Raw genomic sequence first — 44192 nt, 5'->3', positions numbered from 1 at the left:
CGTGTTCATCGGCTCGAAGGCGAATTGCTGGTTCTTGGAATCGATCAGCGACAGCACGTCCGCAAGCGGCGCGCCGGCCTGCAGGGTGACAATGAGCTCGTTGGGCTCGTACGAGGTCACCGCGCTGAGTGCGGAGACGTCGAGCACGGCGTTGGTGGCCATCGCGTGGCCGATCCCGCGCTTGGTGCCATGACCGATGATCTCGAGCGGCTGCTCATTGGCAATCGCCGCGCGCACGACCTCTTCGACGTCTTTGGCGTCTCTGACCTTGAGCGTATCCACGCTGAAGCGGGTAGCGAAATTCGCGGCGGAAATCAATTCGACGCATGACGACGGTGCCTCGGAGCGCTGCGGCTGGCGTCCGGTCCCGACCTCGTCCTGAGGGGCTTGCGGAGCAAGCGTCTCGAAGGATGAAGGCCCAGCCGGACCCTCATGGTTCGAGACGACCGCGGAGCCTGTCATCGGGCCGCGCTTCGCGCGGACCCGTTGGCGGTCTCCTCACCATGAGGATCTGGACTGCCTTCCCGCCGGACCGGTCGCCACGCGACATTCGCACTTCGATCGACGTCGAATCATTGACGCACAGACTTCGCTATCTGTCGAACTGTCCCTGCGCATCGGGCGCCGGGGACGATGCGAGAGGAGTTCCATCATGAGCCAGCCGGCAATGATCAACGAGGCAATCAACGGCGGCGGCCTTCTGGTCGTGGCGCAATGGGAAGCGAAGGCCGACGAGGCCGACCGGGTCGCCGAGATCCTGCGCGGCTTCCTCCCGGAAGCGCAAAGCGAGCCCGGCGTGAAACTGTTCCTGATCAGCCGCGCCAAGGATAATCCGGCCCAGTTCCTGTTCTACGAACTGTTCCGCGACGAGGCGGCCTTCAAGGCCCACCAAGAGAGCGCGCACTTCAAGACCTACATCGCCGGCAAGGCGCTGCCGCTGCTGGCCAAGCGCGAGCGGACTCAATACGGGCTGCTTTAAGTGGCCTTGGAGGGAGGAGCTTGCTCTTCCCTCCGCACGATCCCCTAGAACCGCGGGAGATCCGGAAACGCCAGCTTGCCGGCATGGACATGCATGCGGCCGAGCTCGGCGCAGCGATGCAGGGTCGGAAACACCTTGCCGGGATTGAGCAGGCCCTGCGCATCGAAGGCGCATTTCAGGCGCTGCTGCTGGTTGAGGTCGATCTCGGTGAACATGTCGCCCATCAGATCGCGCTTCTCGATGCCGACGCCGTGCTCGCCGGTGAGCACGCCGCCGAACTCGACGCAGGCGCGCAGGATGTCGGCGCCGAAGGCCTCGGCGCGCTCGATCTCGCCGGGCTTGTTGGCATCGTAGAGGATCAGGGGATGCAGATTGCCGTCGCCGGCGTGGAACACGTTGGCGCAGCCGAGCTGGTATTTTTCCGACAGCTCCCGGATCCGTGCCAGCGCCTTCGGCAGCGCGCCGCGCGGGATGGTGCCGTCCATGCAGAGATAGTCGGGCGAGATTCGGCCCACGGCCGGGAATGCGGCCTTGCGGCCCGCCCAGAACAGGTTGCGCTCGGCCTCCGAGGTCGAGATCTGGCAAGTGGTCGAGCCGCAACCATTGGCGATTGCCTCGACGCGGCTGATCAGCTCGTCGACCTCGATCGACGGGCCGTCGAGCTCGATGATGAGCAGCGCCTCGACATCGAGGGGATAGCCGGCATGGACGAAGGCCTCCGCGGCGTGGATCGCGGGCTTGTCCATCATCTCCATGCCGCCGGGAATGATGCCGGCACCGATGATGCGCGCCACGCATTCGCCGGCTGCCTCGACTTGCGCGAAACCGACCATCAGCGCGCGCGCCGTCTCCGGCTTTTGCAGGATGCGCACCGTGATCTCGGTGATGACACCGAGCAGGCCTTCGGAGCCGGTGATGACGCCCATCAGGTCGTAGCCGGAATTCTCCGCCGACTTGCCGCCGATGCGCAGGATCTCGCCGCTCATCAGCACGATCTCGCAGCCGAGCACGTTGTTGGTGGTCATGCCGTATTTCAGGCAGTGCACGCCGCCGGAATTTTCCGCGACATTGCCGCCGATCGAGCAGGCGATCTGCGATGACGGATCCGGCGCGTAGTAGAAGCCGGCATGCGCGACCGCCTGGCTGATCGCGAGGTTGGTGACGCCGGGCTCGGTGACGACGACGCGGTTGTCGAAATCGATCTCGCGGATGCGCTTGAACTTGCCGAGGCCAAGCAGCACGCCGTCCTCGAGCGGCAGCGCGCCGCCGGACAGCGAGGTGCCGGAGCCGCGCGGCACCACCTTGATGCCGTGAGCGGCACAATATTTCAGGACCTGTGAGACCTGCTCGGTGGTATCCGGCAGCACCACCACCATCGGCGGCTGCCGATAGGCGGTCAGCCCGTCGGATTCATAGGCCCGCATTTCGGGAGCGCTGTCGATCACGCCCTCGCCGGGGACGATTGCGCGCAGCGCGGCGACGATCTCCGCGCGCCGCGCCAGCACAGCCTGGTCGGCTGCCGGCATCATGATGGCCATTGGACGTCCCTTCCGGCTCTGCGCCGAACGATCAATTTGTCACGACGAATCAAGCACGTCCGCGGTGGTTTGGGTAGGCCCATCCGAAGGTCGCATTGCTTTGTTGCAGCGCAAGTTCTCTCTGGGGCAAGTTTGCTATCGCGAAACCTGTCAAACTTTCGCGGCTTGTCCGCTTGCACCGGACCTGCCAAAACCACGATCCTCAATCTGACCCCCGGGAAGAGACGAAGAGCATCCGATGAAAAAACTGACTTTTGGCGCACTGATGATCCTCACCGTGACCGCGACGGCGTCCGCCGCGATGGCGCAGGATGCCGCCGCCGGCAAGACCTCGTTCAACAAATGCCTGGCCTGCCACGCGATCGGCGAAGGCGCCAAGAACAAGGTCGGACCGGAGCTCAATGGTCTGGACGGACGTCATTCCGGCACCGCGCCCGACTACAATTACTCGGACGCGAACAAGAATTCGGGCATCACCTGGAACGAGGCGACGTTCAAGGAATACATCAAGGACCCGAAGGCCAAGATCCCGGGCACCAAGATGGCGTTCGCCGGCATCAAGAACGAGACGGAGATCAACAATCTCTGGGCCTATGTCTCGCAGTTCGACAAGGACGGCAAGATCAAGCAGTAACGCAACTCGCGAGGCGGCCGCTAATCGGCGGCCGCCTGCACCGAGGTGATTGCGTCGCTCATCGCCTCGATCTCGGTCTTGACGAGATCCGGCACCGCGTTCTGCACCATATGCCCGAGATCGGGCAGCACGATCAGCTTCGCATTCGGCACCATCGCGGCAAACGGACGCGCATGGATATTGGTCGACACGGTCTTGTCGGGCTCGCCCGCGATGATGACGACCGGCGCCGAGATCTCGCCATAGCGCGGAGCTTGCGCGGCCACCGACGCCTTCAGCGTCACGAGATCAAAGGCATTGGCGATAAATTCGCGCGGGCGCAGCAGCAGCGGCGTCGCGGAATCCCTTACGAAACCGTCCGGCATCACCTGCGGCAGGAAGACGTTGCGTGCACCGGATTCGGCCAGGACGTAGCCGAGCGGCAGCGTGATGGTGTAGGCGAGCAGCGGACCGATCACGGGCGTCGCGATGAGCTCGTTGTAGCGGCCGACGCCGCCGCGCCAGGGATGGGTCACCGGCGCCAGCATGACGAGGCCGGCAACGCGCTGCGGATGATCGAGCGCAAGGCGTGCGCCGAGAGCCCCGCTCCATGAATGCACGACGAAGATCGCGCGCGCGATGCCGAGTTTGGCCAGCGCCTCATCGATCATCCGCGCCTGGATCTGTGGCGTCGAATCCCGCCGTCTCGCCCGCGTGCTCCAGCCGTGGCCGGGACGGTCGATCAGGATGACGCGGTGGTGCTTCGCCAGGAGATCGCCGAGCGGCCGGCGCATCGCTTCGAGATTGGAGCTTGCGCCGTGCAGCATCACGATCGGCAGGCCGGCATCGCGCCGGCCGACATCGACGACGTGAAGCGTCGCACCGTCGACCTCGACCATCGGCCCCTGTGGTGGAAAGGCGCGCTGCAGGGCGAGGACCCCGGCCTGCGTGGCGAGCGCCAGCATGATCAGCGCCGCCACGACTAAGATCACGACCATGAAGACAATCCGGACAATTCTGGGCACATGGCAGCTACGGGTGTTGGAGGCGGCAGTTTCGCTCTGGGCGGCTGGTCACCACCACAGAAAGACCGGGCCTGTGGATATGTGCACAATTGTCATTTGGGAAAACTCAGCAAAATCAACGATCTTCCACGACGGTACACAAGCCTCGGGCCAGCTTCATGCGGCCGTCATGGCGGCTTCCATATAATCGCCACGGTCGGTTCGGCCACTAGAGGCGGGTGGGCGCCGATCCTCCTCGCAATCCATGGGAACGCGGGAAAGACCGGTAGGATTGTCATGGTTTGAACCGGAGGATTTTCGATGAGCTTCAGATCCAACGACACCGCGATCGACGAGATCGTCGCGAGCTGCAACGGCGACCTGCGCGGCGCGGTGCGGGCCCTGCTCCTGATCAACGAGCATCTCGAAACTGAGCTCGCGAAGCTCTATGCCGCAGCCGCCGACCGCGGCCTCGCCGAGCGCGGCACCAGCGTCCTGCACTAGGCCGCAACCGGTCTAGTTCGCGCTGTCCTCGTCCTTTTCGTCGTCGGGGGCGACCGCGGGACAGGCGCGAATGGTCGAACGCGCGAGCTTGGCGTCGGCCTTGGACTTGTAGGGACCGTCCCCGAACCAGATGTCGCCAATGATGACCGGGTTACTGGTCACAATGTCGCATTTGCCGGTGGCGTGGTTGCCGACCACCCAGAACAAACCATCGGCCAGACTGGCGGTGCCCAACGCCAGCAGCAACGCACCTGCGAGGATGAAACGCTTCATGGCTTTTGCTCCTGCCATGGACGTACGTCCGCGGCGGCGGCAACAACACCCCCGCCGAAACATACCCTTGGATCGTAGTTAATTTCCGCGCGCCGCGATCGCTCGAGAACGGCTCGATTTGTCGGCTAGATGTCGCGGCCTTCGACCTTTTCGGTCAGCGCCTTGACCTGCTCGGGGACCTTCTCGAGGTGCGGGTTGATCGCGAGCGCCTTGCGGTAGGCATCGAGCGCGCGCTTCTCGTCGCCGACCTCCTGCATGATCATGCCGAGGCCCGCGAGCGCGCCGAAATGGCGGGGTTCGCGGATCAGCACCTGTTGGATGTCGGCGAGCGAACGGCCATAGTCGTTCTGCATGTAGTACAGCGTGGCGCGCCGGTTCCAGGCCTCAATATAATCGGGCCTGAGCTTGATGACGGCATCCAGCAGCTTGATCGCCACGTCGACCTTCTGTGCATCCACGGCCGCCTTGGCGCGTGCCATCAGCAGCGCCGCGGTGTCGCTCGGGGTCTGCAGCCAGATCGCCCAGATCCGCGCCTCGACATGCTTGGCGCTGGCATCGTCGGGGGCGGCTTTCAGCGCCCCGAATAGGAAATCGAGATTCTTGCCGCGGTCGACCTTGGGAAGCTTCGCCGGCGCCTCGGGCAGCTTCTTCTGCTGCTTGGCGGGCGGGGCGGCCGGGTCGTCCTGCGCAACGGCCGGGGCCAAAGCGGTTCCGGCCAGAACGACGGCCAGACACAGGATGCGTTCGAACGAGAATCTCACTGCCATGGTGAAAGTCTAAACGCGCAAAGCCGTCCTTGCAAAGCAAGGACGGCGTCAAAGTCGTGTGAGACCGTGGTCTTGGGGGCGCGCGCAGAACGCGCGGCCGGGGCGAAAATCAGCCCTGGCGCGCCTTGAAGCGACGCTGCACCTTGTTGATCACGTAGACCCGGCCCTTGCGGCGGACCAGGCGGTTGGCGCGGTGGCGACCGCGCAGCGATTTCAGCGAGTTACGGACCTTCATGGCAGAATCCTGAACGTTCGAAAGGCCGTGTTCGGCACTACCGTTTCGGCACGCGCGAATGTGGCAAAATGACATTTTTCCCGCCGGCGGACCGACCGCCCGGGACGGGGCGGTTTCTAAGCCATGGCGGGACCGAATGTCAATGCGACAGGCTTAATTCCGAGCCGATTAACCCCAGATAGGGCTGAAACGGGCTCATCGCCACGCGGGGAAAATGGCTGGCCGGCGGGTGCTGCCTCAAGCGCTACCGCCCCTTGTCAAATTCGTTATATCATATAATCAATTTGCCGGTTCGGGAGGAAAGAAACCAATGCCGAAATTGAAGCTGCCCAACATCGACGACGTCGTCGCAATCGACATCCACACCCATGCCGAGGAGCCCTGTGGCTGCCATCCCGACGACGGCTATGACGACTTCCAGGCGCAGATGGCGGAGTATTTCAAGTCGCCGAACAAGCATCCGCCGACCGTGCCGGAAACCGCGGCCTACTACCGCTCCAAGAACATCGCCGCCGTGATCTTCCCGGTCGACGCCGAGCGCGAGACCGGCTTCCGCCGCTACAACAATTACGAGATGCTGGAGGTCGCCTCCGACCATCTCGATGTCCTCATCCCCTTCGTCTCGATCGACCCGCACAAGGGCAAGCTCGGGGCGCGCGAGGCGCGCAAGCTGATCGAGGAATACGGCGTCCGCGGCTTCAAATTCCATCCGACCATGCAGGGTTTCTACGCCAACGACCGCATGGCCTATCCGCTCTATGAAGAGATCAACAATGGCGGCGCGATCGCGCTGTTCCACACCGGCCAGACCGGCGTCGGCTCGGGCATGCCCGGCGGCATGGGGATGCGGCTGAAATATTCCAACCCGATGTACATGGACGACGTCGCGGCGGATTTCCCCGACCTCAAGATCATCCTCGCCCACCCCTCCTTCCCCTGGCAGGAGGAAGCTCTGTCGGTCGCGACCCACAAGCCGAACGTCTATATCGACCTGTCCGGCTGGTCGCCGAAATATTTTCCGCCGATCCTGGTGCGCTATATCAACTCGATCCTTCAGGATAAGATGCTGTTCGGTTCGGACTGGCCGGTGATCACGCCGGACCGCTGGCTGTCGGACTTTGCCAAGATCGACATCCGCGACGAGATCCGGCCGAAGGTGCTCAAGGCCAACGCGCGCAAGCTGTTGGGGATCTAGCCGAGAGGTCAACGTGACGATCAGAGCCGTCGTCTTCGACGCCTACGGAACGCTCTACGACGTCCAGTCGGTCGCGGAGATCACCGAGGATGCCTTTCCGGGCTACGGCGAGATCATCACGCAGGTCTGGCGGATCAAGCAGCTCGAATACACCTGGTTGCGCTCGCTGATGCGGCGCTACCGGGATTTCGCCACAGTCACGCGCGACTCGCTTGCCTATACGCTGCGCGTGCTCGGGCTCGACTATGACACCGAGGCGTTCGAGCGTGTTATCGAGAAGTACCTGCATCTCGACCTCTATCCGGACGCAACAAGCGCGCTCGCGGCGCTGAAGCCGCGCAAGCTCGCGATCCTTTCCAACGGCAGCCCGGACATGCTGAATGCGCTGGTGCGCAACACCAAGCTCGACCAGCTGCTCGACGCCACCATCAGCGTCGATGCGAAGAAGGTCTTCAAGCCGAGCCCGCAGGCCTATGAGCTGATCGGCGAAGCGCTCGGCACCGAGCCGAACGAAGTGCTGTTCGTCTCATCCAATCCGTGGGACGTATCGGGCGCGAAGGCGTTCGGGCTGAACGTCGCCTGGATCGAGCGGGTGACGCCCGAAGCCATGGCGCTCGCTTGCGTCGAGAACGAACTCGTGGCACCGCTCACCATGTTCAAGGCGATCCGGACCCAGATGGACGAACTTGGGTTTGCGCCGGATCACCGTGTCCGCGCGCTATCCGAGCTGCCGGGGATCGCCGCCCGCCCATAAGTTCGGAATGAGCAGTCAGGAATGAGCCTTCAATCCGTTCGCGCCTTCTTCGCCGAGAAAGCCCCCGACATTTCAGTCATCGAGTCCCCGATCAGCTCCGCAACCGTGGCGCTGGCCGCAGAAGCCTATGGCGTCGAGCCCGGGCGAATTGCCAAGACGCTGTCCTTGCGGATCGGCGAGCGCGTGATCCTGATCGTCGCCGCCGGCACGTCGCGCATGGACAACAAGAAGGTCAAGGCGCAGTTCGGCGGCAAGCCGAAGATGCTGGGGCTGGAAGAGGTTGCCCACATCACCGGCCATGAGGTCGGGGGCGTCTGCCCGTTCGGATTGAAGGCGCCGCTGCCGATCTATTGCGATGTCTCGCTGAAAGCGTTCGACGTGGTGGTGCCGGCCGCTGGCTCGACCCATAGCGCGGTACGCATCACGCCCGACCGCATGGCCGAGCTGGTCGCGGCCGAATGGGTCGATGTCTGCGAGCACCGGCCCTAAACGAGTCTAATAATCCTCGTCGTAATAGGGCGGCGGAGGCGGCGCGTTGTTGTAGCGCGGCGGCGGCGCAACGCGATTGCGCGGCACCGGCGGCTGCGGCTGGGCCCGGTTGTTGGATTCGAACACCGCCCGGCACGCACTCGAGAGCTGCGGCGTGTTCTGCTGCAGGCAGGCCACGATGCGGTTCCTGTCCGGAATCTGGTCGCTGCACAAACGCCACACATCCGGCGTGCACGCCATCTGCTGTTCCATGGTGCCGCGATATTCTTGGGCGAATGCTGCGCCCTGCGCGACGATGCCACCAATTGCGAGCGCAACACCCAGCGCTATCCGCTCTGTTCGCATGTCCCGATCCTTCCCGATTGCCTCAAACAGTCTTCAATCAATGAGGCGCGGCCGGGTTCTGGACCAACAACAAAATGTGAAAGGGCGTTTGGAACCTATTCCACCTTGCCGATCTTCTTCACCGCTGCGATCAGACGCGCGCTGTCGATTGCCACGAACTGCGAGAAGGCCGGCGCATCCTGATAGGCGACGAGACTGCCCGAGGCCTCGAACGATCTGAGCACGTCCGGGCTCGTCATCACCTGCGCCATCGCCTCGCGCAGGCGGATCGCGATCGGCGCCGGCAGCGCGGCTTGCGCGAACAGGCCGGCCCAGATGTACATCTCGACGTCCTTGTAGCCGAGTTCCTGGAAGGTCGGCACATCGGGGAAGCTCGCGATGCGTTGCGCGCCGCAATTGCCGAGCACGCGCAGCTTGCCGTCGTCGACCTGCGGCTTCAGCGTGCCGGGTGCTGCCGCGATCGCCTGGACGGTGCCGCCGAGGATCGCGGTCAGCGCGGGTCCGGCGCCGCGAAACGGCACGTGCAGCAGCTTGATGCCGGCGCTGCTCGCGAACATCTCCATCGCTACGTGCAGCGTGCCGTAGGGTCCCGACGAGCCATAGGTGATCTGGCCGGGGCGCTTCTTCGCATCCTCGACGAAGTCCTGTGCAGTCTTCCACGGTGCCGAGGCCGGCACCGCGAGCAGCGTCGGATCGGCGAGCACGCGCGCGATCGGCATAAATTGCGAGACTTCATAGGCGACCGGACGGTCGAACAGCCGGTCGGCCTCCGGCAGCACCGCGAGCGAGGACAGTGTCATCAGCAGGGTGTAGCCGTCGGGCTCGGCCCGCGCGGCTGCGGCATTGCCGACCGATCCGCCGCCGCCTCCGGCGCGATTGTCGACGATCACCGCCTTGCCGAGGATCCGCTCCAGCGCCATCGCCACCGGGCGCGCCGCAAGATCGGCCTGGCCGCCGGCCGGAAACGGCACGATCATGGTGATGTTGCGCGCCGGATAGACTTGCGCGAGCGCCGGACGCGAGATCACGGTCTCTGCGAGCGGCAATGCTGCGGCGGCACGCAGCAGGTCACGGCGGTTCATCGGCAGCCCCCCAATATGATTTTGTTTTTCGTTCAGGGGCAGACTAGCTCGATCCCGTAGAGCGGGCAAAGGCGCAAAGCGCCGTGCCCACCGAGCAGGAATTACGACGACTTCACCGCTTTCCTCGGCCGGCGCTTGCAGGTGCCCGGCAGTTTTGCCGCGAGAAAGTCGCCGAGCGCCTCGACGCGCGCGGGGCGCGGCCCGCCGGGCGGCGTTACCAGATGCACGGCGCCTTCAGCCTGCTTCCAGTCCTCCAGGATCACTTCAACCTCGCCGGAGGAGATGGCGTCGCCGACGATGAATTCGGGAAGCTCTGCGATGCCGAGGCCGGCGATCAGCGCCGGCATCACGGCTTCGCCATTGTTGACGCGGAGCTGCCCGCCCGGACGCACGCTGGCCTGCTCGCCGGCCGCGTTAGTGTAGTGCCAGACATTGGGCGTCGACAGATAGGCGTAGCTGAAGCATTTGTGCTCGGCGAGATGCATCGGATGCGTCGGACGGCCGTGACGCTTGAGATAAGACGGCGCGGCCACCGTAAAGCGCGGCATGGTGAAGAGGCGCCGCGCGATCAGCGAGGAATCCGGCAGCCGCGCGATCCGCACCGCCATGTCGAACCCCTCGCCGATCAGGTCGACGGTCGCATCGCTGAGGTGCAGGTCGACCGAGACTTCCGGATAGGTCTGGAAGAACTCCGGCAGCAGCGGCGCCACCGCCTTGATCCCGAATGTCATGGGCACGGCGAGCCGGACCAGCCCGCGCGGCGCCACCGACTGCGCCAGCGCCTCGTTCTCGGCCGCCTCGCCATCAGCAAGCAGGCGCGTCGCGCGTTCGGCGAGCTTGTGCCCGGCGTCGGTCAGCGCGAGCCGGCGCGAGGTGCGGTTGAACAGCCGTGCGCCGAGCCGCTCCTCCAGCCGCGTGACCGCCTTGGAGACGGTTGCCTTGGACATCGCAAGCTCGTTCGCGGAAGCCGCAAACGACCGTAATTCCACGACTTTTGCGAAGATCGCGAGCGCCTCGAAATCGGGGAGTTTTGCCATGGGAGCGATCCGATCAGTAAATTATAGGAAACAATGCATTTCAACAGTTTCTATTTCTATACCACAGGCGGAGGCATATCCAATAGCCATCGCAAATTCGTGGACTGGAGAAATCCAATGACCAAGAAGCTCTCAGGCAAGGTTGCCCTCGTCACCGGCGGTTCGCGCGGCATCGGCGCGGCATCCGCCCGCGCACTCGCCGATCAAGGCGCAGACGTCGCCATCAGCTATGTCGCCTCCCCTGAAAAGGCGGAAGCCGTCGTTGCCGATCTGAAGGCCAGGGGCGTCAAGGCCCGCGCCTTCAAGGCCGACCAGGCCTCGGCCAAGGACGTCACCAAGCTCGTCAATGACGTGGCCAAGGAGTTCGGCCACCTCGACATTCTCGTCAACAATGCCGGCGTCGCCGCCGGCGGCGCGATCGACGACGCCAATGCCGACATTGAAGCCCTCGCCCGCCAGGATGCCATCAACGTGCACGGCGTGATCGCGGCGATCCGCGCCGCCTCGCAATTGATGGGCGAAGGCGGTCGCATCGTCACTGTCGGCTCGATGCTCGCCGACCGCGCCTCGTTCCCGGGGCTTGCCGACTACGTCGCCACCAAGGCGGCCGTCGTCGGCTACACCAAGGGAGCGGCACGCGACCTCGGCCCGCGCGGCATCACCGTGAACGTGGTGCAGCCCGGCTCGATCGACACCGACATGAATCCGAAGGACGGCGGGGAATTCGCCGAGACGCAGCGCAAGCAGCACGCGCTGCAGCGCTTCGGCCGCCCCGAGGAAGTCGCCGCCGGCGTCGTGTTCCTCGCGAGCCCGGAAGCCTCCTTCGTCACCGGCACCGTGCTCAATGTCGACGGCGGCTTCGGCGCCTGATTGCGACGTCAATGGTTCAAACAGGAACTACGCAAATGATCGAACTCAGACCTTTCGCAAAGCTCGGCGGCGCCGACCACGGCTGGCTCAAGGCCAAGCATCACTTCTCCTTCGCAAGCCACTATGACCCGAACAACATGGGTCACGGCGCCTTGCGGGTGTGGAATGACGACGAGATCGCGCCGAACACCGGCTTTCCCGCCCATCCCCACGCCAACATGGAAATCATCACCTATGTGCGCGAGGGCGCGATCACCCATCAGGACAGCCTCGGCAACGAGGGCCGGACCGAAGCGGGCGACGTGCAGGTGATGAGCGCCGGCAGCGGCATCCGCCACTCCGAATACAATCTGGAGCCGACCAGCACCCGGATCTTCCAGATCTGGATCGAGCCGACGACGCGCGGCGGTCAGCCGACCTGGGGTTCAAAACCGTTTCCGAAGGCCAACCGCTCGGACAAGCTCGTTACCATCGCGAGCGGGTTCGAGGCCGATACGGACGCGTTGCCGATCCGCGCCGATGCGCGGGTGCTCGCGACCACGCTGAGAGCCGGCGAGAGCGTGGAATACGAGCCGCAGAAGGCGCGTCACCTCTATCTCGTGCCGGCCGCAGGCTCAGTCGAGATCAACGGCGTGCGCGTCAATGCCCGCGACGGCGCCGCGATCCGCGACGAGGACAGGCTGAAGATCACGGCGCTGGAAGATTCAGAGCTCGTGCTCGTCGACGCGGCGTAACGACGATCGCCGTCATGGCCGGGCTTGTCCCGGCCATCCACGCCCTCCGCAAGAAAGCAAGTACGTGGATGCCCGGGACATAGGCGAGCGGAAGCGACGCCGTCCTTCGGACGGCTATGCCCGGGCATGACGTCCCCAACTACTAACCCCATCAGATCTACACAACGGAGACCATCATGACCAAAGTTCTCGTCCTGTATTATTCCGCCTATGGCCACATCGAAGCGATGGCCAATGCGGTTGCCGAAGGCGCTCGTGAGGCCGGCGTAACCGTCGACATCAAGCGCGTGCCCGAGCTCGTGCCGGCCGAAGTGGCCAAGGCCTCCTACTACAAGCTCGACCAGGCGGCGCCGGTCGCCAAGATCGAGGACCTCGCGAATTACGACGCGATCATTGTCGGCACCGGCACCCGCTTCGGCCGGATGTCCTCGCAGATGGCGAACTTCCTCGACCAGGCCGGCGGGCTCTGGGCCAAGGGCGCGCTGCACGGCAAGGTCGGCGGCGCCTTCACCGCGAGCGCGACCCAGCATGGCGGCCAGGAGACGACGCTGTTCTCGATCATCACCAACCTGCTGCATTTCGGCATGGTGGTGGTCGGCATGAACTACGGTTTTGCAGGCCAGATGAAGCTCGACGAGGTCACGGGCGGCGCGCCCTACGGCGCGACCACGATCACCGGCGGCGACGGCAGCCGGCAGCCCAGCGCCAACGAGCTCGCCGGCGCCCGGTATCAGGGGCGCCAGATCGCGGAGACCGCCAAAAAGCTTCATGGCTGAGCCTCGGTCTCAAGATCAACTGCATGGCTGATGCGATGCGGGCGGCATTCTCCTTGCGGAGATGCCGCCCCATCTATTGGGCCGGGGCGACACTGAATGGCTTTTGAAATTCTCTTGATCGCGCAAAAGATCCGTCGGCCTGCCCAGGCGCTGGCGCGGCGCTGGTATTGCCGAAGCCTGTTCCGCGCCTCCCGCGGCCGGCTGCATTGCGCGGGATGCACCAAATCGTAAGGCACGACCAGCTAGGCCTGCGTGATGTCAGCGTGAGGCCGGATTGGATCCGTAAGCACAGGCGCCGGCGCCGTCGAAAGCCACCAGCCCTCACCGGCAAACCAGCACGTCTCGTCGGGCGCGCCTTCTCTCCGCAACGACTTCACGCTCTCCCATCCTTTTGCGAACGCTTCGGCCAATCGCCGGCCGGCATCCGCATCCTGCAATCCCGCGCAGCCGATGAACTGGGCACGGCCGAGGAATTTCGCGGGCCAGATCGTGCCCTCGCCCGGGCGCGTGATCATCAACATGCCACCGTGCACGCCTTCGGGCGCCAATGGAAACACCAGCCGCCCGCCGGGCCGCAGCGTCTCGAGCCATTCCGTGGCCGGCTGCGCTGCGCCTGCGCAGACATAGATCACGTCAGCGCTCGGCAGATCCGACGCGATACCCGAGCGCTCACGCAGCTCGACTTGAGCAATGTCTTTCAGATTTTCGCGCGCGAGCGCCGCGAGACGTTGGTCGATCTCATAGGCATGAACGCGGCCGCAAGGTCCCACGAGGTGCGCGAGGATTGCGGTGTAGTAGCCGCTGCCCGCGCCGATCTGGAGCACGGTCTCGCCTTCCCTCACGGCGCAGCCGCTGAGCCAATAGGCATGCGCACCGGGCATCCCGATATTGAGGCCACGCGCGCTGTCGAGCGCCAGCAGCGTGTTCTGATAGATGAAGGCGGGATCGTCATCGGGCGTCACGACATAGGTGTGACCGCCGAAGGAGATCGACCACGGCCCGGGCCCGACGAAAGGCTCGCGCCTGACGGTCCGAAAGGCCTGCTCGATACGGGGATCCGCGGTCCTCGCCGCGGCGCAGATCAACTGCGCATAGAATGCGCGATATTTTGCCGAACGATCTTCCATGTCGCCTCCGGGGAACGAGGGTGACGATAGCACAGCGCTCGCGACAACTGGAAGTTTTGCGCCATCCCGAGCTTCATGCGCTTCAGGGATAGGACCTGCCCATCGCCCGCGCCGCAAAAGCCGCCAGCCTGGGATGGCGCCGCAGGCCCTGCGCGGTGTGGTCGCGCAGGACATAGGGCCAACCGCGCCACGATAGCGCGACGCTGACATCTGTGAGCGGCACCGGCACCGCGCCGAAGCGGCGCTTGTAGTCGTGATTGCCGATGCTGAGATCGAAGCGGCGCACGCCCTGCGCATGCAGGGCTTCCATCGTGCGCTCGGTCACGAGCAGCCCGGGCGAGCAGTTCGCCCAGTTCTTTCCGGCATGGCTGATGCGCAGCAGGACGTAGGTCGCGCCATATCTGACGCCCAGCGTGGTCGCCACGATGCCCTCGTCGCAGACGAGCGCCGAGACGACCGCGTAACCCTCCGCAACGCCCCGCCGCGCCACATCGCGGTAGAAACGCGCGTGGGCGTCGTCGTTCAGGACGAACCTCGAGCCGAGCTGATTCATGCGGTCCTGCTGTTGGACATCCATCACATCCAGCAGCTCGCACGCGCGATCGAGATTAGTGGCGATCTCGAAACGCGCACCGGCATGGCGACTGAAGACGCGCCAGCAGCGCGGCATCTGCATGCGCTTGATCGAGGCCTGGTAGTCCGCATAGTCGTCACCCGCCAGCACGAGATTGCCGTTGAGCGAGCAGGATCCGACGCGGCCCAGCGTCACCAGCGGGTTGCGCTTGCCGCCGACAGAGGCCGGCATCTTCTTGAGGCGCAGGAGATCGAAGCGCTCCGGCAGGGCGCGCAAGCCCTTGACCAGCGCCTCGCCCACGGCGCGTGCACCGGCCGGATCCAACGGGGCGTCAAGCGACAGGATCGGCGCATTGTTGTCGGACACGCCGAGATCGGCGAACTCGACGATACGGATGCCGCCTCCGGTGCGGCAGACCATCGGCACCACCGCGATGTCCCTGCCGGTGGCAGCATCGGAGATCACGGCGATCAGCGGCGCGAGGTCATGAAACGCCTCGTACCAGGCGCCAAGCCAGTAGCCATGCTGGAAGGCGGTGCGGTGCCCTGCGCTCAGGCGCAATGTGGCCTGCGACCAGTCACGCACGAAATCGACTGCGATTCTCGCCGTGCTGGACACCCGACCATCTAATTGCTCGACGCTGAGAAACGTCATCCGCGGGACATATTGTTACTGAATGTTTCCAGATAGATGATGTTTTGCCGCAGACCACAAGTGACGTCGCTGCTTATCGTTAAGTGATACCGTCGCAGCGCGAAGCCGGTAGGCCATGTCCCGATATGAAAAGTGAGCCTGCGACAGGCTGTCATTCCCGACCGGGCTCCACGGTCTCGACGCACTGGAACCTGGCGAGGAAGTGCAGCCCGGCCACGGCGACGACAAACAAGAACCAGATCGGATTCTGCCGTTCGAGCAGGAAAGTCTCGGTCGTCCCATAGTAAAGCCCGAACAGCCAGACGGTCAGAAACAGCTTGGCGAGCGCCCCGCTGCGATTGTGGGTCCGGGCCTCCTGGAAATTGCCGAGCGGCGTCAGCACGAAGATGAGGACAACGAGCAACAGCCCCGGCAGGCCAATCGTGACGGCGAGGTCGAGATAGCTGTTGTGGCTGTGCGCCGCGGTCACGGCCCATTCGGCGCCCTGGGCTGTCTGCCGGTCGGTCACGTCGTCCCAGAACGCCGCATAGCCGTGGCCGATGACCGGCTTTTCGGCGACGGCTGCGAGCGCGAACTCCCAGATGTCGGAGCGGCCGGTGAAGGTCGGATCGACCGGAAGCTGCCGCGTGATGGTCCCGAGAGCCGGACTCATGGCGCTGCCAACCGTCAGCAGGTTCATCACGATCAAGGGCACGATACAGATGATCCGCTTCAACCACAGGCTCCGCGTGACGTAGACCAGGGAGGCCATCGCATAGATGGAGAGGCAGAGTACCGTCGACGTCTTGCCGCCGGTAAAGATCAGGAAGACGCCGGCAAGGATCGCGATCGCTGGCCCCATCACGAACGACCGAACGGCGCAGAGATAGATGCCGAGATAGACCAGGATGGTCATCACGGGCGAAGCGACATTCTTGTGCCCAAAGCTCCCGCGCCAGTCGCCGGCGAGCTGCGGCTCGGTGATGTCGAGCGCAGTGTGGATCGAGTATTGGGGTGCGAGAAAGACGCCGAGATAGCACACGACAAGCAGCACGAGGGCGGCACCGCCGAGGCACATGTTGAAGCTTCGCTGCGTCCGCGGCAGGAGCGGCAGCAACACCGCAAGCGAGGTCACGCTGGCCGCCAGCGCGAACCGCTGCATGGACACTCCGCGGCTTTCGGAGAAGACCACGTTGATCAGCATCCAGCCGACGAGGCAAAGGTGCAGCGGCGTCACCAGGGTCTTCAACGAGGGCGCGTCACTCGCGGCACAGAGCAGCACCGCCACCGCGGCCAGCAATCCGAAGGAGATGTAGGTCAATGCCAACCGCCCGCCGACGACGTTGGCGACATCTGGGTTGCGTAGATCCGGAAATGGATCGAGCGTCACCAGGATGAGCAGCAGGGCTACGACGGCGACGAGGCAGCGCGCCGCGTTCACGACGTCGAGCTTCGCCAGCAGGGTGCGCAAGCCGTGGCCCAGCGAACGGGCCTCGACCTCAATCATGTCTGCGGCGCTGCGATCCATGCCTCAAGGCCGATATGGCACGCGTGGGGAGGTCCTGGGTTTAACCCACTCCCGTTAACCATCCGTCAACCAGCGTGCTGGAGCTGGCGGACACCGCATGCTGCCGCGCCACGCTCCGCGCGATGTCGTAATATTGCCGCGCCCGCTGCTCCAGCGTGAGATTGTCCAAGACATAGCCGCGCGGATCGAACGAGTCTTTCATGCACCCGGCCCAGAAGTCCGCCCAGCCCGCCTCGAAGCCGGCGCGGTCGACGAACTTCATGCCGCAGCGCTCATCCCAGTAGGGAACCGACGATACCGGCGCGAACGTGACCCGATGCGGAAAATAATCGGGATCCCGCCACGGCCCACCGGGATCCCAGGCGAAGACCGGCACGCCACAGGACAGGGCCTGCTGATAGGCGATGCCCTGACTCTCGTTCTGGCAGAGAAAGATCATCGCGCGCGAACGCGCCAGCGCTGCCTGAAAGTCCTCTTCCTTGTAGCTGCCGTAGCGCAGCTCCGTGAACGAGCGGCCCTCGCTGACGAGCCGGGCGCGAACGGGCTCGATGAGTTCCGGCGCGTAGCGCTCGCGATCCCAGTGGACCTTGTCGTAGATCAGCACGTCGACGGACTTGTCGGCGGCGCGCGACGGCGCCCACCGATCGGTATCGATGCCGATCGGCCAGGCTTCCGTGTCGGGCCAATACGGTCGGTACATGTCGGCGTACCACGGGCCCGGCACCACGACCTTCTTCACCGGCAGGCGCGTGAACAGGTCGGGATCGTCGAGCGGATGATTGTGAGCGGCAACCCCGAGCAGGATCGGATTCTTCCAGGCGAATTTGTCGAGCAGGAACGTGCGGCCGATGATGCAGGCGAGCTCGTCGGGATGCTGCGCGATGTAGCGATAGTCGTTGACGCGGTAGCGGATGCCGAGCCGGTCCAGCCCCGCACAGAGATTGAGGAAGACGCGAAGCTGCCCACTCATCCGCGGCTCGCCGAACAGCATCTTGCGCGCCATACGCCGCAGGTGCCGGTCGCCGGGAAACCAGCGGTCGTCCTTGTCCTCGTAGAAAAGGTTGAGGACCAACTCATCAGAATCGTGTTCGAATGTCTTCGCGCGCACTGGGTTCATCCACCGCTACCGAGCTCGCTATCTCGCATGAGGCCGGGGGTCGCACCTATCAAGAATCCGCGACAGACTTAACGCCACGAGCTTAACGCTAATTGACGAAACCGATGGCGTGCCGGCCGTCTCAACGACGATTTGACAGTTATGCGGCTATCATGCCGCGCGCCTGAGGCTGCGATCGCTGGCATTGCCGGCTTCGAGATACGGCCCGGTTAACAGACTCTTAAAGACGAGCCGCCGCGTGAACACCGCCGAAGCCATTGTCGACTTGCCGACCGCCGCGCTGCCGTCGACCAGCGTCCGCGCGCCCTCTCCGGCCGGGCCGGTCTCCGTCGTCATTCCCGTCAAGAACGGCGCAGCCTATATCCGCGAAGCCATCGACAGTGCGCTGACGCAAGGCGGCGTCGCTGAAATCATCGTCGTGGACGATGGTTCGACTGACGACACGATTGCAATCGTCCGCTCCATCCGCGATCCACGATTGCGGCTGACGACGAACGTTTCCTCCGGCGTATCAGCCGCGCGCAATTTCGGCGCACAAAATGCGACGGGCGATTGGCTGGTGTTCCTCGATGCCGATGACCGCCTGCGCCCCGGCGCGGTTGCGACGCTGCTCGCGGCAGCGCGCGGCGCCCCCCGCGCGGTTCTCGTCTACGGCGACTACAACACGATCGATAGCGAGGGACGCCAGATCGGCCGGCGCGAGCTGCTGAAAGGACGACGCAAGCCGTCCGGCGACGTGCTGGAGCGGCTCGCGAGCGGCAACTTCATCGTCAATGGCGGCATCGTGCTCACGCGCACTGAGGCTTTCCGCGCCGTCGGCGGCTTCGACGTTTCGCTACGATATTGCGAGGACTGGCACTGCTGGTGCCGTCTTGCCGCCATCGGCGAGTTCGAGTTCGTGCCCAGACTTCTGCTCGACTATCGTTTGCATACCGCCAACACCATGAACGCGGCAGTGCGGACGCCGCAGGACTTCTTCCCGGCGGTCGCGCGCGTGTTCGACGACGGATTGATCCTGGCGAGGCTCCCCGAAAGCGCCGCAGCCCGGCTGCGTCAGGCCGCCGAGATTCATCTCGTCACCTATTCGGCGATGCAAGCGATCCGCTTCGGCAGGTATCGCGAGACCCTCGCCTATCTCGGGATGGTTGGCCGGCGGTCGCTCAAAGCGATGCCGCGGTCCGCGATCAGGATCGTCCTGGCCTATTTTGGTATCTAGTCCGTCGCCGCCGGGTCAGGACACGATCTTCGAGGCTTCATAGGGCTTCGGCTCGACACCGAAAGCAGCAAGCGCCGCGCCGAATGCGACCATCACGGGATGCATCGCGACGACGGCCTTCGAGGTCGTCAACAGACGCGCCGCGCGAAACAGCGACAACGGCAGCCGTCCGAGCATCAGCGCGAACACACGCACCCGCACGGCCGCGCTCTGCGCAGCCTTGTACTGCACACGATAGTTGATCGCGCCGATGCGTAGGCCGCGCCGCACGATCCAGCCGAGGCTGGTCCGGCTGCGCGGCACGGTCTCGGTGATGACGGCCTCCGCCGTCCAGTGGAACGTCATGCCGGCATCGCGGCACCGCACGAAGAAGTCGGTGTCGCCGCCGCCGAGGAAATTGAAGCGCAGATCGAAAGCGGGACTGCCAAAGCGGTCGAATGCGGCGCGCGTGATGAGACAATTGCCGCAGCCATAGATCAGCGGCACCGCGCCGCTGTAGTCATAGGCGGGACAAAATACGGGATGACGCGAGAGCCACGGCTTGCGGTCGTCGTCGAAGACCGGCAGCACCGGCCCGCCGACCACGTCTGCGCCGGTCGCCTCACAGGTCCGAACCATCAGCTCGAGCCAGTCGGGAGAGGCGATCTCGTCATCGTCGATCATCAGGAAACGGGTGGCGGCGGGGAACAATGTCCGGGCCGTCTCGAACGCGGCGTTGATCGCCTGGCAATTGCCCTGCCGCTTCTCGACGAGGCAGATGCCCTGGAGCTTGCCGGCGGCAAGAAACTCCGCGGCGACCGGCGCGCTCTCGCGCTTCGAGGCGTCGTTCTCGACCATGACGACGGCGAAGGCGCGCGGCGTGCGCTGGCGGACGAGCGACTCCAGCGTCAGCCGCAAATGCTGCGGGCGGCGGAAGCAGGGAACGCAGACGACGATGCCGACCGACAGGTCGAGGACGCGCGAGCTCGCCGCGATCTCCCGGTTGGGATCGCGCACGACGTCCGGGATACGGCTGGCGGACAGGTCTGTCGGGATCAGAGTCATGACGTCCTAGATGTCCGAGATTTATTGAAAAAGCCCTGCGTCAATCGCATGCATCCACGTCGTCCCGCACCGGCACAGCACTTCGGGGACAGATGCGTCCCAAAATGAGCGAGCGCCCCGACCACGAAACGTCGCCACGCTGCCGATCTCTCGCCGATGCAGGCGCATCACCAGGCGCTTAACCGCTTTTGCGCGTTTCTCCCGCGGCTCCTTGCGCGCGTGTTACTGCAATTTGCGGTCCACCGGCACAGAGACAAGACAATGCGAACGATGCCGTAGTTAACGGGCCTGCGCATTAACCCGACCGAAAGCACCGCAACCGGTGAGACGGCGCAGCATCAGATTTGCTCTTCGGGCACGTGACATATTTCTTGTAATTTGAGTCGAACAAGCGCGGTCAAAAAACATGAACAAGCCAGCCACGATCGATTTCGCGACAGCCATCGGGACTGACGCGCCCGCAGTCCTCGCGCACACCCGGGCGCTGCTCGACATGGTTGCCGGTGAAGCCCGCGACAGCCTGCTCGCCATCCACGCGGTCCTGCGCCGGGAGCTGCCGCAAGGCCGGCTCGCCACTTACGAAGCCGGCGGCGGCTCGTGCAGCTTTCTGCCGCTGGACGTGCTCAGCCGCAGCCACGTGACCGTCGTCGACATCGACGAGGACCAGGTCCGCAACAACACCTACGCGCAGGAGGCGATCCTCGGCGACGTGCAGACCTATCGCTTTCCGCCGGAGAGCTTCGATCTCGTGATCTGCTACAACGTGATCGAGCATCTGCCGAACGTCGAGGCTGCGCTCCTGAACTTCCGCGACGCGCTCAAGCGCGGCGGAATGATGCTGATCGGCGCGCCCAATCCGCGCTCGCTGTCGGGCGTCGTCACCAAATATTCGCCGCACTGGTTCCACGTCTGGTTCTACCGCCACGTCCGCGGTATCAGGAATGCGGGCGAACCGGGCGAGCCGCCGTTCCCGACCTTCTTCCATCCGCTGGTGACGCTGTCGAAGCTCGAGGCGTTTGCGGTGACTCACGGCCTCGATATGGTCTACCGCCGCGAGGTCGAGAGCCCTCGCTATCCCGAGATGCGCCAGCGCAAGCCGCTGTTCGCCGCCCTCGTCGACGTCGGCGCGGCCGTGCTCAATGCCGTGCTTCCGCGCGGCACCGACGTCCGTCGCGGCGACTATCACGTCATGCTGCGGAAGCGCTGACGACCATGGCGAGCGCGCGGACATTGGCCGGGCACACGGCATTGTGCCTTGACGCGGCGCTGCTCGCCGGCACGTCCAGTAACGAACCGTTAATCTCCGAGGAGCTTGCGCATCGGCGGCGTCACGACGACGCGTCGAAGAGTGGCCAGCGCTTAAACGCTTTGTTTGCCATTTCAGTGAATAGTCCCTCAATGAGTATGGTTAATTTTTCCTGTTGCGTTGATTGGGCGCCTATATCCCTGGTGCGTGGCGTGACCCGAAGAGTAACCCCTCAGCCCGCGGCACTTGGAATGAAAGCTGGGGATCATGCTTGACTATAGCCAGCCGATAAACCGGGCCGGGCCGGAGGCCGCGCAGCCGCGCCCCCAGACCGGCTTCAACGTGCTGGAGCTCGTCAACCTGCTCTGGCGACGCAAGATTGCGATTGTCGGTGCCGCACTGCTCGGCGCGACGCTTGCGGTGACGGTCGGCAAGAGCCTGGCGCCGCGCTACACCGCCACCGCCCAGCTCTATGTCGATCCGCGCGAGCTCCAGCTCGTCGACCGCGAACTCACGCCGCGCGCGCAGGACGTGTCCGGCATGTCCATGGTGGTGGAGAGCCAGGCCCGCCTGATCACGTCCAACAGCGTGCTGCTGAAGGTCATCCAGCAGGCCAATCTCGACAAGGATCCGGAATTCGGCGGCGGCGACGGCAAGACCCTGATGTCGTCGCTGCTTGGCCTGATCGGTCTCCAGGCCCGTGCGCCCTCCGCCGCGGAGCAGAAGGAGGTGCAGCTTGCGGCGCTGGACGCGCTGAACAAGCACATCACGATCCGCAAGACCGAGAAGAGCTTCATCGTCGACATCGAGGTCTGGTCGACCGATCCCGCCAAGGCGGCGATGCTCGCCAACACGCTGACCAGCGCGTATCTGACGGAGTCGCGCAACTCGCAGGCCTCGGCGGCGCGGCGCGCCACCAACGATCTGTCCGGCCGCCTGAAGGAGCTGCGCGAGCGGCTGCGCAACGCCGAGACCGCGCTTGCCACGTACAAGGCCCAGAACAATTTCGTCGGCACCCAGGACACGCTGATCAGCGACCAGCAGCTTTCCGCAAGCAACCAGCGCGTGGCCGCAGCGCGCGCGGCGACACTCGATGCGCAGGCGCGCTTCGACCAGATCGAGGCGACCCGGCGCACCGCGGCCGACGCCGGCGCGATCCCCGAAGCCCTGCAATCGCCGACCATCGCAAACCTGCGCGCGCAATATGCCGACGCCCGCAAGAAATATGCAGAGCAGGCCGGCGAGCTCGGGCCACGGCATCCGGCACTGCGCCAGACCGAGAAGCAGGTCGAGGATCTCAAGCGCACCATCAACGAGGAGATCGACCGCTTCGCCCAGTCGGCCAAGAACGATCTCACGCGCGCCCGCGACTACGAGGCTTCGCTCAACCGCGCGCTGGAAGCGCAGAAGCGGCAGAGCGTCCAGCTCAGCCAGGCCGCCGTGCGGCTGCGCGAGCTGGAACGCGAGGCCGATGCAAGCCGCGACGTCTATCAATCCTTCCTCAAGCGCTCGCGCGAAACCGAGGAGCAGGAGAGCCTGAACACGTCGGCAGCCCGCGTCATCGGCGAAGCCACGATGCCGCAGCGGCGCTCGTTCCCGCCCGCAATGAGCCTGTTCGCCATGATCGGCTTCACCTTCGGCGCACTTCTCGCCGCCTTCTGGTTTGTCGTCGCCGAACATATCTTCTCCGGCGCAATCGCTCCCCGCCCGGCACGCCGCGAACGCACGCCCGAGCCGAAGCGTCGCGAACGGACGCTTCAGCCTGAGACCGCCAGCGTGCCCCCGACGAAGACGCCGATTGTGTCCGAGACGATGCTGTCCCATCCGATAGAAGCCGTGCCACAAGCGCCGCCGCTCGTTCCGGACGAAAAGCCCCTCATCCTGGTCGAAAAGCCCCTGATCGCGCGTCTCCAGGAGGCCGACGTCATCCGCACGCTCGGCGCCATCCTCGCGGCCGGAGCCGGCACCGATCTCACCCGGCTCGGCTGGCCGACGCTGCGGCCGGGATTTCCGCTGACGACGCTGTTGAATGCGCTGCGCGACATGCGTACCGCGGTGGCACGGCGTACCGGCGGCAAGGCGATGCCTGTCGTCGCGATGGTCGGCACCGGCGAAACCACCGAGCGCAGCGTCACCGCGCTGAACTTCGCGCTGGCGGCCGCGCGCGATGGCAACCGCGTGCTGATGATCGACGCCGACCATCAGGCCCACAATCTGTCGAACAAGCTCAACCGGTCCGGCAAGAGCGAACCGAGCAAGCTCGGCTGGCTCTCGATCGGCAGCAAGGGCGCGCGCGAGATCAAGACCGTCAACGGCATCTCGGTGCTGCCGGTTGCCGAGAGCGACGCCGGCAAGACGACCGAGGCCATCCGCAAGGCGGTCGCGCAGGCGCGCTCCACCGGCGGCTATGATCTCGTCATCCTCGATGGTCCGGCGACGCCGCGCTCCGCCGCCGGCCGCAAGCTGCTCGACGGCATTGACGCGGTGGTTGCGGTGCTGCCGACCAGCCTCGACATCAACGACAGCATGGAAGAGATCCTGACCGCGCTCGGCAGCGCCGAGCGCAAGCTCGTGGGCGTCGTGCTGAGCGAGCTCGCCCCTGAAACTCAAACACGCCAGCGAGGCAGGCAGTATGCTTGAGCGTCGCGTCAATCTGGACGGGCGGGAAGCGACCGCCGATGTGCCACGGATCACCGTCGGCGGCCTTCGCATGGCCGCGCTCGATCTCGAGGCAACCGCCGATTTCATGATCGAGGCAACCGATCCACGCCATCGCATCGGCCGCCCGCTGTTCCTGACGTCGGCCAATGGCGAGGTGCTGGCGCGTTGCTCGACCGAGCCGCAGACCGAGCGCCTGTTCCGCGCCGCCGACCTCATCAACGCCGACGGCCAGCCGCTGGTTGCGGCCTCGAAGCTGCAATCCTGGTTCCCGCTGCCGGAGCGCGTCGCGACCACGGACCTGTTCCATATTGTCGCACGCAAGGCCGAGGCGGTGGGCCGCACCTTCTACATGTTTGGCGCAAGCGAAGCCGAGAACGCCGCTGCGGTCGAGAATGTCCAGAAGCTGTATCCCAATCTCAAGATCGTCGGACACAGCCACGGCTATCTGCGCGGCGACGCGCTGCGCGCGAAAGTCGAGGAGATCAACGCCCTCGCGCCCGACTATCTGTGGGTCGCGCTCGGCGTACCTAACGAGCAGGCGTTCGTCGAGGAATTCACGCCGCTGCTGACCAATGTTGGCGTGATTAAGACATCCGGCGGCCTGTTCAACTTTTTGTCAGGTAGCCGGTCACGCGCACCGCAATGGATGCAGAAGATCGGACTTGAATGGGCCTGGCGAACCTGGCTCGAGCCGCGCCGTTTGCTCTGGCGCTATTTGACCACCAACCCCCGCGCGCTCTATCTTCTCTTCAGCCGCAACCGGCGCTTCAATCGCTGAAAGAGACTAGAGTAACGACATGACCGACCGACCGACTGTCCTCGTCACAGGAGGTGCGGGCTATATTGGCTCGCATGCATGCCGCGCGTTGGCCGCCGCCGGCTACGAGCCGGTGGTTTATGACAATCTTTCGACAGGACATCGCAATTTCGTCAGCGGCCCGCTGGTCACCGGCGATTTGCTCGACGGAACAACGCTCGCGCGCGCGTTTACCGAGCACAAGATCACGGCGGTGATGCATTTTGCGGCGGCGAGCCTGGTCGGCGAATCCATGACCGACCCGCAGAAATACTACATCAACAACGTGCAGGGCACGTTGTCGCTGTTGCAGGCGATGCGCAACGCGGGCTGCCAGCGCATCGTGTTCTCCTCGACCGGCGCGGTCTACGGCAACGCCGACTCCAAGGCGCTGCCGGAGAGTTTCCCGTGCAACCCGATCAATCCCTACGGTGCTTCGAAGTTGATGATCGAGCGCATGCTCGCCGATTATCGCTCTGCCTACGGCTTTGGCGCGTTCTGCCTGCGCTATTTCAACGCCAGCGGCGCCGATCCTGCCGGCGGCATCGGCGAGCTCCGTGACAACGAGACGCATCTCATTCCCCGCGCGATGATGGCCCTGCAGGGTCACGTCGACTTCGCGGTGTTCGGCGACGACTACGACACGCCGGACGGCACCGCGATCCGCGACTACATCCATGTCACCGACCTTGCCGCGGCGCATGTCGCGGCACTGAAGCTCCTCGAGGAAGGACATGCCGGCGCCAGCTTCAATCTCGGCACCGGCTCCGGTTTCTCGGTGCGCGAAATCCTGACCGCCATCAGGCAGGAGACCGGGCGCGAGGTGCCTCACACCGTCAAGCCGCGCCGCGCCGGCGATCCCACCTATCTGGTCGCTGACCCCTCCGCCGCGCGAAAAGTGCTGAACTTCGTGCCGCGCCACTCCGACCTGCCGTCCGTGATCCGGACCGCCTGGGCCTGGCACCAGAAGGCGCATCCGCTAAGGTCGCGTTAGGCACCCCGCGCGCCCATATCTTGCTCGCCTTGGGCATGAACGGGTAAGATCGGCAAATCCTGTCGACGTCGGCGCATGTCCCGGCGTCCAGTTTGTCAGCATCGCCGGCGATGATGCCGGCCCTGCGTGGCTGCGCCAAATGCGCGAGCCGATTTTTCCGAACGTCAAGGCCACGACCGATTTCCGCGCATCGGCCAGCTTTCAGCGCGGAAGCCGAGGAGCATAAGGCGAATGCATCAGGCCGCCCGCCTGGAGTTCGAGCGCGTGATGGACGAGTTTGCCCGCTGGCACGCCGTGCCCGCGGACCAGCGCTCGCCGGCGCCCGCCTGGTGGTGGGGCCCGGCCATGGCGGTGTTCGACGATCATGAGCCGATGTGCCGAGCGTGGTGCTGCGAACTCGGCCTCGGCGAAGGGGCGAGCTTCGCCGACGGCGCGCGCCAATTGCTCGCACTGTTCGCCGAACAGACGTCGCTGCCGCTGGCGCATGACTTTCCCAGCATGGCCGAAGGCGGCGATCACGACGTGCGCGATCTGCATCCGCAGCCGTCAGACGACAGCGCGTTTCAGCCGTGACTCTGCGCTCATGCCGGCTGCGGCATCGAGCTCCGGCAGAAGCGGCGGCGCGACAGGCAGCACCATCGGCCGCAGCAGCTCGGCCATCTGACGTGCCGGAAGCGGCTTGGAGATGAGATAGCCCTGCATCTCGTCGCAGCCATGAGTGCGCAGGAACGCCTCCTGCTCGGCATTTTCGACGCCTTCGGCGACCACCGTCATGCCGAGCGCCTTGCCCATGCTGATGATCGCCTGCGCGATCGCCTGATCCTCCGAATCCTGCGGCAGGTCGCGCACGAAGGAACGGTCGATCTTGATGGTGTCGATCGGGAAGTGCTTCATCAGCGACATCGACGAGTAGCCGGTGCCGAAGTCGTCGATCGCCAGACGAATGCCGCGGCTCTGGATGGCGTCGAGCACCTTCAGCGCGCGCCCGACATTGCGCATCATCATGCTCTCGGTGACCTCGAGTTGGAGCAGCACCGGCGACATGCCGCTGGCTGCGAGCGCCTCGTCGACGTCCTGCAATAGGTGCTCGTCGGCGAACTGGCGCGGCGACAGGTTGACTGCCATCGACAGCGGCAAGAGGCCACGACGCTGCCAGGCCATCGCCTGTACGCAGGCCTCCTTCAGCACCCAGCGGCCGATCGGCACGATCAGCCCGGTCTCCTCGGCGAGCGGGATGAACTGCGCCGGCGACACGCTGCCGAGATCCGGATGGTTCCAGCGCAACAGCGCCTCGACGCCGGTGATCTGGCTGGTCTCCATGTCCACCTTGGGCTGGTAGTTCAGCGAGAACTGGTTGCGTTCCAGTGCGCGGCGCAACGCGCTTTCGAGCGACAGACGCTCGATCGACTGCGTCTTCACCTCCTTGGAGAAGAAGCGATAGCCGTTCTTGCCGTCCTCCTTGGCGAGATACATAGCCATGTCGGCGTTCTTGGTCAGCGTCTGCGCATCGGCGCCGTTCGCCGGATACATCGCGATGCCGATCGAGGCGGTGGTGTGGCACTCGTGGCCGGCGAGCTCCATGGGCTTGCCGAGCACCGCCAACAATTCGGTCGCGATGCGCTGGACATCGTCGATGTCCCCGCATTGATCGAGGATCACGACGAATTCGTCGCCGCCGAGCCGCGCCACCACGTCGCTCGCCCGCAGCGCGTTGCGCAAGCGGTCAGCGACTTCGAGCAGGAGCAGGTCGCCGGCCTCATGACCAAGGGAATCGTTGATGACCTTGAACCGGTCCATGTCGATGAACAGCAGCGCGAATCGATGGTCATGACGCTGCGCCGTGTCGATCGCCGCGCGTAAGAGGCCATTGAAGGTCTCGCGGTTCGGCAGGTTGGTCAGGCTGTCATGCGAGGCCAGGTATTCGATCCGCTCGTCGGCCTTGTTCTTCTCGTCGGCGCGGTCGAAATTCTCCATCGCGAAGGAGACGTTGTCGGCCAGGCGCTGCAGCAGTTCGACGAACTCGCCCGTAAAGGTGTCCGGCTCGGTCGACATGTAGATCATGACGCCGACCGGCTGGTCGTGGGCGATGAGCGGGAACGCCGCGCCAGAGCGCGCGCCGTCGCCGCGGACGATCGCATGGAAGGCGCTCACGCGCTGGTCGTTGAGATAATCGTTGCTGATGCAGGGCTGGCGGGTGCGGAACGCCGTGCCGCTCATGCCGCGGCCCTCGGGACGCTCGGGGTCGACCGAGAGGCGGACGTTGCGCGTGGTCTCGGAAGACGGCCCGGCGCTCGCGACGATCTCGAGCTGGTCGCTGTCGGCCTTGGCCAGTGCAATGGTCGTCGAGGTGAACTTGGCGCCGTTCGATGCGGCGAGGCAGACGAGATCGAACAGCTCGGCGCGGGACTCCGCCCGCATGATCGCCTCGTTGGTCGCGCACAGCGCCGCGAACATGCGCGTCAGTCGCTCCTTCTGCGCCTCGGTGCGGGCCTTCTCCTCGGCGCGGTCGAAATTGTCGAGGGCGAAGGAGACGTTTTCGGCCAGGCGTCCGAGCAGCTCGACCAGATCGGGCGTGAACGTATTCTCTTCCGGTGCGAGGAACAGCAGAATGCCGATCGGCTTCCGGCCGGCCCGCAGCAGCGGGAAGCTGGCAGCCGCCCGCGTTCCATCCTCGATCGCCTTCGTGCGCCAGTGCGCCGATCCCGGGGCGTTCAAATAGTCGTTCATGACGCTGGGCCGGCGGGTCCGCAGCGAGGTCCCGATGATTCCCTGCGCTTCGGGATGATCGGCGGAAACAGCGCAGGTACGTCCGACCATGCGCTCCTGGAGCCGCCCCTTCACGGCGACGACGCGAACGAGCTCTTGTTTTTCATCCATGATGCCAATCGTCGCCGAGGCGAACACGTCGCCGAGCACGGCGGCCTGGCACGCCACCTCGAACAGCTCCTCGCGCGTCTTGGCGCGCAGGATCGCCTCGTTGGTGGCGCTGAGCGCGGCGTACATGCGCGCGAGGCGGTCCTCCTCGTCGGCGATCCTGGCCTTCTCCGCCTCGCGGTCGAAATTCTCGATCGCAAAGCAGACGTTCTCCGCGATGCGCAGCAACAGGGCGACGATCTCCTCGTCCTTGGCCCACGACCGGCTGATGAAGAACAGGATGACGCCGACACTTTCGCCATGCTTGATCAGCGGAGCCGCCACACAGGCCGCGACGCCCGTGTTGATGTTGGCCTGCTCCCACGGCGTTCCCTTGGTGCGGATGGCGAGGTCCTCCTCGACGCAAGGCTTCTGCGTCCGGAAGACATTGCCGGAGATGCCGCGGCCATAGGGATTGTCGGGATCGACGGAATACTTTGTCTGGGCAACGAGGTGCAGATTTTGGCCGGTGCCGGCAACCGGCTTCAACCAGTGCGAACCCTGCTCCTTGAGCAGAACGAACGTCGCCAGCGACTTGCCACCATGCACGGAAGCATCGCACACGAGCTGGTACAGCTCCTGTTCGGTCTTGGCGCGCAGGATGGCCTCGTTGGTCGCGCTGAGAGCGCCGAACATGCGGTTGAGCCGCCGCGCCGCCCGCTCGCCGCCCTGCCGCGCGGTCTCGCGCGCGAAATTGTCCAGCGCATAGGAAATGTTGGCCGACATGCGCTCGAACAGCGACACCATCTCGTCGCTCAGCGAGCCGGCCTCATGGCGGGTGACGAACAGCACGCCGACGCTCTTGCCGTTGCAGAGCAGCGGCAGCGCCGCCGCCGCGCCGACGCGGGCCTTCACCGCACCTTCGCGCCATGCCATCGAGCGCGGATCGTTCAGAAAATCATTGCTGATGCACAGCTTCTGGCTGCGGAACGCCTCGCCGCCAACGCCGGACCCCTGGGGCGTGCCGGCTTCAATCGTGATCTCGATCGATCTCAGCCGCGCAACGTCCTCACCGCAGCCGGCCGCATAGCGCAGCCGCGGGCTGTCCGGCTCGACCAGGAACACCGAGACGGCCATAAAATCCCCGCTCGAAAACCCGGCGTCGCAGACCTTCTGGTACAGCTCGTCCGGCGATTTCGCGTAGAGGATGGCTTCGTTGATGGCACTCAACGCTGCAAATGTGCGCGCGAGGGTCGTCTGCAAGGTCTCAACTCCCGGGCATTCCTGCCGTTTTTCCCGGGACTTTATCGGCAACGACCGCCTAAGTGGTCGTTATTGCTCCTTGCAAACCCGCAATCAAAGTGAACGAGCTGCGAACGAGCGGCGCAAAACCATTCGCAAAACTACGGTGGACGCGGCCTCTCACGCCATTGGGCGGCATCCGCGCACAGCTCCTTTACCAATTTGCAGCCCTGATTTGGTTTACGGGAGATTGATATCGCGCCTGCGCTTTGAGACGATGGCCCCCAACAACCAACGCTCGCCAACGGGCGGGCATCGAGGGAACGCCATGCCGATCGTCAAGGCCGAGCGCCTCACGCGCATCAGCGCCGCGCTGCTCCGCGCCGCCGGGGCATCCGTCGAGGAAGCCGACGCGGTCGCCGTCGGTTGCGTCAAGGCCAATCTCGCCGGGCACGATTCGCACGGCGTGATCGCGGTTCCCACCTACATCGATCGCATCAAGGCCGGGCACATTGTCCCCGGCGCGAAATGGACCATCGTCCAGGAATCGCCGACCACGACCGTGATCGACGGGAATTGGGGTTTTGGCTTCCACGTCAACGCCAAGGCGATGGCGCTGACGATCGAGAAGGCGAAGACGGCCAATGTCGCGGCCTGCACCGTGTTCCGGCAGAGCCATGTCGGCCGGCTCGCCGCCTATCCGATGATGGCGATGCGCGAGGGCATGATCGGAATTGCGACGGCGGACTCCGGCCGCTCGCCGAAACATGTGGCGCCGTTCGGCGGCCGGGAGGCGCGGCTCGGCACCAACCCGATCTCGATCGCGGTGCCCTCCGATCTCGAGGCGCCGTTCTATCTGGACATGGCGACCTCTGCAGTGGCCGCCGGGAAGATCCAGCTCGCTGTGGCCCGCGGCGAGGAGATTCCGACGGGATGGATCATCGACGCGGAGGGACGGCACACCACCGACCCCTCGCAGTACCGCAAGGGCGGCGCGTTGCTGCCGCTCGGCGGCACCGAGGGCTATAAGGGCAGCGGCCTTGCGGCCATGGTCGAGGTGCTCTGCGGCCTGCTCACGGGTCTCGGCTTCGGCGTGGAGCCGACCGGCCGGCACAATGACGGCTGCTTCATGGCGGTGTTCAACGTCGCGGCGTTCCGGCCACTCAAGGACTTCAAGCGCGAGGTCGCCGATTTCGCGCGCTATCTGAAATCGACACCGCCGTCCGAAGGAAGCAAGGGCGTGTTCTATCCCGGCGAGATCGAGCATATGCGCGAGCAGCAGCGGCTGCGCGACGGCATCGAGATCGAGGATGCGACCTGGGAGAAGCTGCGCGCGCTGGCGCGTGACTACAAGATTGACAAAGAGCTCGATCTGGCCTGACGGGATTTTTTGGAGAGCAGCATGACGCGGCAGATGGTACTGGTCGGCTTCCTCCAGGCACAGAACTGCACAAATTTGCCGAGCTCCTGGCGGCACCCGGACTCGCGCGACGATTCGATGTCGGCGGACTACTATCAGGAGATCGCCAGAATTCTCGAGACCGGCAAGTTCCATATGGCGTTCTTCGACGACCGCCTGGCTATGCCGGACCGCTACGGCAACGATCACGCCCACACCGTCGAATATGGCATCCGCTGCGTGAAGATGGACCCGCTGATCGTGCTGACGACGATGGGCATGGTCACCGACAAGCTCGGACTTGGCGCGACCTGCTCGACCACCTATTACGAGCCGTTCGACGTCGCCCGCCGTTTCGCAACGCTCGACCTGATGTCAGGCGGGCGTGCCGGCTGGAACGTCGTCACCTCGTTGAACGACGGCGAGGCGCTCAACATGGGCAAGGACTCCCATCCCGAGCACGACTCCCGCTACGATCGCGCCGACGAATTCATGGAGGTCGTGCTCGGTCATTGGGACACCTGGGAGGACGGCGCCCTCATCATAGACAAGACGAGTGGCCGCTTTGCCGATCCGGCCAAGGTGAAACGGCTCGATCACAAGGGCGAGTTCTTCAAGTCGCGCGGACCGTTCACCGTACCGCGCTCGGATCAGGGCCATCCCGTCATCATCCAGGCCGGCGCGTCGGGCCGCGGCCAGCGCTTTGCCGGCCGCTGGGGCGAAGTGATCTTCACCGCCGGGCGCAATCTCAGCGCAGCCAAGGAAGGCTACGCGAGCGTGCGCAACGAAGCCGCCAAGGCCGGCCGCGATCCCGACCAGATGTTCCTCTGCAATTTGACGACGCCGGTCTGCGCCGCGACCAAGACTGAAGCCGAGGACAGGATGGCCCTGATCAACAAGCTGCCGCTCCAGATCGACGCGCTGTCGCTGCTCGCGGAAGCGCTCAACTACGACTTTGCGTCCAAGGGCCTCGACGAGCCGCTGACGACCGAAGAGTTGAAGAGCATGCAGGGTATTCTGGGCATTCGCGACGGCGTGCTGAAGACGTCGGGCAAGAGCAATCCGAGCGCGCGCGACTTCGTCACCTTCTCCGGCCGCGGCCAGGTGCAGGATGCGATGGTCGGAGGCCCCAAGGAGATCGCGGACAAGCTCGAAGAGATGTTCGTCGAGCGCGGCTGCGACGGGTTCGTCATCGCCGCGACCTACGTGCCCGGCTCCTACGCCGATTTCGTGCGCCACGTCGTGCCGGAACTGCAGCGGCGCGGGTTGTTCCAGAAGGATTACCGCGGCAAGACGCTGCGCGAAAATCTGGGGCTGAAGCGGCCGGCCGCGGGCGCCTGGAAAGCGCAGCCGCGCGATGCGGCGGAATGAGAACGAGGACAGAACATGCGCTGGCTGAAATTCAAGGCCTCAGGCAAGACCTCCTGGGGGATCGTTGAAGGCGACCAGGTGATCGCGGTCGACGACGATCCGCTCAGCGATTGGCAGCGCACCGCGCGCACGCATCCGCTGTCGCAGGTGAAGATCGAGCTGCCGCTGGTGCCGCGCACCTTCTATTGCGTCGGGTTAAACTATCTGAAGCATCTCAAGGAAGCCGCGGACAAGCGCGGCGAGATTCCGGCCGTCCCTGATAGACCCGAGATCGGCTATCGCGCCCAGAACGCGTTGATCGCGCATGACGAGGACGTGGTGATCCCGTCGTTTGCGACCGAGAAGATTCACTATGAGGGCGAGCTCGTCGTCGTCATCGGCAAGAAGGTGGAGCATCTCACCGAGCAGACCGCGATGGATTGCGTGTTCGGCTACACCATCGGCAACGACGTCAGCGAGCGCAGCTGGCAGAAGGCCGATCGTGGCCTGTGGCGGTCGAAGAATGCCGACACGTTCAAGCCGATGGGCCCATGGATCGAGACGGAGGCCGATCTCGAGAAGATGGAGACGGTCGTCCGAGTCAACGGCAAGGAGACCAACCGCTTCCACACCAACGACATGATCTTCGGCGTGGTGCCGTTCCTGGTCGAGCTGACGAAATACTTCACGCTATGGCCGGGCGACGTGATCTGGATGGGCACGGATGGTGCCTCGCCGGACATCAAGCACGGTGATGTCGTGGAGATCGACATCACCGGCATCGGCACCCTGCGCAATCGTTTCGTGCGTGAGGGGCAGTAAGCCCCGCGAGTCAGCGCCGTAGGGTGGGCAAAGCGAAGCGTGCCCACCAATTTCTCACTCCTGGAGAGATGGTGGGCACGGCGTAAGAACGCCTTTGCCCACCCTACGACTGCCGAACGCTTTTTGAGTGAGACTCTGAGGAGCGCGCAAGGCGCGCGTCTCGAAGGGATGAAGGCCCCGCTGGTGGCCTCGCCCTTCGAGACGGCCGCTGCGCGGCCTCCTCAGGGTGAGGGGACAGACTTGCAAAGGCCGCGAAATCAAAACGGCAGCGCCACGCCGGTCTTGATCTCCTTCAGCACCACGTTGCTGCGGACGTAGCGGATGCCGGGAATGCGGAACATGAACTCGTCGAGAAATCTGTTGTAGGCCGCCATGTCCTGCACCACGACGCGCAGGTGATAGTCGGCGTCCCCCGTGGTCGCAAAGCACTCCAGCACCTCGCGCCGCTTCGTCACCCGCGCGACGAACTCGTCGACGAATTTTGCGTCGTGCCGCTCCAGCGAGACATGGAGGATGGCGGACATCGCAAAGCCCGCCCGCTCGCGCGCGACCAGCGCCGCATAGCCCTGGATGACGCCGCTCTCCTCGAGCGCACGCACCCGGCGCCAGCAGGCCGAGGTCGACATGCCGACCTCCTCCGCGAGCTGCTGGTTGGTGGCGCGGCCGTCCTTCTGGAGATGGGCGAGAATCCGTGCGTCCTGGTCTTCGATCATGGAAGTCCTTCGATTTGAGATATTCTACCATACATAGCTAAATCTCGCAAAATCTTACCGATAACTGCCTTGCCATCGGGCAAATAGGTAAGACCTACCAGCCGCCCAGGCCTAACCTTCGCTGATCCGGCAGGGGATACCGCGCGAGGTCCGCCATGGACGCCATTCCGTCACTCGACACCTACGAACTCTCCGACCGCTACGACCGCGAAAACGGCCGCGTCTTCCTGACGGGTACACAGGCCATCGTCCGCATCGCGCTCGACCAGGCGAAGCGCGATCGCGCGGCCGGGCTCAACACCGCCGGCTTCATCTCCGGCTATCGCGGCTCGCCGCTCGGCGGCGTCGATCTCGAACTCTGGCGCATCAAGGAGCAGCTCAAGCGCGACCGCATCGAATTCCTCCCCGCAGTGAACGAAGACCTTGCGGCGACCGCGGTGCTCGGCTCGCAGCAGGTCGAGACCCAAGCCGACCGCGAGGTCGATGGTGTGTTCGGGCTCTGGTACGGCAAGGGCCCCGGCGTCGACCGCTCCGGCGACGCGCTGAAGCATGGCAACGCCTATGGCTCCTCGCCGCATGGCGGCGTGCTGGTGGTCGCCGGCGACGACCATGGCTGCGTCTCCTCTTCGATGCCGCACCAGTCCGACGTCGCCTTCATGAGCTGGTTCATGCCGACGCTGCATCCGGCCAGCGTCGCTGAGTATCTGGAGTTTGGCGAGTATGGCTACGCGCTAAGCCGCTTCTCCGGCATGTGGGTCGGCTTCAAGGCGATCTCGGAGATCGTGGAATCCGGTGCCTCCGTCGCGCTCCGCCCGCCGCGAATCTTCCGCAGGCCTGACTTCGTGCCGCCGCCGGGCGGGCTGCACTACCGCTGGCCCGATCTGCCGGGCCCGCAGATCGAGGAGCGGCTGGAAGCGAAGAAACACGCGGTCTATGCCTTCGCAAAAGCCAATCCGATCGATCGTCACATCTACGACATTCCGCACGCGACCTACGGCATCGTCACAACGGGCAAGGCGCATCTCGACCTAATGGAGGCGCTGCGGCTGATCGGCCTCGATGAAGCCGCCTGCCGCAGCGTCGGCATCGACGTCTACAAGGTCGGCATGGTCTGGCCGCTCGCGCTGCACGACGCGATGGAATTCGTGAAGGGCAAGCGCGAGATCTTGGTGGTCGAAGAGAAGCGCGGCATCATCGAGAGCCAGTTCAAGGAATATTTCTACGACTATCCCGGCGCCAAGCCCGAGCGCATGGTCGGCAAGCATGACGAGCGAGGGGCGCGGCTGATCTCCTGGATCGGCGAATTGTCGCCGCGCGCGCTCGCTGACGTGCTGGCGCGCCGGCTCGATCCGATGTTTCCGGGCCTCAATCTCGCCGCACGCTCGGCCGCACTGTCGCCCGAGGCGGAGCGCACGATCAACGTCGCCGGCGCAACGCGGACGCCGTACTTCTGCTCGGGCTGTCCGCACAACACGTCGACAAAAGTGCCGGAAGGATCGAAGGCGCTGGCCGGCATCGGCTGTCATTTCATGGCGAGCTGGATGGATCGCGAGACCTCCTCGCTGATCCAGATGGGCGGCGAAGGCGTGAACTGGGCAGCCTCGTCGAGATTCACCGGCCACAGGCACATCTTCCAGAACCTCGGCGAAGGCACCTATTATCACTCCGGCTCGATGGCGATCCGGCAGGCGATCGCGGCAGGCACCAACATCACCTACAAGATCCTGTTCAACGATGCGGTCGCCATGACCGGAGGCCAGCCGGTCGATGGCCCCATCAGCGTGCACGCGATCGCCCACAGCGTTCGCGCCGAAGGGGTTGCGCGCATCGCGCTGGTGTCGGACGATCCTACGCATTTCTCGCCTGCCGACCTGCCCATCGGCGTCACCATCCATCCGCGCGAGGGGATGGATGCCGTGCAGCGCGAGCTGCGCGAGATCCCCGGCGTCTCCGTGCTGATCTATCAGCAGACCTGCGCCACCGAGAAGCGGCGGCGGCGCAAGCGCGGGCAGATGCCCGATCCGAAGCGCTTTGCCTATATCAACGATCTCGTCTGCGAGGGTTGCGGCGACTGCTCGGCCGAATCCAATTGCCTCAGCGTCGAGCCGAAGGAGACGCCGTTCGGTCGCAAGCGCCAGATCAACCTCTCCGCCTGCAACAAGGATTTCTCCTGCCTCAACGGCTTCTGCCCGAGCTTTGTCACCGTCGAGGGCGCCACGCGCCGGGCGAAGACCGCGAGCAATATCGACGCGATCGGTCGCGCAGCGACGCTGCCTCTCCCCGCACCCGCAACGCTCGAACGCCCGTACGACCTGCTGGTCACCGGCGTCGGCGGCACCGGCGTGATCACCGTCGGCGCGCTGATCGGCATGGCCGCGCATCTCGAACGCCGCGGTGTCTCGGTGCTGGATTTTACCGGCTTTGCGCAGAAATTCGGTCCTGTGCTGAGCTACATCCGCCTGGCGGCGAGCCCGGAGGCACTGCATCAGGTCCGCATCGATCAGGGTGCAGCAGATGCGCTGATCGGCTGCGATCTCGTGGTGAGTTCCGCACCCAAGGCGTCCGGCACCTATCACCGTGGCACGCGCGCCGCCATCAACACCGCGGAGATGCCGACCGGTGATGTCGTGCGCTTTCGCGACGCCAATCTCGCCTCCCCTGCCCGCCTGCGCGCGATCGGCCGGGTCATTGGTGAGGGCAATCTCGATGAGATCAACGCCAATGCGCTGGCTGAAAGCCTGCTCGGCGATGCCATCTATGCCAACATCATCATGCTGGGCTTCGCCTGGCAGCGCGGCCTGGTGCCGCTGTCGCTGCAGGCGCTGCTCCGCGCGATCGAGCTCAACGGTGTCGCGGTCGAGCGCAACAAGCAGGCCTTCGCCTGGGGCCGAATCGCCGCCGCCGATCCGGTGTTCCTCCCCAAGTCCGAGGGCGCCCTCGCCGCCGAGACGCTCGATCAGATGATCGACCGTCGTGCAGAATTCCTGACCGCCTACCAGGATGCAGCCTATGCCACGCGCTATCGCGAGACGATCGCGAAGGTGCGGAGCGCCGAGTCGAGACTTGGCAGCGAGGCTCTGACCGACGCAGTCTCGCGCTCTCTGTTCAAGCTGATGGCCTACAAGGACGAGTACGAGGTGGCGCGCCTGCACATGCAGACCGGCTTTATCGATACGCTGAGGCGCGAGTTCGATGGCGATTTCAGCATCAGATACCACCTTGCGCCGCCCTTCCTCGCCTCAAAGCGCGACGCGCGCGGCCGGCCGCGCAAGCGCGCCTTCGGTCAGTGGATCCAGGTTCCGCTGGCCATGCTGGCGCGGCTGAAGGTCTTGCGTGGCACGCCGTTCGATCCGTTCGGCTACACTGCCGAACGGCACGCGGAGCGCGAGCTGATCTCCTGGTACCAAGGCCTCGTCGAGACGATGCTCGCCCGGCTCGATGCGACGGGCCTGCCCGACATGATCGCGATCGCCAGGGCGCCGATGGAAATCCGCGGCTACGGCCCGGTGAAGGACGCCGCTATCGTGCAGGTGAAGGCCAAGGTCGCGTTCTTGCTGGCCCGCCCTGCGTCCGCCAAGGCGGCCTGACGAGCGCCTTCGTTCTCAAACACGAGGACACGCGCCGCCGCGGCTCCGCCGATCTCTTTCACCGGGACATGCTCTTCCTGTCGAGAGAGCCGCCGCGCATCAGGAATAGGGATTGATCAGCTTCTGTTGCTCCGCACTGTGCTGCACGAGCATATCGATGAAAGTCCGGACCTTCGCGGACAGATGATGCCGGTGCGGATAGACGGCGTTCATCGACATCTCGACCGTCCGGTATTCGGGCAACAGGCGCACCAGGTGTCCGGCTTCGAGATCGTCGCGAATGAGAAATCCGGCCATCAGGCACACGGCGGCGCCTTCCAGCGCCACTTTCCGCAACGCCTCCCCGCTGTTGGTGACGAAGCTGCCGGAGATGCGCACCGATGCCGGCATTCCCTTGCGATCGAGGAAACGCCAGTCGTCGCCGAAGGGATAGTTCAAATGACGGCCGCAATTATGCGCCGTGAGCTCCTCGAGCTTCTGCACGCGGCCGTGCCTCTCGATGTAGTCGTGCGAGCAGCACAGCACGTGGCGCCAGGTGGCAAGACTCCGGACGATCAGACTTGAATCCGGCGGCGAGATCATGCGCAGCGCAACGTCGTAGCCTTCCTCGATGAGATCGACCTCGGCCTCGCCCATGCGCAGATCCACCTTGATCTCCGGATAGGTGGAAAGCAGCTTTGCCACCACCGGAGCGACGAACGGCACCATATGCGTGGCGGAGTGGATGCGCAGCGTGCCACGCGGCACTGACTGCAATTCGCTGGCGACGTCGTCGGCCTGCTCGAGGTCGGCGAGGATCTGTGTGGAGCGGTCGTAATAGGCCTTGCCGATTTCGGTGAGGCTCACCTTGCGCGTCGTGCGGTTGAGCAGCCGCACCCCGAGCCGATCCTCCAGCGCCTGAATGTGGTTGCTCACCATCGTCGTCGACATGTTGAGCCGGCGGGCGGCAGCGGAAAAGCCGCCGTTCTCGACTACCCGGACAAAGGCCGTGAGGCTGGTGAAGCGGTCCATCTCGTGAGGCTCCGATTATCCGCTCTTGCTGGATAATGCTTCCATTTCTTCATGGATTATCACACGCGCCGGGACAGCGCATCTTTACCGCCGAAAGCAGCGCCCCCTTGGAACGGGGCGTCTGGCGGCCCCGGAGAATGCCATGTCGAACACCTCTTATGTCACTGAAACAAAAGAGAAAACCAATCTTCGCCCATCGCGGACGGCAATCAAGCGGGCAGCCCTCGGCTTGGCGCTGGCGCTCGGCATCGCTGTAGCCGGCGACTTCGGCTACAGCTACCTGACGACCGGCCGCTACCTGGAATCGACCGATGACGCCTATGTGAAGGCCGATTCCACGATCATCGCGCCGAAGGTCTCGGGCTACATCGCCCAGGTCCTGGTCGGCGACAACGAGAAGGTCAAAGCCGGCCAGGTGCTGGCCAAGATCGACGACCGCGACTTCAAGACCGCGCTCGAGCAGGCCCGCGCCGACGTCGCTGCGGCCGAAGCCTCCGTGCGCAACATCGATGCCCAGCTCGAATTGCAGCAGCCGATCATCGAGCAGAGCACCGCCGACGTTTCCGCCGCCGAGGCCAACCTGAAATTCGCGCAGGAAGAGCGCGCCCGCTACGACGACCTGATGAAGACGGGCTCCGGCACGATCCAGCGTGCGCAGCAGACCGATGCGGCGCTGCGCGCCAGCAACGCGCAAATGCAGCACGCGAAATCAGGCCTCTTGGCTGCGCAGCGAAAGGTCGACGTGCTCACGACGCAGCGCGCACAGGCCGCTGCGCAGCTCGACCGCGCCCGCGCGGTCGCACAGCAGGCATCGCTGAACCTGTCCTATACCAAGATCACCGCGCCGGTCGACGGCACGGTCGGCGCCCGTTCGCTGCGCGTCGGCCAGTACGTGCAGGCCGGCACGCAATTGATGGCGGTGGTGCCGCTCGATGCGGTTTATGTGGTCGCCAATTTCAAGGAGACGCAGCTCACGCATGTCCGCGCCGGCCAGCCGGTCGAGCTGTACATCGACAGCTTCCGCAACCAGCCCCTGCGCGGCCATGTCGACAGCCTGTCGCCGGCGAGCGGGCTCGAATTCGCGCTGCTGCCGCCCGACAACGCCACCGGCAATTTCACCAAGATCGTGCAGCGCGTGCCGGTGAAGATCGTGCTCGATGACCACCGCCTGACCGGCCTGCTCAGGCCCGGCATGTCGGCGGTGCCGACCGTCGACACCAAGGCAACCGTCCTGGCCGAGCGCGACACGGCCAAGCGGCTCGCCGACGACCCTGCGCATCCGAACGGAAGCTGAAGTCTATCTTTCGGTGGGATTATCCAGTCCCGCCGGATGATCCTTCCAGGACTTCCTCGATTATCGAAACCATCCGCCTAATGCATCCTGTCTCGGACCTGAGACGAGGCTTCCATGAGCACGCTCCAACCAGCCCTCAACGCCGCATCCGCCGCCAACATTCCCGCACCAACCGCACCCCCTGCGCCGGCGGTCTCCGCAAAAACCTGGATCGCGGTGGTCGGCGCGACGCTCGGCGCCTTCATGGCCGTCTTGAACATCCAGATCGTCAACGCCTCGCTCGCCGACATCCAGGGCGCGATCGGCGCCGGCATCGACGACGGCGGCTGGATCTCGACGTCCTATCTGATCGCCGAGATCGTGGTGATCCCGCTGTCCGGCTGGCTGGCGCAGGTGTTCTCGATCCGCATCTATCTGCTCACCAACGCAACCTTATTTCTGGTGTTCTCGGCGGCCTGCGCGCTGGCGCAGGACCTGCCGCAGATGATCGTTCTACGCGCCGTGCAGGGCTTTAGCGGCGGCGTGCTGATCCCGATGGCGTTCACACTGATCATCACGCTCCTGCCAAAGGCGAAGCAGCCGATCGGACTTGCGCTGTTTGCGGTCTCTGCGACATTCGCACCCGCGATCGGCCCGACCATCGGTGGTTATCTCACCGAGAACTGGGGCTGGCAGTACATCTTCTACGTCAACCTGGTGCCCGGCACGCTGATGATCGCGATGCTGTGGTTCTCGCTGGAAGCCAAGCCGATGAAGCTCTCACTGCTGCGCGAGGGCGACTGGCCGGGCATCATCACCATGGCGATCGGCCTCTCTGCGCTGCAGACCGTGCTGGAAGAAGGCAACAAGGACGACTGGTTCGGCTCGCCTATCATCGTCAAACTGTTCATCATCGCCGCGATTGCGCTGACCGCCTTCCTGGTGATCGAAGTGACTGCGAAGAAGCCGCTATTGAACCTGCGTCTGCTGGTTCGCCGCAATTTCGGTTTCGGCATCCTCGCCAACTTCCTGCTCGGCATCGCGCTGTACGGCTCGGTGTTCATCATGCCGGTCTATCTGTCCCGCATCCAGGGCTACAACGCCGAACAGATCGGCATGGTTCTGGCCTGGACCGGGTTGCCGCAGCTGTTGCTGATCCCGCTCGTGCCGCGGCTGATGCAGAAGTTCGATGCCCGGATCATCATCGGCATCGGCTTCGCGCTGTTCGCGGTCTCCAATTTCATGAACATCTATATGACTAATGACTACGCCACCGATCAGCTGTTCTGGCCCAACGTCGTTCGTGCCGTCGGACAGGCCTTCGTGTTCGCGCCCCTCTCGGCCGTCGCCACCGCCGGGATCGAGCCGGAGAATGCCGGCTCCGCATCGGGCCTCTTCAACATGATGCGCAACCTCGGCGGCGCCATCGGCATCGCGCTGCTGCAAACGCTCCTGACCAAGCGCGAGCAGTATCACTCCAACGTGCTGATGCAGTCGGTCTCGGTGTTCGAGCAGGCGACCCGCACGCGACTGGAGCAGCTCACGCAATATTTCGTCAATCACGGCGTCCTCGACCGCGCCGACGCCTCACATCGCGCCTATGTCGCAATCGGCCATATCGTGCAAAAGCAGGCCTATATTCTCGCCTTCAGCGACACCTTCTATCTGCTCGGCATGGCTCTTATTGTGGCCCTGATCGCCGCCCTCTTCCTGAAGAAGCCCGGCCATGTCTCGACCGGGGAAGCCCACTGACATGAAGCTCGAAAAGCAAGGAGAACGACCATGAAGCCCCGCATGAACTACTACCAGGCCGCCCCCGACACGATCAAAGCCCTGATGGCACTGGAAGAGCATATCCAGTCGACGGGACTGGAGAAGTCGCTGATCGAGCTCGTCAAGATCCGCGCGTCGCAGATCAACGGTTGCGCCTTTTGCATCAACATGCACACCGAGGACGCGCGCAAGCGCGGCGAGACCGAGCAGCGCATCTATCTGCTCAATGCCTGGCGTGAATCCCCGCTCTATACCGATCGCGAGCGCGCGGCGCTGGCCTGGACCGAGTCGGTGACGCTGATCTCGGAGACGCACGCCCCCGACGACGTCTATGAGCAGGTCCACGCGCAATTCTCCGGCGAAGAGACAGTGAACCTCACCATGCTGATCGGTGCCATCAATGCCTGGAACAGGATCGCGATCGCGTTCCGCGCGGTGCATCCGGTCAAGGTGAAGGCGTCGGTGGCGTGAGGAATCCGTTATTCGTGTGAAGCGTGCCTCGGTGGCACGACACGCGATGCCGCTTCCACATTCTCAACTGTCATGCCCCGGCTTGACCGGGGCATCCGAGTATTCCAGAGACGCCCGACGTCCCATGCTCGGCCGCGGCGTACTGGGCGGATTCAACCGCTCGTCGCAACACTCGAGCAAAAGAGGTTGCGATGGAGAAGCGTGTGCGGACAGATCGTCCCCGAGAGGTCCTACGAGAAGATTATAGACCGTTCTGGACTGCGATTGCCTTGGGGCGATCGAGCGGGGATGCTGCGGTTGAGGCCGGGGTGTCGCCGTCGGTCGGAGTACGCTGGTTCCGGAGGGCGGGCGGTATGCCGCCAACACATTTGTCGCGATCGTCCAAACCTCGGTCGGAGCGCTACCTGTCGTTCGCCGAACGTGAGGAGATTGCCATCTTGCGCGCGCAGGGGCATGGGGTGCGAGCCATCGCTCGTCAGCTCGGCCGGCCTCCATGCACGATCTCCCGTGAGCTCCGTCGCAATGTGGCGCGCCGCCATGGCGCTCCAGAGTACCGGGCGACCACGGCACAATGGCATGCTGATCAGTCCGCCCGACGGCCCAAGTTTGCGAAGTTGGCAATCAACCCGACCCTGCGGGATTATGTGCAGGACAGGCTTGCCGGTATGATCGCTAAGCCAGACGGGGCGCTCCTCGTTGGCCCGAAGGTCGTGTGGAAGGGCCGCCGGGCGGTGCATCGGCAAAACCGACGCTGGGCGACGGCATGGAGCCCGGAACAGATTTCTCGGCGACTTCGGCTCGACTTTCCCGAGGATGAGACGATGCGCATCAGTCACGAGGCAATTTATCAGGCCCTTTATGTGCAGGGTCGAGGAGCTTTGCGCCGTGAACTGACGGCCTGCTTGCGCACTGGGCGGGCCTTGCGGATGCCGAGGGCGCGCGCCCGCAAAGGCAGAAGCTTCATTCCTTCCGAGATCATGATCAGTCAACGTCCGGCGGAAGCTGCCGATCGAGCTGTGCCGGGTCACTGGGAAGGTGACCTCATCATGGGCCTCGGTAGTTCCGCGATCGGCACTTTGGTGGAGCGCACGAGCCGTTTTACCATTCTGCTGCATTTGCCGCGCATGACCGGTCAGGAACAGGATGCTCGCGTGAAGAATGGACCTGCACTCGCCGGACATGGCGCTGAGGCGGTGCGAGACGCCATCACCCGCGCAATCTTCACCATGCCCGAGCGACTGCGGCGGTCTCTAACCTGGGATCAAGGAGCTGAGCTGGCTCAGCACGCGCGTCTGAAGATCGATGCAGGCGTGCAGGTCTACTTTTGCGACCCTCACAGCCCGTGGCAGCGCGGCACCAACGAGAACACGAATGGGTTGCTGCGCCAGTACTTTCCAAAGGGGACGGATCTCAGCATGCACGATGCCGATGATCTGGAGGCCGTGGCTCTTGCACTCAACACAAGGCCCCGCAAAACCCTCGGCTGGAAAACACCGGCAGAAACCCTCGACGAATTGCTCCGAGTGAGCGATACACGGAGTGTTGCGACGAGCGGTTGAATCCGCCC

The 44192-nt window shown here is 64.6% G+C and carries 40 protein-coding genes; 23 read left to right on the top strand and 17 right to left on the bottom strand.

All coding sequences use genetic code 11. The annotated features are described in order from the left end of the window. Positions 1–462, bottom strand: a 462-nt coding sequence (locus AXW67_RS44155; RefSeq protein WP_245315618.1) for an FAD-binding protein, incomplete at its 3' end; no start/stop codon positions are given. A 190-nt stretch (positions 463–652) separates the two neighbouring features. Between AXW67_RS44155 and AXW67_RS18540 the strand changes: the two genes are divergently transcribed. Beyond that, a complete protein-coding gene (locus tag AXW67_RS18540) occupies positions 653–979 on the top strand; it encodes a putative quinol monooxygenase (RefSeq protein ID WP_063679029.1) in 327 nt (108 codons plus the stop codon). A gap of 44 nt (positions 980–1023) precedes the next feature. Here AXW67_RS18540 and AXW67_RS18535 read toward each other — a convergent pair whose 3' ends face one another. Further along, on the bottom strand, positions 1024–2517 hold the full coding sequence (locus tag AXW67_RS18535) for an FAD-linked oxidase C-terminal domain-containing protein (protein ID WP_063679028.1): 1494 nt from the start codon (positions 2515–2517) through the stop codon (positions 1024–1026). A 238-nt stretch (positions 2518–2755) separates the two neighbouring features. Here AXW67_RS18535 and cycA point away from each other — a divergent pair, with 238 nt between their 5' ends. After that, positions 2756–3151 (top strand): cytochrome c-550 CycA, encoded by a 396-nt coding sequence (cycA, locus tag AXW67_RS18530; RefSeq protein ID WP_063679027.1) that lies wholly within the window; start codon positions 2756–2758, stop codon positions 3149–3151. A gap of 20 nt (positions 3152–3171) precedes the next feature. On the opposite strand, the gene AXW67_RS18525 is transcribed toward cycA, so the two are convergent. Then, positions 3172–4128 carry an alpha/beta fold hydrolase gene (locus tag AXW67_RS18525; RefSeq protein WP_063679026.1) on the bottom strand — a complete coding sequence of 319 codons (957 nt, stop codon included), beginning with the start codon at positions 4126–4128 and terminating at the stop codon, positions 3172–3174. Positions 4129–4455: 327 nt separating this feature from the next. Between AXW67_RS18525 and AXW67_RS18515 the strand changes: the two genes are divergently transcribed. Beyond that, positions 4456–4638: a hypothetical protein gene (locus tag AXW67_RS18515; protein ID WP_027551973.1), complete on the top strand. Its 183-nt coding sequence runs from the start codon at positions 4456–4458 to the stop codon at positions 4636–4638. A 12-nt stretch (positions 4639–4650) separates the two neighbouring features. On the opposite strand, the gene AXW67_RS18510 is transcribed toward AXW67_RS18515, so the two are convergent. From AXW67_RS18510 to ykgO, 3 genes are all read right to left on the bottom strand, one after another. After that, positions 4651–4911: a hypothetical protein gene (locus tag AXW67_RS18510; RefSeq protein WP_063679024.1), complete on the bottom strand. Its 261-nt coding sequence runs from the start codon at positions 4909–4911 to the stop codon at positions 4651–4653. 125 nt (positions 4912–5036) lie between these two features. Beyond that, positions 5037–5678: a tetratricopeptide repeat protein gene (locus tag AXW67_RS18505; RefSeq protein ID WP_063679023.1), complete on the bottom strand. Its 642-nt coding sequence runs from the start codon at positions 5676–5678 to the stop codon at positions 5037–5039. Between the two features lie 109 nt (positions 5679–5787). Next, positions 5788–5913, bottom strand: coding sequence for a type B 50S ribosomal protein L36 (ykgO, locus tag AXW67_RS18500; RefSeq protein WP_006611362.1), 126 nt, complete (start codon positions 5911–5913; stop codon positions 5788–5790). A 310-nt stretch (positions 5914–6223) separates the two neighbouring features. Between ykgO and AXW67_RS18495 the strand changes: the two genes are divergently transcribed. The 3 genes from AXW67_RS18495 to AXW67_RS18485 are packed head-to-tail and all read left to right on the top strand — an operon-like array spanning position 6224 to position 8351. Next, positions 6224–7108 carry an amidohydrolase family protein gene (locus AXW67_RS18495; RefSeq protein WP_027551976.1) on the top strand — a complete coding sequence of 295 codons (885 nt, stop codon included), beginning with the start codon at positions 6224–6226 and terminating at the stop codon, positions 7106–7108. Between the two features lie 13 nt (positions 7109–7121). Further along, a complete protein-coding gene (locus AXW67_RS18490; protein WP_063679022.1) occupies positions 7122–7862 on the top strand; it encodes a haloacid dehalogenase type II in 741 nt (246 codons plus the stop codon). Positions 7863–7883: 21 nt separating this feature from the next. After that, positions 7884–8351, top strand: coding sequence for a YbaK/EbsC family protein (locus AXW67_RS18485; RefSeq protein WP_063679021.1), 468 nt, complete (start codon positions 7884–7886; stop codon positions 8349–8351). 6 nt (positions 8352–8357) lie between these two features. Here the strand turns inward: AXW67_RS18485 and AXW67_RS18480 are convergent, their stop codons facing one another. The 3 genes from AXW67_RS18480 to AXW67_RS18470 all read right to left on the bottom strand — a co-directional run bounded on the left by AXW67_RS18480 (position 8358) and on the right by AXW67_RS18470 (position 10815). Next, positions 8358–8696 (bottom strand): hypothetical protein, encoded by a 339-nt coding sequence (locus AXW67_RS18480; protein WP_063679020.1) that lies wholly within the window; start codon positions 8694–8696, stop codon positions 8358–8360. Positions 8697–8791: 95 nt separating this feature from the next. Beyond that, complete coding sequence (locus tag AXW67_RS18475; RefSeq protein WP_063679019.1) at positions 8792–9778, bottom strand: tripartite tricarboxylate transporter substrate binding protein; 987 nt, start codon at positions 9776–9778, stop codon at positions 8792–8794. A 101-nt stretch (positions 9779–9879) separates the two neighbouring features. Then, positions 9880–10815 (bottom strand): LysR family transcriptional regulator, encoded by a 936-nt coding sequence (locus tag AXW67_RS18470; RefSeq protein WP_063679018.1) that lies wholly within the window; start codon positions 10813–10815, stop codon positions 9880–9882. A 117-nt stretch (positions 10816–10932) separates the two neighbouring features. On the opposite strand from AXW67_RS18470, the gene AXW67_RS18465 reads away from it, so the two are divergent. The 3 genes from AXW67_RS18465 to wrbA all read left to right on the top strand — a co-directional run bounded on the left by AXW67_RS18465 (position 10933) and on the right by wrbA (position 13195). After that, entirely contained in the window at positions 10933–11685 is a 753-nt protein-coding gene (locus AXW67_RS18465; protein WP_027551982.1) for an SDR family NAD(P)-dependent oxidoreductase, read from the top strand. A 35-nt stretch (positions 11686–11720) separates the two neighbouring features. Beyond that, on the top strand, positions 11721–12419 hold the full coding sequence (locus tag AXW67_RS18460) for a pirin family protein (RefSeq protein WP_063679017.1): 699 nt from the start codon (positions 11721–11723) through the stop codon (positions 12417–12419). Between the two features lie 176 nt (positions 12420–12595). After that, complete coding sequence (wrbA, locus tag AXW67_RS18455) at positions 12596–13195, top strand: NAD(P)H:quinone oxidoreductase (protein ID WP_063679016.1); 600 nt, start codon at positions 12596–12598, stop codon at positions 13193–13195. Between the two features lie 242 nt (positions 13196–13437). Here the strand turns inward: wrbA and AXW67_RS18450 are convergent, their stop codons facing one another. From AXW67_RS18450 to AXW67_RS18435, 4 genes are all read right to left on the bottom strand, one after another. Next, positions 13438–14322 (bottom strand): protein-L-isoaspartate O-methyltransferase family protein, encoded by an 885-nt coding sequence (locus tag AXW67_RS18450; RefSeq protein WP_063679015.1) that lies wholly within the window; start codon positions 14320–14322, stop codon positions 13438–13440. Between the two features lie 82 nt (positions 14323–14404). Beyond that, positions 14405–15550, bottom strand: coding sequence for a GNAT family N-acetyltransferase (locus AXW67_RS43220; RefSeq protein WP_063679014.1), 1146 nt, complete (start codon positions 15548–15550; stop codon positions 14405–14407). A gap of 151 nt (positions 15551–15701) precedes the next feature. Next, positions 15702–17057: an O-antigen ligase family protein gene (locus AXW67_RS18440; protein WP_063679013.1), complete on the bottom strand. Its 1356-nt coding sequence runs from the start codon at positions 17055–17057 to the stop codon at positions 15702–15704. 40 nt (positions 17058–17097) lie between these two features. Continuing rightward, positions 17098–18165, bottom strand: a complete 1068-nt coding sequence (locus AXW67_RS18435; RefSeq protein WP_063679012.1) for a glycosyltransferase — start codon at positions 18163–18165, stop codon at positions 17098–17100. Positions 18166–18412: 247 nt separating this feature from the next. Here AXW67_RS18435 and AXW67_RS18430 point away from each other — a divergent pair, with 247 nt between their 5' ends. Continuing rightward, complete coding sequence (locus AXW67_RS18430) at positions 18413–19390, top strand: glycosyltransferase (RefSeq protein WP_063679011.1); 978 nt, start codon at positions 18413–18415, stop codon at positions 19388–19390. 15 nt (positions 19391–19405) lie between these two features. Here AXW67_RS18430 and AXW67_RS18425 read toward each other — a convergent pair whose 3' ends face one another. Then, positions 19406–20434, bottom strand: coding sequence for a glycosyltransferase family 2 protein (locus AXW67_RS18425; RefSeq protein ID WP_063679010.1), 1029 nt, complete (start codon positions 20432–20434; stop codon positions 19406–19408). A gap of 406 nt (positions 20435–20840) precedes the next feature. Between AXW67_RS18425 and AXW67_RS18420 the strand changes: the two genes are divergently transcribed. The 5 genes from AXW67_RS18420 to AXW67_RS18400 all read left to right on the top strand — a co-directional run bounded on the left by AXW67_RS18420 (position 20841) and on the right by AXW67_RS18400 (position 26704). After that, a complete protein-coding gene (locus AXW67_RS18420) occupies positions 20841–21641 on the top strand; it encodes a class I SAM-dependent methyltransferase (protein WP_063679009.1) in 801 nt (266 codons plus the stop codon). A gap of 306 nt (positions 21642–21947) precedes the next feature. Next, on the top strand, positions 21948–24320 hold the full coding sequence (locus tag AXW67_RS18415; protein ID WP_063679008.1) for an exopolysaccharide transport family protein: 2373 nt from the start codon (positions 21948–21950) through the stop codon (positions 24318–24320). Next, positions 24313–25119, top strand: coding sequence for a WecB/TagA/CpsF family glycosyltransferase (locus AXW67_RS18410; protein ID WP_063679007.1), 807 nt, complete (start codon positions 24313–24315; stop codon positions 25117–25119). Before AXW67_RS18415 ends, AXW67_RS18410 begins: the two co-directional genes overlap by 8 nt. 19 nt (positions 25120–25138) lie before the next feature. After that, the gene (galE, locus tag AXW67_RS18405; RefSeq protein WP_063679006.1) at positions 25139–26131 is read left to right on the top strand and encodes a UDP-glucose 4-epimerase GalE; all 993 of its coding nucleotides are present in this window, start codon (positions 25139–25141) and stop codon (positions 26129–26131) included. 231 nt (positions 26132–26362) lie between these two features. Then, entirely contained in the window at positions 26363–26704 is a 342-nt protein-coding gene (locus AXW67_RS18400; RefSeq protein WP_063679005.1) for a hypothetical protein, read from the top strand. Here AXW67_RS18400 and AXW67_RS18395 read toward each other — a convergent pair. Next, a complete protein-coding gene (locus AXW67_RS18395) occupies positions 26678–30247 on the bottom strand; it encodes a bifunctional diguanylate cyclase/phosphodiesterase (protein WP_063679004.1) in 3570 nt (1189 codons plus the stop codon). The genes AXW67_RS18400 and AXW67_RS18395 overlap by 27 nt on opposite strands. Before the next feature lie 307 nt (positions 30248–30554). Here AXW67_RS18395 and AXW67_RS18390 point away from each other — a divergent pair, with 307 nt between their 5' ends. The 3 genes from AXW67_RS18390 to AXW67_RS18380 are packed head-to-tail and all read left to right on the top strand — an operon-like array spanning position 30555 to position 33797. Next, complete coding sequence (locus AXW67_RS18390) at positions 30555–31607, top strand: Ldh family oxidoreductase (protein WP_063679003.1); 1053 nt, start codon at positions 30555–30557, stop codon at positions 31605–31607. A gap of 21 nt (positions 31608–31628) precedes the next feature. Beyond that, the gene (locus tag AXW67_RS18385) at positions 31629–32996 is read left to right on the top strand and encodes an LLM class flavin-dependent oxidoreductase (RefSeq protein ID WP_063679002.1); all 1368 of its coding nucleotides are present in this window, start codon (positions 31629–31631) and stop codon (positions 32994–32996) included. A gap of 15 nt (positions 32997–33011) precedes the next feature. Beyond that, a complete protein-coding gene (locus AXW67_RS18380) occupies positions 33012–33797 on the top strand; it encodes a fumarylacetoacetate hydrolase family protein (RefSeq protein ID WP_063679001.1) in 786 nt (261 codons plus the stop codon). Positions 33798–34054: 257 nt separating this feature from the next. Here the strand turns inward: AXW67_RS18380 and AXW67_RS18375 are convergent, their stop codons facing one another. Continuing rightward, positions 34055–34510: an Lrp/AsnC family transcriptional regulator gene (locus AXW67_RS18375; protein WP_063679000.1), complete on the bottom strand. Its 456-nt coding sequence runs from the start codon at positions 34508–34510 to the stop codon at positions 34055–34057. Positions 34511–34665: 155 nt separating this feature from the next. Between AXW67_RS18375 and AXW67_RS18370 the strand changes: the two genes are divergently transcribed. After that, positions 34666–38097: an indolepyruvate ferredoxin oxidoreductase family protein gene (locus AXW67_RS18370; protein ID WP_063678999.1), complete on the top strand. Its 3432-nt coding sequence runs from the start codon at positions 34666–34668 to the stop codon at positions 38095–38097. Between the two features lie 99 nt (positions 38098–38196). On the opposite strand, the gene AXW67_RS18365 is transcribed toward AXW67_RS18370, so the two are convergent. Beyond that, a complete protein-coding gene (locus AXW67_RS18365) occupies positions 38197–39108 on the bottom strand; it encodes a LysR family transcriptional regulator (protein ID WP_063678998.1) in 912 nt (303 codons plus the stop codon). Positions 39109–39250: 142 nt separating this feature from the next. Here AXW67_RS18365 and AXW67_RS18360 point away from each other — a divergent pair, with 142 nt between their 5' ends. The 4 genes from AXW67_RS18360 (at position 39251) to AXW67_RS18345 (ending at position 44184) form a co-directional block, all read left to right on the top strand. Continuing rightward, positions 39251–40402, top strand: coding sequence for an HlyD family secretion protein (locus AXW67_RS18360; RefSeq protein ID WP_063678997.1), 1152 nt, complete (start codon positions 39251–39253; stop codon positions 40400–40402). A 114-nt stretch (positions 40403–40516) separates the two neighbouring features. Continuing rightward, on the top strand, positions 40517–42133 hold the full coding sequence (locus tag AXW67_RS18355) for an MDR family MFS transporter (RefSeq protein WP_063678996.1): 1617 nt from the start codon (positions 40517–40519) through the stop codon (positions 42131–42133). Positions 42134–42163: 30 nt separating this feature from the next. Beyond that, a complete protein-coding gene (locus tag AXW67_RS18350; RefSeq protein WP_063678995.1) occupies positions 42164–42625 on the top strand; it encodes a carboxymuconolactone decarboxylase family protein in 462 nt (153 codons plus the stop codon). Positions 42626–42816: 191 nt separating this feature from the next. After that, the gene (locus tag AXW67_RS18345) at positions 42817–44184 is read left to right on the top strand and encodes an IS30 family transposase (protein ID WP_201723621.1); all 1368 of its coding nucleotides are present in this window, start codon (positions 42817–42819) and stop codon (positions 44182–44184) included. The last annotated feature ends 8 nt before the right edge of the window (positions 44185–44192 follow it).

This window comes from Bradyrhizobium neotropicale, from assembly GCF_001641695.1.
Classification (GTDB): Bacteria; Pseudomonadota; Alphaproteobacteria; order Rhizobiales; family Xanthobacteraceae; genus Bradyrhizobium; species Bradyrhizobium neotropicale.
This window is presented reverse-complemented; position numbering and strand designations above follow the sequence as displayed.

Coding starts and splice junctions, on each gene's coding strand:
- AXW67_RS18390 (WP_063679003.1), top strand. CDS start 30,555: ATGCCGATCGTCAAGGCCGAGCGCCTCACGCGCATCAGCGCCGCGCTG.
- AXW67_RS18385 (WP_063679002.1), top strand. CDS start 31,629: ATGACGCGGCAGATGGTACTGGTCGGCTTCCTCCAGGCACAGAACTGC.
- galE (WP_063679006.1), top strand. CDS start 25,139: ATGACCGACCGACCGACTGTCCTCGTCACAGGAGGTGCGGGCTATATT.
- AXW67_RS18460 (WP_063679017.1), top strand. CDS start 11,721: ATGATCGAACTCAGACCTTTCGCAAAGCTCGGCGGCGCCGACCACGGC.
- AXW67_RS18360 (WP_063678997.1), top strand. CDS start 39,251: ATGTCGAACACCTCTTATGTCACTGAAACAAAAGAGAAAACCAATCTT.
- AXW67_RS18375 (WP_063679000.1), bottom strand. CDS start 34,510: ATGATCGAAGACCAGGACGCACGGATTCTCGCCCATCTCCAGAAGGAC.
- cycA (WP_063679027.1), top strand. CDS start 2,756: ATGAAAAAACTGACTTTTGGCGCACTGATGATCCTCACCGTGACCGCG.
- AXW67_RS18425 (WP_063679010.1), bottom strand. CDS start 20,434: ATGACTCTGATCCCGACAGACCTGTCCGCCAGCCGTATCCCGGACGTC.
- AXW67_RS18525 (WP_063679026.1), bottom strand. CDS start 4,128: ATGGTCGTGATCTTAGTCGTGGCGGCGCTGATCATGCTGGCGCTCGCC.
- AXW67_RS18410 (WP_063679007.1), top strand. CDS start 24,313: ATGCTTGAGCGTCGCGTCAATCTGGACGGGCGGGAAGCGACCGCCGAT.
- AXW67_RS18540 (WP_063679029.1), top strand. CDS start 653: ATGAGCCAGCCGGCAATGATCAACGAGGCAATCAACGGCGGCGGCCTT.
- ykgO (WP_006611362.1), bottom strand. CDS start 5,913: ATGAAGGTCCGTAACTCGCTGAAATCGCTGCGCGGTCGCCACCGCGCC.
- AXW67_RS18485 (WP_063679021.1), top strand. CDS start 7,884: ATGAGCCTTCAATCCGTTCGCGCCTTCTTCGCCGAGAAAGCCCCCGAC.
- AXW67_RS18495 (WP_027551976.1), top strand. CDS start 6,224: ATGCCGAAATTGAAGCTGCCCAACATCGACGACGTCGTCGCAATCGAC.
- wrbA (WP_063679016.1), top strand. CDS start 12,596: ATGACCAAAGTTCTCGTCCTGTATTATTCCGCCTATGGCCACATCGAA.
- AXW67_RS18365 (WP_063678998.1), bottom strand. CDS start 39,108: ATGGACCGCTTCACCAGCCTCACGGCCTTTGTCCGGGTAGTCGAGAAC.
- AXW67_RS18440 (WP_063679013.1), bottom strand. CDS start 17,057: ATGGATCGCAGCGCCGCAGACATGATTGAGGTCGAGGCCCGTTCGCTG.
- AXW67_RS18535 (WP_063679028.1), bottom strand. CDS start 2,517: ATGGCCATCATGATGCCGGCAGCCGACCAGGCTGTGCTGGCGCGGCGC.
- AXW67_RS18345 (WP_201723621.1), top strand. CDS start 42,817: ATGGAGAAGCGTGTGCGGACAGATCGTCCCCGAGAGGTCCTACGAGAA.
- AXW67_RS18470 (WP_063679018.1), bottom strand. CDS start 10,815: ATGGCAAAACTCCCCGATTTCGAGGCGCTCGCGATCTTCGCAAAAGTC.
- AXW67_RS18415 (WP_063679008.1), top strand. CDS start 21,948: ATGCTTGACTATAGCCAGCCGATAAACCGGGCCGGGCCGGAGGCCGCG.
- AXW67_RS18380 (WP_063679001.1), top strand. CDS start 33,012: ATGCGCTGGCTGAAATTCAAGGCCTCAGGCAAGACCTCCTGGGGGATC.
- AXW67_RS18515 (WP_027551973.1), top strand. CDS start 4,456: ATGAGCTTCAGATCCAACGACACCGCGATCGACGAGATCGTCGCGAGC.
- AXW67_RS18510 (WP_063679024.1), bottom strand. CDS start 4,911: ATGAAGCGTTTCATCCTCGCAGGTGCGTTGCTGCTGGCGTTGGGCACC.
- AXW67_RS18400 (WP_063679005.1), top strand. CDS start 26,363: ATGCATCAGGCCGCCCGCCTGGAGTTCGAGCGCGTGATGGACGAGTTT.
- AXW67_RS18505 (WP_063679023.1), bottom strand. CDS start 5,678: ATGGCAGTGAGATTCTCGTTCGAACGCATCCTGTGTCTGGCCGTCGTT.
- AXW67_RS43220 (WP_063679014.1), bottom strand. CDS start 15,550: ATGACGTTTCTCAGCGTCGAGCAATTAGATGGTCGGGTGTCCAGCACG.
- AXW67_RS18450 (WP_063679015.1), bottom strand. CDS start 14,322: ATGGAAGATCGTTCGGCAAAATATCGCGCATTCTATGCGCAGTTGATC.
- AXW67_RS18370 (WP_063678999.1), top strand. CDS start 34,666: ATGGACGCCATTCCGTCACTCGACACCTACGAACTCTCCGACCGCTAC.
- AXW67_RS18475 (WP_063679019.1), bottom strand. CDS start 9,778: ATGAACCGCCGTGACCTGCTGCGTGCCGCCGCAGCATTGCCGCTCGCA.
- AXW67_RS18420 (WP_063679009.1), top strand. CDS start 20,841: ATGAACAAGCCAGCCACGATCGATTTCGCGACAGCCATCGGGACTGAC.
- AXW67_RS18350 (WP_063678995.1), top strand. CDS start 42,164: ATGAAGCCCCGCATGAACTACTACCAGGCCGCCCCCGACACGATCAAA.
- AXW67_RS18480 (WP_063679020.1), bottom strand. CDS start 8,696: ATGCGAACAGAGCGGATAGCGCTGGGTGTTGCGCTCGCAATTGGTGGC.
- AXW67_RS18355 (WP_063678996.1), top strand. CDS start 40,517: ATGAGCACGCTCCAACCAGCCCTCAACGCCGCATCCGCCGCCAACATT.
- AXW67_RS18465 (WP_027551982.1), top strand. CDS start 10,933: ATGACCAAGAAGCTCTCAGGCAAGGTTGCCCTCGTCACCGGCGGTTCG.